The organism is Pseudomonas sp. LF-5, assembly GCF_037626295.1.
Classification (GTDB): domain Bacteria; phylum Pseudomonadota; class Gammaproteobacteria; order Pseudomonadales; family Pseudomonadaceae; genus Aquipseudomonas; species Aquipseudomonas monsensis.
The window spans coordinates 171,120-227,765 of record NZ_JARKMT010000001.1; the positions used below are offsets into that span (position 1 = coordinate 171,120).

The window sequence follows — 56,646 nt, forward strand, 5'->3', positions numbered from 1 at the left end:
CAGGCGGGCCATTTTCAGGCGTGCGCGCCAACTGTCCTGCGCGGGCAGGTCAACCGCCTGCTCCGGGATGTTGTCGCCGTAAAGGATCAGAATCGGAATGCGCGTCAGCGCCATGAATTGTTCCATCGGCACCGCTGCGCCTTGCACCGTGTCGAACGCGCTGGGGATCGGCGCCGGCACTTCACCGTTGGCAAACACGAAGCTACTGCCCGGTTCGAACGCCACGATGGCTTTGACCTTGTCGTTCTTGATCGCCGTCAACCAGCCCGGCCCGCCACCCTGAGAATGCGTAAACAGGATGCCGGGGCCGATTTTGTCGAACAGCGCCGACACACCATCGGAGACCACGCCCATGTCAAACGGCCCGGTGTTCGGCGTCATTGCCCTGAAAAACTGCTCGCGGGTCTGCGCGTCCTGTGCCACTTGCACGCCGTTGAAGTAGCGGGGCCAAAGGCCGATGCGGAACTGGTTGAACCACAGTTGTTCGTCCGGCACCGGTTTGATTGTGGTCTCGACCATGCTGCGTCCGGCGTCGCCACGCCGTGGTTGATCGATCAGATAAACGCCGTAGTGGCGACGCAGAAAAATGTTCTGAAAACCTTCGCGGCCATCGGCGGTGGTTTCCCAGGTCTTGGAAAACTGACCTGCGCCGTGCCACATAACGATGGGCAGTTTTCGCGCATCGACCGGGATCTGGTAGAACGCGTAGGCGTGGTCACCGTGATAGGTCTGGCCGTCGGGCATCATGGGTTTGCGTGGATCGAATGTGCCCGGCGCGGTGGTCACCGTGCCGCCAGCGGCGAAGCTGCCTTGCTTCTGAATCAGCAACGGGCTATCGGGTTGGTTCGCGCACGCCGCCAACAGGCTTAACAGTGCAATGCTCAGGAGATGCTTTGCCGATTTCATGTCATTTCCCCGCAGCCGCGAGGGCTTTGGTCAGTGCTGCGTTGGCCCGCTCGGCAGTCTGTGCATCGCCATGTTTTTTCAGCAGCTCGGTGACTTGGCCTAACTGTGCCGCGCTGAGTCCGATGCGCAGGCTTGCCGCCATGTGCGAGCGCAATTGCGACTCGACCCCCGGCGTTGCTGCCAGCGCGCCGACGGTCGCCAGTTCGCGGCTTTGCCAGTCGAGGTTGTCGCGCTCGAAAATGTCGCCGAACAGATGGGTTTGCAGGAACCGGTTGATCACCGGAGCGAACTCGAACACCGGGCCTTTGACCGGGGCGCCGGAGATTTTCGTTTGATTCGCCGTACCCGCTGCCAATAGCTCATCCCCGACCGGAATCGCCCGGCTCGGCTCACGTCCCGGCGCATCGTCAAGGCCGCGTTGTTTGCGCGCCTGCACCACGGTCATCAATTCATTCAAGGCGTTGAGGCTGCGCGGGAAGCCGACGTAGGCGTAGAGCTGCACGAGAACTTCGCGGGTTTCGCTAATGGTCAGGCCGGCATCAAGCCCTTGGTTGAGCGCCGTGTTGAGGTTGGGCATGTCGCTGGTCGCCATGAACGCGGCGATCAGTGGAATCGTTTGTTGTCGGCTCGACAAAGTAGTTGCGCTGGCTGATGTGCTGGTCATGGTCTGCGCTGCCTCGGCTGCTTGAGTGGTAACGCTGAACATCGCCCCGACGCTCATGCAGAGCGCCATGAGTGTGGGGAGAGCAGTGCTGTTGCGGGTGTCAGTGATCATTGTGAAGGGCTCCATCCATTGCGGGGCGCTGCGGTGTCGCTGGATCGTACGGAGGATGGTTGGGCCGATTAACCCCGATATTGCGCATGGACTCCTGAGCAGAACTCATGAGTGGGCGTTGCAATACCCACTGAAATCCCGGCTCGACCCCGCTGGTGCGGGGCCTGGAGGTCGCATGACGGTTTGCCGCGAAGGTGCCGGGCGAGCAGCCTCGACACATTCGGTAACTTCATTGGCCAGCGTATTGCGCCTCTGAAACCTGTTCTGCCCAGGTGACGGTCTTGCCGTCCTCGGCTTCAGCGATGGCGATGTGGGTCATGCCGTTGCTGGCCGTGGCGCCGTGCCAGTGACGGATGTTCGGCGGAATCCAGACACTGTCGCCCGGACGAATCTCCTGACGCGCGCCACCCTCTTGCTGCACATAGCCGACGCCGGCGGTGACGATCAGCGTTTGCCCCAGCGGATGGGTGTGCCACGCCGTGCGTGCGCCCGGCTCGAAGGTCACTGTGCCGCCGCCGATGCGCGCCGGCGGTTCACCTTTGAACAGGCCATCAACGCGCACCATGCCGGTAAAGTTTTGCGCCGCGCCCGTGGCCGAGGGCTGCGAGCCGTTTGGCGTGATGCGGATTTCGCTGGCGGCCTGGGACTCTGCCGCCATCAGTGAAAAAGCAACGAGTGGCGCAATCAATCGGTTCATCGGATTGGTTCTCCGGTCAGACAGGGAAAGCGACGCCGTACATGGCGCCGCGTTGGGCAGGCTCAGAGTCCGGTCATTTTCAGTGCCGACTCCGGCAGACGTTCGCCGTGCACCTGAATCTGCGCCATCTGCTCGTTGATCTCGCGCAGATCGTCGCCGGTCAATGGCAGCTCGACTGCGCCCAGATTCTCTTCCAGTCGATGCTGTTTGGTCGTGCCCGGTATCGGCACAATCCACGGTTTCTGTGCGAGCAACCAGGCCAGTGCCACTTGCGCCGGCGTGGCGTGTTTGCGTTGCGCGACGGCTTTCACCACATCGACCAACGCCAGATTGGCCCTGCGTGCTTCAGGGGAAAAGCGCGGGACGAAATTGCGGAAGTCGCTGGCGTCGAACTGCGTGTGCTCGTCGATCTGACCGGTGAGGAAACCGGCACCCAGCGGGCTGAACGGTACGAAGCCGATCCCCAGTTCTTCCAGCACGGCCAGCAGTTCCAGCTCCGGGCCACGCCAGAACAGCGAATATTCGCTTTGCACCGCCGTGACCGGTTGTACCGCGTGGGCCCGGCGGATGGTTTCCACACCTGCCTCAGACAGGCCGAAATGCTTGACCTTGCCCTCGGCGATCAAGTCCTTGATGGTGCCGGCGACGTCTTCAATGGGCACCTGCGGATCAACGCGGTGCTGATAAAACAGGTCGATGTGATCGGTACGCAAGCGCTTCAACGACGCCTCGGCGACGGCGCGGATACGCTCCGGCCGGCTATTGGTGCCGCCGCCTCGTGCGCCGGTGATCGGGTCGATATCGAAGCCGAACTTGGTGGCGATGACGACCTGCTCGCGGATCGGCTGCAAGGCCTCGCCCAGCAGTTCTTCATTGGCGAACGGACCATACGCTTCGGCGGTGTCGAACAGGGTGATGCCTTGCTCGTGGGCCGAACGAATCAGCTTGATCATGCTGGCTTGGTCGGCTGCCGGCCCGTAGGCCGACGTCATGCTCATGCAGCCAAGGCCCAATGCAGACACTTCCAGGCCATTGCCCAACGTGCGGTTTTTCATGATGTCACTCCGTACAGAATTCGATTAACGCGTGAGGGGCTGATCGCTCAGCCAGCCGTTCACCCGTTCCATGGTCTTGCGCTCCTGCTCACCCTCCATCACAAAGCCTTCCAGCACTTTTGCCTTCGGCGCGTGCTTCAGGAGAACGCTGCGGCTGTTGCCCAAGCCATAACCGCCATGGGTGTTGAAGGGGATGAGAGTCTTGCCAGTCAGGTCGTGGGTGCTGAGAAAGGCACGCACGATCGGCGGGGCGGTTTCACCCCAGATCGGAAAACCGAGGTAAATCGTGTCGTAGTCGCTGAGGGCATGAACCCTGCTTTGCAGCTCGGGTTCGAAGCCGCTGTCACGTTCCTGACGTGCCTGCTCCACGGTTTGTAGATAGTCCTCGGGGTAGGCGTGGGCCGGTCGAATCTCAAAGAGATCGGCACCGAGTCCACGTTGAATCAGCCCGGCGACCACGCGGGTATTGCCCGAGCGCGAGAAATACGCGACCAGAATTCGCGAGCCAGAACGCGGAGTTTCACCGGCACTCTGCGTATCGGCGAGCGACAGCAGTGGGGCACTGGCCAGTGCGGCGATTACCGTGCGCCGCAGCGGATCGTGATCGTGGCTCATCGTCCGACGCGCGCCTTGAGGGCTTCGGGATAACGCTCGCCTTCGATGCGGATCTGCGCCAACGCGGTGTCAATTGCCTTGAGTTCAGCAGCGTCGAGCGTGATGTCCGCGCCGCCGAGGTTTTCTTCCAGGCGATGCAGTTTGGTCGTCCCCGGAATCGGCACAATCCACGGTGCCTGTGCGAGCAGCCAGGCCAAAGCGATCTGCGCCGGGGTGGCTTGTTTCTGCGCGGCGATCTGACGGACTAACACCACCAGCGCCTGATTGGCCTGGAGCGCCGATTGGCTGAAACGCGGGACGATGCTGCGGAAATCGTCGCTGCCGTAAGTGGTCTCAGCCGTCACCGTGCCAGTGAGAAACCCCTTACCCAGCGGACTGAACGGCACGAAGCCAATGCCCAGCTCCCAAAGGGTCGGCAGGATTTCCTGCTCGGGTTCGCGCCACCACAGTGAGTACTCGCTTTGCAGCGCCGTGATCGGCTGCACCGCATGCGCACGGCGAATGGTCTGCGCACCGGCCTCCGACAGGCCGAAGTGCTTGACCTTGCCTTCGCCAATCAAGTCCTTCACTACGCCGGCGACGTCTTCGATCGGCACGTTCGGATCGACGCGGTGCTGGTAGAGCAAGTCGATGTAGTCGGTCTTCAAACGACGCAACGAGCCCTCGACGGCTATTCGAATACGTTCGGGGCGGCTGTCCAGAGTCTGCTTTGTATTGTCGGCGCCGACGGCGAAGCCGAATTTTGTGGCGATCACGACCTGGTCGCGAACTGGCGCCAGCGCCTCGCCGACTACTTGCTCATTGATATAGGGGCCGTAGAATTCGGCGGTATCGAAGAACGTGACGCCTCGCTCAACGGCTGAGCGGATCAGTGCGATGGCTTGTTCGGTATCCGTGGCCGGGCCATAACCATGGCTCAGACCCATGCAGCCGAGGCCGAGGGCGGATACTTCGAGTGAACTGTTGCCGAGTGTGCGTTTGTGCATGTTGATCTCCCGTTGGGCGTGGGGAGAACAGTAAGCGAGGTGACTGGTGAGGACTAGATAGGTAAATCGGGATGGCTTGATGAGTTCTGTTCATTAATCGACAGAGGGGGGCAAACGCGAAAGTGAGGGGGGAACCCCTCACTTATTCGGTCTGGTGATTATTGCGGTACGCGCAGCTTGTCCAGCAGTCGGTTGACCAACAGCTCGTTCAGCATGATCACCTGTTGCAGCGCCAGCAGCGGTTTGCGCTCCGGGCCGCCGATTGAGTTGGCGATGTTACCGGCCATGGAGTGGGCGTAGGAAAGCGACTCACAGGCTTCGACCAACAGGGTTTCTTCATCCAGCGTGGGGTCGACCAGATAGACCGGGCGAAACGGGGGCGAGCTTGGCGGAGCCCCCAGTGCTTCGGGTCGCAGGTAGTAGTCGAGGGCGCGGCCGGTTGCCTCTTTGACCTTTTGCGGGTCAAGCGCGGGGTCGTGAGGGATTGGATCGGTGATCGGTGGGTTGGGCGTGATTTTGAACATGGATGAAACTCCCACTTAGCAATTTAAGGAGCCATCGCGCTCGCTACCAAACGAGGGTGGTGGCCATGCGCAGGTTGGTAGACCGGTCTAAGCGGGAAAACCCGGCGCTCCCGAAGGAGCCCCACGCGTGGCCACCATATAATTCGAGTTCCCAAAAGGGACCGAACAAGGTGTAGCCATGACGCTTAGAGACGGGCTACCAAACCCGATCACTGTTTTGCAGTGACAGGCAAACGATATAGCCCGGCCCATAGCCGTGTAAGCCGGCGGATTCTGGCGTACGCGTAGGTAACGGCGCAAGGTGTTGTAGGGTGGATGGCGTAACGGTTTGTGTGCTTTAAACGCGATAACCGGATGACGTTTATACATGAGCAATGTTGGTTGGTGGCGGCTTTCGGTTTTGCGTGAGTCTGTGAGATTTTTCCCCCTCACCCCAGCCCTCTCCCCCAAGGGGGCGAGGGGGAAGGGAGCCGATCTTTGTGCTCTTCAAATCTGAGTTCGACGCGGTATTTCAAGTCGGTGCAACTTGCACATTCAGCGCGGTCAGTTCCCTCTCCGCCAAAGGGGACGAGGGGGAAGGGAGCGGATCTCCATGTAATCCAGAGCCCGAGTTCAACTCGATATTTCAGGTCGGCGTATTCCGAGCAAACAACTCGGTCAGTTCCCTCTCCCTCCGGGAGAGGGTTAGGGTGAGGGCTGTCGGTAATTTCAAATTCTGAAGAGGAGGTGTGACATGAGTCGATTGACTGGCGGTTGCCTATGCGGCGATGTCCGTTTCGAAGTGACAGGCCAGCCCTACCGCGTCGGCATTTGCCACTGCCTCGACTGCCGCAAACGCCACGGCGCACTGTTTGGCACCTCGGCCATATTCCCCGAGGATGCGTTGACCGTCACCGGCGAAACCCGCGACTACAACGGGCGCTTTTTCTGCCCGCGTTGCGGCTCTCCGGTGTTCACGCGTTCCGAAGATGAAGTAGAGGTCAACGTCGGATCGCTCGATGAGCCTAATCAGTTCAAACCCACTTACGAACTCTGGACGATTCGGCGCGAGTCGTGGTTACCGGCGCTGCCACTGGCTCACCACTACGAGCGTGATCGCGAGAGCACGGAGCGTACAGAGGAGTAGAGGGGGCAGCAAACCTGTGGGACTTGGAATGGAGTGAGGATTTTTGGCATGTCACATAGTACCTGTGGGAGCGAGCTTGCTCGCGAAGGCGTCGTGTCAGTCGACATCAATATTGAAAGTAATGACGCTTTCGCGAGCAAGCTCGCTCCCACAGGGTGCAGTACATAAACTTACAGATCTTCACCGCGAATAAACGCCAGCAGATCCGCGTTGATCGTTTCGGCCTCGGTCGTCGGCATCCCGTGCGGGAACCCCGGATACGATTTCAACGTGCCATTGGGCAGCAACTTCGCCGACAACGGCCCCGAGTTCGCATACGGCACAATCTGATCATCCTCGCCATGCATCACCAGCACCGGCACCGTGACCTTCTTCAAGTCTTCGGTGAAATCCGTCTGCGAAAACGCCACGATCCCGTCGTAATGCGCCTTGGCGCCGCCGATCATGCCCTGACGCCACCAGTTGGCAATAATCCCCTCCGAAGGAGTGGCGACCGGCCGGTTGTAGCCATAAAACGGCCCGGTCGGAATGTCCCGATAGAACTGCGCCCGGTTCGCCGCCAGTTGTGCCTGGAAATCATCGAACACCGATTTCGGCAAACCACCCGGATTGCTCTCGGTTTGCACCATCAGCGGCGGCACTGCGCTGATCAGCACGCCTTTGGCAACGTTGTCCTGACCATGCCGGGCGATGTAATGAATCACCTCACCGCCACCGGTCGAGTGACCGACATGCACGACGTTCTTCAGGCCCAGATGATTAACCACAGCCAGCGTATCGTCGGCGTAATGATCCATGTCGTGCCCGTCCCAGACCTGACTGGAACGCCCGTGCCCTCGGCGATCATGGGCAACCACCCGGAAGCCTTTGCCCAGGAAGAACAGCATCTGCGCATCCCAGTCATCGGAACTGAGCGGCCAGCCGTGATGGAAGTGGATCACCGGCGCGTCTTTCGGGCCCCAGTCCTTGTAGAAGATTTCGACGCCGTCTTTGCTGGTGACAAATCCCATGTTCGCTACTCCAGACCAATGTGATGGATAACCCGCTCGATGTTCGCGGACCGGTTTCGCGGGTGATGATGGTTGTGCGCAGGCTCAGTGCGAGCCGTTATCAACTGTAGGATTAAAGTCGACATCTGCATGACCGGTGGTCGCAACATCTGGCTTGAAGCGCAATTTAGGCTTTGCTGAAAGGGAAAAGCCGAGGCGTGCGTAGGCATCTGCTGCCACAGCGACGCCCCTTCAGAACACCGTGAGTCTGAGGAAATCCCCCGATGCTGACCCTGAATATCAATGGCAAGGATCAGGAGCTCGATGTCCCGGCGGACATGCCGTTGCTCTGGGTCCTGCGCGATGTCGCGCACCTGACCGGTACCAAATTCGGCTGTGGCATGGCCCAGTGCGGCGCGTGCACCGTGCACGTCGATGGGGCGCCGTTGCGCGCCTGCATCACGCCCGCCACCGCCGTGGCCCACGGCCAGAAAATTCTCACCATCGAAGGCCTGTCCACCGACGGTTCGCACCCAGTGCAACAAGCCTGGGCCGAACTCGACGTGGTGCAGTGCGGTTACTGCCAGTCGGGGCAGATCATGTCTGCGGCGGCTCTGTTGGCGAAGATCCCCAAACCCACCGACAGCGATATCGATCAGGCGCTCTCCGGCAATATCTGCCGCTGCGGCACCTATCCGCGAATCCGCGCGGCCGTGAAACGTGCGTCCGAGATTGGCTGATTGGGAGATAGACGATGAACAGTCCTGTATCGCGTCGGGGTTTTCTCAAGGGCAGCGCCATGTTGGGCGGTGGCCTGGTGGTAGCGTTTGTCGTGCCCGGCGCCCATAAGTTTGCCTTCGCGGCAGAGAATGAAGGCAAGGTCTTCGCGCCCAATGCGTTCTTGCGCATTGCCGCAGACAACAGCGTCACCGTGTTGCTCGGCCATTCGGAAATGGGCCAGGGCATCTGGACCGGCCTGACCATGTTGATTGCCGAAGAGCTGGACGCCGACTGGTCGACAATCCGCGTCGAACATTCACCGGCCTCGGCGGCGGATTACGGCATGCCGGCGTTTGGCGGCATGCAGATTACCGGTGGCTCGACATCGACGTGGATGGAGTTCGACCGCTATCGTCTGGCCGGCGCCACGGCGCGGCAGATGTTGGTCGAGGCGGCGGCCAAGCGTTTCGACGTCGCGCCTTCAGCGATTCGCACCGAATCGGGTGTGGTCATCGCTGGCGATAAACGCGCGACGTACGGCGAACTGGCTGACGCGGCCGGGCAACTGCCGGTGCCGGACCCGAAGTCGATCACCTTCAAGGACGCCAAGGACTGGAAGGTCATCGGCAAACCGACCAAACGCCTCGACACCCCGGAGAAAATCACCGGCCGCGCCAAATTCGGCATGGACGTGCAGTTCGAAGGCTTGATGACGGCGATGGTTGCCCGTGCGCCAGTATTCGGTGCGACGGTCAAATCCTTCGAAGGCGCTGAAGCGCTGGCCGTGCCGGGCGTGCACAAAGTGGTGCAGGTGCCCACCGGCGTGGCAGTGATTGCCGAGCATTACTGGGCGGCGAAACTCGGGCGAGACGCGTTGAAGGTCGATTGGGATCTGGGTCCGCATGCGGACCTGAGCAGTGAAAAACTGCTGGCGAGTTTCCGCAAACTGGCCGCGACGCAAGGCACGTCGGCGAGTCAGGCCGGTGATGCCAAGGGCAGTTTTGGCAAGGCGGTGAAGAAGATCGACGTTGAGTACAGCGTGCCGTATCTGGCCCACGCGCCGATGGAGCCGTTGAACTGTACGGTGAAGATCAGCGCCGAGAAGTGCGAGATCTGGACTGGAACGCAGTTTCAGACGCTCGATCAAATGGTCGCCGGCAAGATCACCGGGCTGAAGCCCGAGCAGGTGGAGATTCACACGGAGTTCCTTGGCGGTGGTTTCGGGCGCCGGGCCAACCCAACGTCAGACTTCGTCGCCGAAGCGGTGCAAGTGGCGAAAGCCGCCGCCATGCCGGTAAAAACCGTGTGGTCGCGGGAGGATGATATTCGCGGTGGTTACTACCGTTCGATGTTCCTGCATCAGGCACGGATCGGCCTCGGCGCCGATGGCCTGCCGTCGAGCTGGCAGCATGTGCTGGTCGGGCAGTCGATCATGGCCGGCACCCTGCTGGAAGCGACGATGGTCAAGAATGGCATCGACGCGACCTCGGTCGAAGGCGTGGCCGACAGTCCCTATATCAAGGGGCTGGCCGATCATCAGGTCGATCTGCATTCGCCGCAGACTGGCATCAACGTGCTCTGGCTACGATCGGTGGGGCATAGCCATACCGCGTTTGTCATGGAATCTCTGATTGATGAAATGGCCACAGCGGCGGGCAAGGATCCGGTCGAGTACCGGCGCACATTGCTCAAGGAACACCCTCGGCATCTTGGCGTGTTGAACCTGGCGGTGGAGAAGGCCAACTGGAAAGCGCCGTTGCCGGACGGTCACGCGTTGGGCGTGGCGGTGCATGAGTCATTCGGCAGTTACGTGGCGCAGGTCGCGGAGGTGTCCCAGGACAATCTGGTGATTCGCGTGCACCGCGTGGTCTGCGCCGTGGACTGCGGAATTGCGGTGAATCCACAGAGCATCGCCGCGCAGATGGAGTCGTGCATCACCTTCGGCCTGGGCATGGCGCTGCACAGCAAGCTGACGCTCAAGGACGGCGCGGTCGTGCAATCCAACTATCACGATTATCAGGTGCTGCGGCTCAACGAGATGCCGGTGGTGGAAGTGCACATCGTGCCCAGCAGCGACAAACCCGGCGGCATCGGCGAGGCCGGTGTGCCGCCGACCGCGCCAGCCGTGGCCAATGCGGTGTTCGCCCTGACCGGGCAACGCCTGCGCGAGTTGCCGCTGCAACTGTCGGGGGTGTGAGATGAAACGACATCTAGTGTTGGGCACTGTGGTTCTACTGGGGCTGGGTGGTTATGCCTCTGAGCTGTTCGCCGACGATCAGGAAGCACTGAAGGCGTTCGGCACCGTGCAGAAAGTCTTTCAGAGCCCGCGTTGCCAGAACTGCCACATCCCCGGCGATTCGCCATTGCAGTTCGACGCCGGCATTCCCCATGCGATGAACGTGGTGCGCGGCATGGACGGCAAGGGTGCGGCTGGTTTGCCCTGTGCAACCTGTCACGCGGAAAACAATCCGCCGGCCAGTTACGGCCCGCATGCGCCACCGGGGGCACCGCACTGGAGCCTGCCGCCGGCGGCGCACAAAATGGCCTGGATCGGCCTGCCGCCGGACAAGCTCTGCGCGATGATCAAGGACCGTTCGAGCAATGGCGATCGCGACTTTGCTGCACTGATCAAGCATGTCAGCGAAGACAAACTGGTGCTGTGGGGCTGGAATCCCGGAGCAGGGCGCGCGCCGGTGCCAGTGCCGCACGATATTTTCGTGACGCAATTCAAGCTCTGGGCCGATGCGGGCGGACCGTGTCCGGTGGCGGGGATCTGATGAAGTGAACCCCTCGGCGAATTAGCGCTACGCTTAAAAGCATTGTTGCCAATGGAGTGTGCTGATGCTGGTTCCAGGAAAACCTGCGAATGAAACGGCGCGCGTTCAAGCGCTGCACGGACTTGAACTGCTCGATTCCGCCCCTGAAGAGCGTTTCGATCGACTGACACGGTTGGCGAGACGCCTGTTCAATGTGCCGATTGCGCTGGTGACGCTGATCGACACCAATCGGCAGTGGTTCAAATCGTGTGTGGGGCTTGATGTCAGCGAGACGCCGAGGGATGTTTCATTCTGCGGCCATGCGATTCTTAACGATGGCCTGTTGTTGGTGCCGGACGCCCGCGAAGATGTGCGCTTCCATGACAACCCGCTGGTGATGGGCGCGCCGCACATTCGCTTCTACGCCGGTTACCCTTTGACCGTGCCCAACGGCAATAAAATGGGCACGCTGTGCCTGATTGACACCAAGCCCCGCGACCTCGACGCGGAAGAGCGCGCGTTGTTGCGGGATCTGGCGGAAATGGCCGAGCAAGAGCTGGCCGCTGTGCAGGTCGCGAGCATGGATGAATTGACGTTGCTGTCCAATCGCCGTGGTTTCAAGCAACTGGCGCAGCATGCGCTGGACGCCTGCGCGCGGATAAAGCGCCCGGCGACCTTGCTGTTTTTCGACCTTAATGACTTCAAACAGATCAACGATCTGTATGGGCATGCCGAGGGTGACAGTGCGCTGAAGACCTTTGCCGACGTGCTGCGCATCGCCTTTCGCGAGAGTGATGTGGTCGGGCGTTTGGGCGGGGATGAGTTTGTCGCGCTGCTGACCGGCTCCAGCCATATCGAAACCACGGCGATCATGGCGCGGCTCAAGGATATTCTCGAAGAGCGTAATGCCACGTTGCACCGGGGCTATGCGATTCGCTTCAGTGTCGGGCAGATCGAATACGACGCTGAGCGCCATGAGACCGTGGATCGGCTGCTGGCGGATGCTGATAGTGCGATGTATGTGCACAAGCAGGCCTTGAAGCGTTGTTGATTCGGGCCTCATCGCTGGCAAGCCAGCTCCCACAGGGATCTGCAGTGAACCGGGATTTTGTGAACACCCGAGGAACCTGTGGGAGCTGGCTTGCCAGCGATGGCGTCCGCACATTCAACATCGTCATCGGCTGACCCACCGCCATCGCGAGCAGGCTCACTCCTACAATAGCGGCGGGTGTTCACAAAATCCCGGTTCACCACAAATCCCTGTGGGAGCGAGCTTGCTCGCGAATGCGTCCGGTCAGGCACATCTCTGTTGAATGTGCTGGCCTCTTCGTGAGCAAGCTCACTCCCACAGGTACCTTCGGTGTTCAGAAAATCCCGGTTCACCACAAATCCATGTGGGAGCGAGCTTGCTCGCGAAGGCGTCCGGTCAGGCACATCTCTGTTGAATGTGCTGGCCTCTTCGTGAGCAAGCTCACTCCCACAGGTACCCTCGGTGTTCAGAAAATCCCGGTGCACCACAAATCCATGTGGGAGCGAGCTTGCTCGCGAAGGCGTCCGGTCAGGCACATCTCTGTTGAATGTGCTGGCCACTTCGTGAGCAAGCTCACTCCCACAGGTACCTTCGGTGTTCAGAAAATCCCGGTTCACCCTAGATCCCGGTGGGCGCTAGCCTGCTAGCGAATGCGTCAGCCCGAACAATACAAATCATTTGGCAAACAACTGCCCAATGTCCTTGAACGCCTTGAACTCCAGCGCATTGCCGCACGGGTCAAACAAAAACATCGTCGCCTGTTCCCCCACCAAACCCTGAAACCGAATCCCCGGCTCAATCACAAACTTCGTCTCCAGTGACTGCAAACGCTCGGCCAGCGCCTCCCATTCCTGCATACCCAACACCACGCCAAAATGCGGCACCGGCACGTCATGCCCGTCGACAGCGTTGGTATGCGCGGCCTCCTGCGAGGCGTTTTTCGGCGCCAGGTGAATCACCAGTTGATGACCAAAGAAGTTGAAATCGACCCAGTGCTCACTGGAGCGACCTTCCTCCAGACCAAACACCTCGCGGTAAAAGTGCCGTGCGGCCGCGAGGTCATACACCGGAATGGCCAGATGAAAAGGGCTGAGCTGCATAGTGAAATTCTCGATCAGGTTCGGTTGACTGAGTTTAGTGCTGTGAAATGTGATTGAAAGACGATAGTTTTTGTGTCGAGCTCAAATTATTTCGATCAATCGAGGTGTGCATGCTGCGCGAACTCAAAACCTTTCTCGCGGTGGCACGCCACGGCACGTTTGCGGCCGCGGGTTTGCATATTGGCCTGACGCAGTCGGCGGTCAGTGCGCAGATCCGCAACCTCGAAAACGCCTTGGGCATTCGCCTGTTCGATCGCACCGGTCGGCAGGCGACGCTCAATGCGGCGGGGCAGCGGGCGTTGCCGATGGCGCAGGAAATGCTCGCGATCTTCAGCCGCATGGCGGTGGACGACGCGGTCAGCGAGTTTCGCGGCGAGCTGAAAATCGGTGCAGTGGCCACCGCGCAAACCGGCCTGTTGCCGCAAGCCTTGTTGCGTTTGCGCCAGCAGGCACCGGGGCTGGAGCCAAAACTGGTGCCGGGCGTGTCGTTGAATCTGTTGAGTCAGGTCGATGCCGGCGAAGTTGATTTGGCGATCATGATCAAGCCACCGTTCGAGTTGCCCAAGGAGTTGTCGGCGCAGGTGATCCGGCGTGAGCCGTTTGTGTTGATCGTGCCGCCGCAGGTCGAGGGCGACGATCCGCTGCGGTTGCTCGCCGAACGGCCGCATGTGCGCTACGACCGCAATTCTTTCGGTGGGCGATTGGTGACGCGGTTTCTGCGGGAGCAGCGCATAGAGGTCAACGTAGCGCTGGAGCTGGATGAGCTGGAGGCGATCGTGAAAATGGTCGAGTCGGGGCTGGGCGTTTCGTTGTTGCCCAGGGCCGGACTGTGGCTGGAGCATCCGCTGAAGGTCAGGGTAGTCGAGTTGGGTGAGCTGACGTTCTACCGCGAGATGATCCTGCTGCAGCGCTATAGCCAGCGCAATCAGCCGATTCAAAAGCTGTTCGCCCAGTGCCTGGAATAACCCCTACAAGGGATTTGGGTTGTTCAAGAAATAGCAGCCAATAAAAAACCCGCCTGAACAGGCGGGTTTTTTATTGGCTAACCGAAGATTACTCTTCGATGTTGCCCATGGCGGTGGTGTTGAAGCCGCCGTCGACGTACATGATTTCACCGCTGATGCCCGACGCCAGGTCGGAGCACAGGAAGGCGCCGGCGTTGCCGACTTCTTCGATGGTGACGTTACGGCGCAGCGGGGTTTGCGCTTCGTTGGCGGCCAGCATCTTGCGGAAGTTCTTGATGCCCGAGGCTGCCAGAGTACGGATCGGGCCAGCCGATACGCAGTTGACGCGGGTGCCGTCCGGGCCCAGGGAGCCGGCCAGGTAACGTACGCCAGCTTCCAGCGAAGCCTTGGCCATGCCCATTACGTTGTAGTTCGGCATGGTGCGCTCGGCGCCCAGGTACGACAGGGTCAACAGGCTGCCGTTGCGGCCTTTCATCATTTCGCGGCCAGCCTTGGCCAGGGCCACGAAGCTGTAGGCGCTGATGTCGTGAGCGATGCGGAAACCTTCACGGGTGGTGGCTTCGGTGAAGTCGCCGTCCAGTTGGTCGCCCGGGGCGAAGCCGACGGAGTGCACGATGCAGTCCAGGCCGTCCCACTTCTTGCTCAGCTCTTCGAAGACCTTGGCGATTTCTTCATCGCTGGCCACGTCGCACGGGAAGCACAGCTCAGGGCTCGAACCCCAGCCCTGTGCGAATTCTTCAACACGACCTTTCAGTTTGTCGTTCTGATAAGTGAAGGCAAGCTCAGCGCCCTCGCGATGCATGGCGGCAGCGATGCCGGATGCGATGGACAGCTTGCTGGCGACACCGACGATCAGTACGCGCTTACCGGCGAGAAAACCCATGTGTTGCTCCTCTTTCAGGTTATTGCGCAGTGGCTGGTGCCAGAAAAGCGGCTTCCAGCAACTGCTGTGTATACGGATGTTGGGGGGCGGCAAAGATACTTTGCGCGTCTCCCTGTTCGACCACTTGGCCATGCTTGACCACCATCAACTGGTGGCTCAGCGCTTTGACGACAGCCAGGTCATGGCTGATGAACAAATACGTCAGGTTGTACTTGGCTTGCAGTGAACGCAACAGCTCCACCACTTGCCGCTGCACCGTCCGGTCGAGCGCCGACGTCGGCTCGTCCAGCAGGATCAGCGCCGGTTTCAGCACCAAAGCCCGGGCAATGGCGATTCGCTGCCGTTGCCCACCGGAAAATTCGTGGGGGTAGCGGTGCCGGGTTTCCGGATCCAGACCTACCTCCTTCAATGCCGCAATAATCGCCGCCTCTTGCTCCTCGGCGGTGCCCATCTTGTGAATCCGCAAGCCTTCGCCAACGATGTCGCTGACGCACATGCGCGGGCTCAGGCTGCCGAACGGGTCCTGAAACACCACCTGCATCTCCCGACGCAACGGGCGAACCTCGTTCTGCGTCAGGCAGTCTAGCTGCTTGCCTTCAAAGCGAATGGCGCCTTTGCTGCCGATCAGCCGCAAAATCGCCAGACCCAGGGTGGATTTACCGGAACCGCTTTCCCCCACGATCCCCAGGGTCTGACCCTGAGGCAGGCTGAAATTGATGCCGTCCACTGCCTTGACGTAATCCACCGTGCGCTTGAGCAGGCCTTTCTTGATCGGGAACCAGACTTTCAGGTCCTCGACTTCAAGCAGCGGCGCGCCGATTTTATTGCTCGCCGGGCCTCCGCTGGGCTCCGCGCCGAGCAATTCCCGAGTGTACGGATGCTGCGGCGAACGGAACAGCTCTTCGCACGATGCCTGTTCGACGATGCAACCGCGCTGCATGACACATACGCGATGCGCAATTCTTCGCACCAGGTTCAAATCGTGACTGATCAGTAACAGCGACATGCCCAATCGGGCCTGTAATTCCTTGAGCAAATCGAGGATTTTCAGCTGAACGGTCACATCCAGGGCGGTGGTCGGCTCGTCGGCAATCAGCAGTTCTGGCTCGTTGGCCAGGGCCATGGCGATCATCACCCGCTGGCGCTGGCCGCCGGACAATTCGTGGGGCAGGGCCTTGAGGCGCTTGTGCGGCTCGGGGATGCCGACCATCTCCAGCAGCTCCAGGGTGCGCTGGGTCGCGACTTTGCCGGTCAGGCCCTTGTGGATGCCCAGCACCTCGTTGATCTGCTTCTCGATCGAGTGCAGCGGGTTCAGCGAGGTCATCGGCTCCTGAAAGATCATTGCAATGCGGTTGCCGCGAATGTGGCGAATGGTCTTTTCTTTCAGTGCCAGCAGATTCTGTCCGGCGTAATTGATGCTGCCGGCCGGGTGACGGGCGATCGGGTAGGGCAGCAGACGCAGGATCGAGTGCGCCGTCACCGATTTGCCCGAGCCGGATTCACCGACCAGCGCCAGGGTTTCGCCGCGCTTGATGTCGAAGCTCACACCTTCGACCACGCGGTGGACGCGCTCGCCAAGGCCAAATTCGACGGCGAGGTCGCGCACTTCGATCAGATTGTCCTGATTCATTTCACTTCCTCGGGTCGAAGGCATCGCGAGCGGACTCGCCGATAAACACCAGCAAACTCAACATCAACGCCAGCACGGCAAATGCGCTCATGCCCAGCCACGGCGCTTGCAGGTTGGATTTACCCTGGGCCACCAGCTCACCCAGCGACGGACTGCCGGCCGGCAAGCCGAAACCGAGGAAGTCCAACGCAGTGAGGGTGCCAATGGCGCCGGTGAGGATGAACGGCATGAAGGTCATGGTCGAGACCATCGCGTTGGGCAGGATGTGGCGGAACATGATCGCGCCGTTCTGCATGCCCAGCGCCCGCGCGGCGCGCACGTATTCAAGGTTACGGCCACGGAGGAACTCGGCGCGCACCACGTCAACCAGGCTCATCCACGAGAACAGCAGCATGATCCCCAGCAGCCACCAGAAATTCGGCTGGACGAAACTGGCGAGAATGATCAGCAGGTACAGCACCGGCAACCCCGACCAGATCTCCAGAAAACGCTGCCCGGCCAGATCGACCCAGCCGCCATAGAAGCCCTGCAGCGCGCCGGCAATCACGCCAATGATCGAACTCAACACGGTCAACGTCAGCGCGAACAGCACCGAGATGCGGAAGCCGTAGATCACCCGCGCCAGCACATCGCGGCCCTGGTCGTCGGTGCCCAGCAGGTTGTCCGCCGAGGGCGGGGCCGGGGCCGGGACTTTCAGGTCGTAATTGATGCTCTGGTAGCTGTAGGGGATCGGCGCCCACAACACCCACGCGTCCTTGGCCTTGAGCAGTTCGCGGATGTACGGGCTCTTGTAGTTGGCCTCCAGCGGAAACTCGCCGCCGAAAGTGGTTTCCGGGTAGCGCTTGATCGCCGGGAAGTACCAATTGTTGTCGTAATGCACCACCAACGGTTTGTCGTTGGCGATCAGCTCGGCGCCGAGGCTCAGGCCGAACAGGATCAGGAACAGCCACAGCGACCACCAGCCACGCTTGTTGGCCTTGAACAGTTCGAACCGGCGGCGGTTGAGAGGGGACAGGTTCATCTCAATGCTCCCGGCTTTCGAAGTCGATGCGCGGATCGACCAGGGTGTAGGTGAGGTCGCCGATCAGTTTCACCACCAACCCGAGCAGGGTGAAGATGAACAGGGTGCCGAACACCACCGGGTAATCGCGGTTGATTGCCGCCTCAAAGCTCATCAGGCCCAGGCCGTCGAGGGAGAAGATCACTTCCACCAGCAACGAGCCGGTGAAGAAGATGCCGATGAACGCCGACGGGAAACCGGCAATCACCAGCAGCATGGCGTTGCGGAACACGTGACCGTAAAGCACGCGGTTGCGCGTCAGGCCTTTGGCCTTGGCGGTGACCACGTATTGCTTGTTGATCTCGTCGAGGAAGCTGTTTTTGGTCAGCAGGGTCATGGTCGCGAAGTTGCCGATCACCAGCGCGGTCACCGGCAATGCCAAGTGCCAGAAGTAATCGAGGATCTTGCCGCCGAAACTCAGCTCATCGAAGTTGTTCGAGGTCAGTCCGCGTAACGGGAACCAGTCGAGATAACTGCCGCCGGCAAACACCACAATCAGCAGGATCGCAAACAGGAACGCGGGGATCGCGTAGCCGACGATGATCGCCGAACTGGTCCACACATCGAAGTGGCTACCGTGCCGCGTGGCCTTGGCGATCCCCAGCGGGATCGACACCAGGTACATGATCAGCGTGCTCCACAGCCCCAGCGAGATCGACACCGGCAGCTTTTCCTTGATCAGGTCGATGACCTTGGCGTCGCGGAAAAAGCTGTCGCCGAAATCCAGCTGCGCGTAGTTCTTGACCATGATCCACAGGCGTTCCGGGGCCGACTTGTCGAACCCGTACATGTGTTCGATTTCCTTGATCAGCGCCGGGTCCAGGCCTTGCGCGCCGCGATAGGACGAACCGGCCACCGACACCTCGGCACCGCCGCCGGCAATGCGGCTGGTGGCGCCCTCGAAGCCCTCGAGTTTGGCGATCATCTGTTCTACCGGGCCGCCGGGCGCGGCCTGGATGATCACGAAGTTGATCAGCAGGATGCCGAACAGGGTCGGGATGATCAGCAGCAGTCGCCGAAAAATATACGCCAGCATCTGATTACTCCGTGCCCGCAGGGTCGGCTTGCAGTTTGGTTTCGACTTCTATGGCGGGTTTCGCGTCAGGCTTGACCCACCAGGTGTTAATCCCGATGTCGTACTTGGGCGAGACTTTCGGGTGGCCGATGTGGTTCCAGTAGGCCACGCGCCAGGTCTTGATGTGCCAGTTGGGGACCACGTAGTAACCCCATTGCAATACCCGGTCCAGTGCACGGGCATGAGCCACCAGGCTGCTGCGTGAATCGGCGTTGATCAGGGTCTCCACCAATTGATCGACGATCGGGTCTTTCAGGCCCATGGTGTTGCGGCTGCTCGGTTTGTCGGCGGCGGCGCTCATCCAGAATTCGCGCTGCTCGTTACCCGGCGAGTTGGACTGCGGGAAACTGCCAACCACCATGTCGAAGTCCCGCGAACGCACGCGGTTGATGTACTGCGAGACGTCCACGCGACGGATCACCAGGTCGATGCCGAGGTCGGCAAGGTTGCGCTTGAACGGCAGCAGCACCCGTTCGAATTCGGTCTGCGCGAGGAGGAACTCGATGACCACGGGTTTGCCGTTGGCGTCGACCATTTTGTCATCGACGATCTTCCAGCCAGCCTCTTGCAGCAATTGATAGGCCTCACGCTGCTGAGCGCGGATCATGCCGCTGGCATCGGTCTTCGGGTTCTCGAAGGCCTCACTGAACACTTGCGCCGGGAGTTTGCTGCGGAACGGCTCGAGGATCGCCCGTTGCTCGGCGTCAGGCAGGCCAGTGGCAGCCATTTCCGAGTTCTCGAAATAGCTGCGGGTGCGGAAGTAGGCGCCGTTGAACAGTTGTTTGTTGGTCCATTCGAAGTCGAACAGCAGGCCGAGCGCCTGACGCACCCGCACATCCTGAAACACCGGGCGGCGCAGGTTGAAGACAAAGCCCTGCATGCCGGTCGGATTGCTGTTGGCGATCTGTTCCTTGATCAAGCGACCTTCGGTGACCGCCGGGATGTTGTAGGCGTTGGCCCAGTTTTTTGCGGTCATTTCCAGCCAGTAATCGAATTGCCCGGCCTTCAGCGCTTCGAGGGCAACGGTGTTGTCGCGGTAGTAATCGGTGGTCATCGTGTCGAAATTGTAGAAACCACGGTTGACCGGCAAGTCCTTGCCCCAGTAATCCTTGACCCGCTCATAGCGCACCGAGCGCCCGGCCTTCACTTCGGCGACCTTGTACGGGCCGCTGCCCAGCGGGATTTCCAGGTTGCCCTTGGTGAAATCGCGACTGGCCCACCAGTGTTTCGGCAGCACCGGCAACTGGCCGAGAATCAGCGGCAACTCGCGGTTGTTGGTGTGCTTGAACTTGAACAGCACTTTTAGCGGATCTTCGGCGATCACTTCGGAAACGTCGCTGTAGTAGCCGCGAAACAGCGGTGAACCTTCCTTGGTCAGCGTGTTGAAGCTGAACACCACGTCCTCGGCACGTACCGGGTGGCCGTCGTGGAAGCGCGCTTCGGGGCGCAGGTAGAAGCGCACCCAGCTGTTGTCCGGAGCCTTTTCGATCTTGCTGGCGATCAGGCCGTATTCGGTGAACGGCTCATCGAGGCTGTGCTTGGTCAGGGTGTCGTAGATCTGCCCGACGTCGTCGGCCGGCACCCCTTTGCTGATGAACGGGTTGAGGCTGTCGAAGCCGCCGAAACCGGCCTGACGGAATGTCCCGCCTTTGGGCGCGTCGGGGTTCACGTAATCGAAATGCTTGAAATCGGCCGGGTATTTCGGCGGCTCGTTGTACAGGGTCACAGCGTGTTGCGGGGCGGCACAAGCCAGCCCGGCGAACAGCAGACCGCTGGCCTGCACGAGCAGGGCGCGGAACGGTTTCATTGATCTTTCTCCGAAGACTTCAGCCACCACGCGCTCAGGCCCAGGGTGTAGGGCGGCGTGGTGACAAAGGCCAACCGGTTGCGGTAGGCCAGACGGTGATAATTGAGGTACCAGTTGGGAATGCTGTAGTGCTGCCACAGCAGCACGCGGTCCAGCGCCTTGCCGGCGGCGACCTGTTCGTCGCGGGTGCGTGCGGCGAGCAATTGCTCGAGCAGGTGATCGACCACCGGATTGGCAATACCCGCGTAATTCTTGCTGCCCTTGACCCCGACCTGACTGGAATGGAAGTACTGCCATTGCTCCAGACCCGGGCTGAGCGTCTGGTTGAGCGTCATCAGGATCATGTCGAAATCGAACTGATCCAGACGTTGTTTGTACTGGGCGCGATCCACCGTGCGCAGGCGCGCATCAATGCCGATGCTGTTGAGGTTCTCGATGTACGGCTGCAGGATGCGCTCAAGGTTCGGGTTGACCAGCAGCAGTTCGAAGCTCAGTGGCTGGCCATTGGCGTTTTGCAAGCGTTGACCGTTGAGCTTCCAGCCGGCCTCGGCGAGCAGGGCCAGGGCCTTGCGCATGGTCTCCCGGGGGATGCCGCGGCCATCGGTCTGCGGCAGGCTGAACGGTGCGGTGAACAGCCGGGCCGGGAGTTGCTCCTTGTACGGCTTGAGCATCAGCCATTCATGGCCGACCGGTAGCCCCGTCGCGGAAAACTCGCTGTTGGGGTAGTAGCTGGTCGTGCGCTTGTAGGCGTCGCTGAACAGCGCGCGGTTGGTCCACTCGAAGTCGAACATCAGGCCCAGCGCTTCACGCACCTTCACGTCGGCAAACGTCGGACGCCGGGTATTCATGAACAGGCCCTGGCTCGGGGTCGGGATCTGGTGCGGGATCTGCGCCTTGATAACATCGCCACGGCGCATGGCCGGGAAGTTGTAGCCGTTGGCCCAGTTCTTCGCCTGGTGCTCGATATAGATGTCGAACTCGCCAGCCTTGAACGCTTCGAAGGCGACGTCGCTGTCGCGGTAGAACTCGACTTCCATGCGATCGAAGTTGTACTTGCCGCGATTGACCGGCAAATCCTTGCCCCAGTAGTCCTTGACCCGTTCGAAGATCAACTGCCGCCCCGGTGTGACGGACGTGATGCGGTATGGCCCGCTGCCCAGCGGTGGTTCGAAGGTGGTGGCCTTGAAGTCGCGGTCTTTCCAGTAATGCTGCGGCAGCACCGGCAGTTCGCCGAGACGCAGGATCAACAACGGATTACCGGAGCGCTTGAGCACGAAACGGATGCGCTGCTTGTTGAGGATGTCGACGCGCAACACTTCCTGCAACGCCGTTCGGTACAGCGGATGACCTTCCTTGAGCAGCAGACGGTAGGAGAACGCCACGTCGTAGGCGGTGATCGGCGTGCCATCGTGAAAACGTGCTTCGGGGCGCAGATTGAACACCACCCAGCTGCGATCTTCGCTGTACTCCACCGATTGCGCGATCAAGCCGTAACTGGATGCGGGTTCGTCACCGGACGGCGAATACTGGCCGGTGCCGACCATCAGCGGCTCGTTCAGCTCGTTGATGCCGTACTGCAGGAAATTCGGCGTGGTGACCGGGCTGGTGCCCTTGAACGTGTAGGGATTGACCGTATCGAAGGTGCCGAATGCCATCACCCGCAACGTACCGCCCTTGGGCGCTTGCGGGTTGACCCAGTCGAAGTGGGTAAATCTGGCCGGGTACTTGAGCGTGCCGAACTGCGCATAACCGTGACTTTCGGTAATCGTCGCGCTTGCGGTTGAGCTCAAGGCCAGGCTGATCAGGAGCAGGAGGAGGGGACGCTTCAAGTCAGATCCGATCCAGGCGGCTTGGGCTTAGTGGGCCGTACAGTAACAGCTTGTCTGGACAGGAAAAAGATGCGGGTTAATGCGGGGTTAATCGTTTGCGCGAAGAGCCCCTCACCCTGACCCTCTCCCGGGGGGAGAGGGGACTGATCGTGGTGTCTGGGCGAATTACACCGACGTGCTGCACCGAGTCGAACTCAAGTTCTCAAAAGCCCCTCACCCTGACCCTCTCCCGGAGGGAGAGGGGACTGACTGTGGTGTCTGGGCGAATTGCATCGACGTGCGATACCGAGTCGAACTCAAGTTCTCAAAAGCCCCTCACCCTGACCCTATCCCGGGGGGAGAGGGGACTGACTGTGGTGTCTGGGCGAATTGCACCGACGTGCGATACCGAGTCGAACTCGGATTTTGAACAGCACGGAGATCGGCTCCCTTTCCCCCTCGCCCCCCGTGGGGGAGAGGGCTGGGGTGAGGGGGATCGATCTAAAGCACACCACAAAAACCTGATCCAAAAAAAAGCCCCTGAAAACTCAGGGGCTCTTCTGTCAGTGCGGTTGATAAACCGTGAGCATCTGCCCCGGCTTCAACGCTTTACCCGCACCCGGATTCCAGCGCTTGAGATGCTGCATCTCAACGTTGAAGCGCTTGGCCACGACGTACAGCGTGTCGCCGCGCTTGACCTTGTACTGGGTCTGCTGCGCGCTGTCGTCCTTGCCTTTGCTCTTGCTATTGGCCGCAATCACGGTATTGACTCGCCCCGACTTGCGAGCCGGCGTGCGCTTGGTGGTGTCTTGCATCACCAGCGTCTGGCCGACCTTGAGGTTCTTGCCGGTCAGCTTGTTCCAGCGCTGCAGATCCTTGACTTCAACCTTGTTGGCCTTGGCGATGGAGCCGAGGTTGTCGCCACGCTTCACGCGATAGGCACGCTTGAGCTGTGCCACTTCCGACGGATCGGCGCCTTCGAACACCGGTTTCAGCGAGCGCGGGCTGATCAGCTCTTCCGGCCGCATGGTCTGCAGGCTGGCGGTCAGCAGTTGCGCCTTCGATGTCGGCACCAGCAGGTGCTGAGGGCCGTCGATGGTGGTGCGCTGCTTGAACGCCGGGTTGAGCTGGAACAGTTCGTCTTCGTCGATGTTGGCCACTGCCGCGACCTTCGACAGGTCCATGCGCTGGTTGATTTCGACGACCTGGAAATACGGTTCGTTGGCGATCGGGTTGAGGTTCACCCCGTAGGCTTCCGGCGCCAGCACCACTTGCGACAGTGCCAGCAGTTTCGGCACGTAGGCCTGGGTTTCCGCCGGCAACGAAGACAGGTTCCAGTAGTCGGTCGGCAAGCCTAGCTTCTCGTTCCGCTCAATGGCGCGGCTGACGGTGCCTTCACCGGCGTTGTAGGCGGCCAGGGCCAGCAGCCAGTCACCGTTGAACATGTCGTGCAGGCGGGTCAGGTAATCCATCGCTGCGGTGGTCGAGGCGGTGATGTCGCGACGGCCATCATAAAAGCGGGTCTGGCGCAGGTTGTAGTAGCGGCCCGTGGACGGGATGAACTGCCACAGCCCCGACGCGTCGGAGCGGGAGTAGGCCATCGGGTTGTAGGCGCTCTCGATCACTGGCAGCAGGGCCAGCTCCAGCGGCATGTTGCGCTCTTCTAGACGTTCGACGATGTAATGAATATAGAGACTGCCGCGTTCGCCGGCATTCTCGAGGAAAGAGGGGTTACTGGCGAACCACAGGCGCTGCTGCTCGATGCGCGGGTTCACGCCCAGGCCTTCTTGCAGCTGGAAACCGCCGCGCATACGCTCCCAGATGTCCTGGGGCACCTGCGGGCTGGGCTTTTCACTCAGCCAGATGGGCTTCTGCTTGGCTCGCGCAGCAATGTTCGGCGTATGGGTCGCTTCAGTCTGCGGAGCATGGCTGGAACAGCCCGCCAGCGTGGCGGACACAGCCACCGCGATGGCTTGCGCCAGGCGGGTCAATGCGTCTGAATTGACGGACTTACGTATGGATGACGACATTGGCTGGAAGTAAGTTCCGGGCAAAAATGTCGGGCGATTCTAGAAAGCGCACCCCCTGCGGTCAACCATTCAGAATTTTTGTACCAGCTGGTGAGTCACTTAGAATTTATCTTTCCAGGCTCGCAGCGCAGCAAATACCTCACTCGGCGCCCGGTTTTGAGCGCCTGCCCGTTCGTCCACTTTTTGTGTAACTAATGTTTCAGTGGTCCGCAAAAACGGGTTGGTGAGCTTTTCCAGGGCCAGGGTCGAGGGCAGGGTCATGACCCCGTTTTGCCGTTGCTGGCTGACTTTTTCCAGACGAGCGGCGATGTCCGGGTTGGTCGGTTCCACCGCAGCCGCAAACTTGAGATTGCTCAGGGTGTATTCATGGGTGCAGTAGACCAGCGTATCTTCGGGCAACGCGGCGAGACGGCTCAGGGAATGGTGCATCTGCTCCGGCGTGCCTTCGAACAAGCGGCCACAACCGGCGGCAAACAGGGTGTCGCCGCAAAACAGCAGACCATGGCGGTAATAGGCAATGTGTCCCAAGGTGTGACCGGGCACCGCATAGACCGCGAAGTCCCAGCCGAGCACACTGACGCTGTCGTTGTCCTTGAGCGCCACGTCACGCGCCGGGATGTTTTCGCTGGCCGGCCCATAGACCGTGGCGCCGCTGGCCTGCTTGAGGCGCTCGACGCCGCCGACGTGGTCATGATGGTGGTGGGTGATCAGGATGTCGCTCAACACCCAGCCCGGATGGGCGTCGAGCCACGCCAGCACCGGCGCGGCATCGCCCGGATCGACCACCGCACAGCGTTGGGAGCGGTGATCCTGTAACAACCAGATGTAGTTGTCGGTGAACGCGGGCAGGGCACTGATCTGTATCATTGTCGGAATTCGCCAAGCGGAAAACATTGGCGCATCTTAGTAGTTCCTGGCGCGTTGGAGAATGACATGACCGATAAAGCGTTCGCTCAGGCCGATCCGGACTGGCTGGCATTGATCAGCGCCGCACGTGAATGGCTGTCGGGGCCGCTCGGGCAATTTCTGCTCGACGAAGAGCGGCGCATGCTTGAAGACGAGCTGGGTCGCTTCTTCGGTGGTTATCTGGTGCATTACGGCCCGTCCGCGCAAACCCCGCCCTCGGCACCGCAGGTTCAGCGCAACGTGCGCCTTGGCGCGCCGCTGCCCGGGGTCGAGATCGTCTGCGAAGAACAGGCCTGGCCGCTGAGCGAGCATGCCGCCGACGTGGTGGTGATGCAGCACGGCCTCGATTTCTGTCTGTCGCCCCACGGCCTGTTGCGCGAAGCCGCGAGCAGCGTGCGCCCCGGCGGGCATTTGCTGATCGTCGGCATCAACCCCTGGAGCACCTGGGGATTGCGGCATGTCTTCGCCCATGACGCCTTGCGTCAGGCCCGTTGCATCTCGCCGTCGCGAGTGGCCGACTGGCTCAATCTGCTGGGCTTTGCGCTGGAGAAACGCCGCTTCGGGTGCTATCGTCCGCCGCTCGCGTCAGCCAAGTGGCAGGCCCGTCTGGCCGGCTGGGAACGCAAGGCCGGTGACTGGCAACTGTCGGGCGGCGGTTTCTATTTATTGGTGGCACGCAAGATTGTGGTCGGCCTGCGACCGGTGCGTCAGGAACGTCGCGAGCCGATGGGCAAGCTGATTCCGCTGCCGATGGCCAAGGTCAACCGCCGCCGTATCGAACCGTAAACCTTCTTTTTATAAGTGGCCGGACATGCTCCGGCTGCGGCCATCGTCGATCCGCGATTGACGAGGCAGGCATTTATTCTGGATAGACTGGCATGAGCGAAAGCGTCGATAGCGTAGAACTGTTCACCGACGGCGCCTGTAAGGGCAACCCCGGTCCGGGCGGCTGGGGCGCCTTGCTGGTGTGCAAGGGCGTCGAAAAGGAACTGTGGGGCGGCGAGGCCAATACCACCAACAACCGCATGGAACTGCTCGGCGCCATCCGTGGCCTCGAAGCCTTGAAGCGGCCCTGCGAAGTATTGCTGGTGACCGACTCGCAGTACGTGATGAAAGGCATCAACGAGTGGATGGCCAACTGGAAGAAGCGCGGCTGGAAGACAGCGGCGAAAGAACCGGTGAAAAATGCTGATCTGTGGAAAGAACTCGACGAGCAGGTCAATCGCCACAAGGTCACCTGGAAGTGGGTGCGCGGGCACATCGGGCATCACGGCAACGAGCGGGCTGACCAGTTGGCCAACCGTGGCGTGGATGAAGTGCGCGGCTACAAGCAAAGCTGATTTCGCTTCTGAACCGTGGTGCGGCCATTCGCGAGCAAGCTCGCTCCCACAGGGAAATGCATTCCAGATCTGATGCCCCTTCCCTGAATTGGAATGCATTCCAATGTGGGAGCGAGCTTGCTCGCGAAGGGCGCGCCACGGTCTGACTGAAACACCCCGCCGAGCGTGTTAGTATCCGCTTCTTTGCACGATTGCCCCCGTTGAGAATTGAACACTGATGGCCACCAGATCCGTTGTACTCGATACCGAAACCACCGGCATGCCGGTGACCGATGGTCACCGGATCATTGAAATCGGCTGTGTCGAACTGATCGGTCGGCGCCTCACGGGCCGGCACTTTCACGTCTATCTGCAACCGGATCGCGAGAGTGACGAAGGCGCGATCGGCGTTCACGGCATCACCAACGAATTCCTCGTCGGCAAACCGCGTTTCGCCGAGGTGGCCGACGAGTTTTTCGAGTTCATCAACGGCGCGCAGCTGATCATCCATAACGCGGCGTTCGACGTTGGCTTCATCAACAACGAATTCGCCTTGATGGGCCAGCACGATCGCGCTGACATCACCCGGCACTGCTCGATCCTCGACACCCTGATGATGGCCCGGGAACGTCACCCGGGGCAGCGCAACAGCCTCGATGCGTTGTGCAAACGTTATGGCGTCGACAACTCCGGCCGTGAACTGCACGGCGCCTTGCTCGACTCGGAGATTCTCGCCGACGTCTACCTGACCATGACCGGTGGCCAGACCAGTCTGTCGCTGGCCGGTAACGCTTCCGACGGCAATGGCACAGGAGAGGGGGCGGACAACTCCGCCACCGAGATCCGTCGTCTGCCGGCCGATCGCCAGCCCGCGCGGATCATTCGGGCGACGGAAGAAGAGCTGGCGGCGCATATGGCGCGGCTGGAGATCATTGCCAAATCCGCCGGTGGTCCGGCATTGTGGACGCAGATCGCCGAGGCTGACGCTCAGGCTTGACCCTGTCCCTGTGGTGAGGGAGCAAGCTCTCTCGCCACAAAAGTCAGCTCAGGTGTCATGAAGCCAACTGGCCACCCTCGCCACTTTCGCTGCAACCCTCTACCCTGAGTGCATTGGCAGACATTGATCCGCCGCCTCGGGACACTGAGCCTCATGTACAAAGATTTGAAGTTTCCGGTGTTGATCGTCCACCGCGACATCAAGGCCGACACGGTCGCCGGTGACCGTATCCGTGGCATCGCCCGCGAGTTGGAGCAGGAAGGTTTCAATATCGTTTCGGCCACCGATTACACCGAAGGGCGGTTGGTGGCTTCGACCCATCATGGTCTGGCGTGCATGCTGATCGCTGCCGAAGACGCCAGCACGAACTCCCATTTATTGCAGAACATGGCTGAACTGATCGGCCTGGCGCGGGTGCGTGCTCCGGATCTGCCGATCTTTGCTCTGGGCGAACAGGTCACCCTGGAAAACGCCCCGGCCGATGCCATGGCCGAGCTTAATCAACTGCGCGGCATCCTGTATCTGTTCGAAGACACCGTGCCGTTCCTCGCCCGGCAAGTGGCGCGGGCGGCGCGCAAGTATCTGGATGGTTTGTTGCCGCCATTTTTCAAGGCGCTGGTGCAGCACACAGCCGACTCCAATTATTCCTGGCACACCCCAGGTCACGGCGGCGGTGTGGCGTATCACAAGAGTCCGGTGGGGCAGGCGTTTCATCAGTTCTTCGGGGAAAATACCCTGCGTTCGGATTTGTCGGTGTCTGTACCGGAGCTCGGTTCGCTGCTCGACCACACTGGCCCCCTCGCTGAAGCGGAAGCCCGCGCGGCGCGCAACTTCGGCGCCGACCACACCTTTTTCGTGATCAATGGCACCTCGACCGCCAACAAGATTGTCTGGCACTCGATGGTCGGTCGCGACGACCTGGTACTGGTTGATCGCAACTGTCACAAATCGGTGTTGCACGCGATCATCATGACCGGCGCAATCCCGCTGTACCTGTGTCCGGAGCGCAATGAACTGGGGATCATCGGCCCGATTCCGCTGAGTGAATTCAGTCGCGAATCGATTCAGGCCAAGATCGAGGCCAGCCCGTTGACCAAGGGGCGTGAGCCGAAAGTCAAACTGGCGGTGGTCACCAACTCAACCTACGACGGCTTGTGCTACAACGCCGAGCTGATCAAGCAGAACCTGGGCAACAGCGTCGAAGTGCTGCATTTCGACGAAGCCTGGTACGCCTATGCGGCGTTTCACGAGTTCTTCGCCGGTCGCTACGGCATGGCCACCTCGCGCAGCGAAACCAGCCCGCTGGTGTTCACCACCCATTCCACGCACAAACTGCTCGCCGCGTTCAGTCAGGCCTCGATGATTCATGTGCAGGACGGCGGCGCGCGGCAACTGGATCGTGATCGTTTCAATGAAGCGTTCATGATGCACATCTCGACCTCGCCGCAGTACAGCATCATTGCTTCGCTGGACGTGGCATCGGCGATGATGGAAGGCCCGGCCGGGCGCTCGCTGTTGCAGGAAACCTTCGACGAAGCCCTGAGCTTCCGCCGGGCGTTGGCTAATCTGCGGCAGCACATTGCCGCCGATGACTGGTGGTTCTCGATCTGGCAACCGCCGGGGGTCGAAGGTATCGACCGCGTGCAGACCGAAGACTGGCTGTTGCAGCCGGAGGCCGAATGGCACGGGTTTGGTGAAGTCAGTGACGACTACGTGCTGCTCGACCCCATCAAAGTCACCCTGGTGATGCCGGGGTTGAACGCCGGCGGTGCGTTGAGCGAGAAGGGCATCCCGGCGGCGGTGGTCAGCAAGTTCCTCTGGGAGCGTGGGCTGGTGGTGGAAAAGACCGGTCTGTATTCGTTTCTGGTGCTGTTTTCGATGGGGATCACCAAAGGCAAATGGAGCACGCTGCTTACTGAATTGCTGGAATTCAAGCGCAGTTACGATGCCAACGTCCGTCTCGAAACCTGCCTGCCGTGCGTTGCGCAACAAGACAGCACGCGATATCGCGGCATGGGCCTGCGCGATCTGTGCGATCAATTGCATGCCTGCTATCGCAGCAATGCCACGGCCAGACACCTTAAACGCATGTACACGGTACTGCCGGAAATCGCCATGAAACCGGCCCACGCCTATGATCATCTGGTGCGTGGCGAAGTCGAAGCGGTGCCGATAGATGAGCTGGAGGGGCGGATCGCGGCGGTGATGCTGGTGCCGTATCCGCCGGGTATTCCGTTGATCATGCCCGGCGAGCGCTTCACCGAAGCTACCCGCTCGATCATCGACTACCTGAAGTTTGCCCGCACGTTCGATAGCAGCTTTCCCGGTTTTGTCGCTGATGTGCATGGACTGCAACATGAAGATGAAGGCAATGGGCGGTTCTACACCGTCGATTGCGTCAAGGAATGAGGACTTTCCCGAGTATGCAACCGGTCATGAATCCGAAATACCCAGGGCTGTCGGTGCGGGTCGCCGATGAGGGCTTTGCGCCTTATATCTGGGGCAGCGACTTCAGTTTTGAGGTGGTTGCGTATGGGGCCGCGGTGGTCGGCGCACCGGTCGAGCAGTGGCAGGTGACGCCGATCGTGCCGTACCGCAAGTGCTACGGCATCGATCCCGAGGAGTTCAGCGCCTTTCACAATGCACCCGACAGCGCGATCTTCATGGCGTATCTGGATGACGAGCCGGTCGGTCATCTGGTGATCAGTACCAACTGGAACGGCTTCGCCCATATCGACGAGCTGGCGGTGCATGCCCCGGCCCGTCGGCACGGTGTGGCCAAGGCGTTGCTGGATGTCGCGCAGTTCTGGAGCCGCAAAAAGAAGCTGCCGGGGATCATGCTGGAAACCCAGAACAACAACCTCGGCGCCTGTCGGCTGTATGAGCGTTGCGGTTATGTAATTGGCGGTATCGACCATTTGCGTTATCGCGGCATCGATCCGAACACCGCCGAAGTGGCGCTGTTCTGGTATCGATTGTTCGATAATCCGCTGGAGCGCCCGCTCAGCTCGACAGCATCGCCTCGGCTTGTTCCGTGACGATTGCCAGCAGGGTCTGAATCGCAGAAGGCGTGGCCGCGTGTTTGCAGGTCAGCGCGTACAGGCTGATCGGCACTGCCGGTGACAACGGGCACACGTCCAGCCCGCCGGCCTTTGCGCCAAGGGCGGTGAACGGGTCGACGATGGCCAGCCCTTCGCCGGCCTCGACCATGCTGCGCATCATCTGGTGGGTTTGCACCCGGGTCTGGATGCTCGGCACGGGCCGCAGGGCCTGGAGCTTGTTTTCCAGTGCCGGGCTCAGCGGGTCGTGGCCTTCGAGGCCGACCATCGCCTGACCGGCGAGGTCCTGCAGGGAAATGTACTTTTGCTTCGGTTGCAGCCAGCCGTGGGGAGCGAGCAATTGCAACTTGCCGTGGGCCAGTGGCCGGGCGTTGATGTCGGGGTGTTCGGGGTCGTGCAGGCTCAGGCCCAGATCGCTTTCGCGCAGCAACAGGCTGCGGACGATGTCGCGGGTTGATGCGCCAAGCAAGGTGCACGGTGCGTCAGGCAGGCGCCGGCGCAGGGCGGCAAGGCTTTGTGGCAGTAATTGTTGCGCCAGCGGCGGGGTGCCGATGATGCGCAGGGGCGGGGCGAGGTATTGCTTGAGGCTGCTGGCCAGACGCTGCACTGGCTCCAGCGCTTCATAGACATGGGCGATTTCCACCTGCAATGCCCGGGCTTCGGGCGTTGCCTGCAGGCGTCCGCGCACGCTGGCGAACAGCATGAACCCCAACTCACTCTCGGCTTCACGCAAGCGCGCTTCGACGTCGGTCAGCGGCAATTGCAGCCATTCGGCGGCCGTGCCCAGGTGACCGGTCTGCAAGAGCGCCTGAATCACTTCGATATGACGTAAACGCATGCGTGAAGTCCATGTTCAGCAGGTGGGGTCAGAGGCTGAATCCTACCCCAACTCTGCGCATATGACTTCTGCTCATAACGAGGCGTTATTGAGCGACGGTTGGCTCGGGTTCGCGGATCAGGGTGATGTCCGACTGAACCAGCAAAAACTCATTGTCACTGAGCTTTTTGACGCGATCGCCAATCGCCAGTTTATAGGTGGTGACAGGCTCCATGCCGGTGAGACCGTCTGCCGACGGGGTGGATTCCTGGAACTCATGCACGGAATAAACGCGGCCTTCCGCATCTCTTGCATGGAACTGACCGACGAGTACTGCTGCCATCTGCTTAGAACCTCTGGAGATAAAACGCTTGATTTGCGGCTTGGTAGACCTTCATCAAGCCCTGTAAGTTTTCCTACAGGAAAAAAATAATCAGTGCGGAGGAATTTCCCTTGCGCGCTGGTGAAACTGTCATCGAATCATCTATAACTACAGGCTCTTCCAACGGACAGTCGAGAGTCTTCCATGAGCAATGTCTACAACGTCGCTGTAGTCGTCGGCAGCCTGCGCAAAGCATCGATCAACCGCAAAGTCGCACTGGCGCTGGCCGAGCTGGCACCGGCGAACCTCAAACTGAAGATTGTCGAAATTGGCGACCTGCCACTCTATAACGAAGACATTGACGGCGATTCACCGCCCGCAGCCTACAGCACTTTCCGCCAAGAAGTAGGCTCTTCCGACGCGGTGCTGTTTGTCACCCCGGAATATAACCGCTCGGTGCCGGCACCGTTGAAGAATGCGATTGACGTGGGTTCACGGCCGTATGGCAAAAGCGTCTGGAGCGGTAAGCCGGGTGCGGTAATCAGCGTGTCGCCGGGGGCGATTGGCGGTTTTGGCGCCAACCAGCATCTGCGTCAGTCCTTCGTGTTTCTCAATGTGCCGTGCATGCAGCAGCCGGAAGCGTATCTGGGTGGCGCGGGTTCGGCATTTGACGAGGCGGGCAAGTTGAGCGACTCGGTGAAGCCATTCCTGCAGAATTTCATCAATGCGTATGGGCAGTTCGTGGAGCAACACAAGAAATAATCTGGTCAGATCGGCGGTAAAACAGAGAACATGTGGGAGCGAGCTTGCTCGCGAAAGGGCCATCAGCCACACCTTTGGTGACTGACAGTTCGCTTTCGCGAGCAAGCTCGCTCCCACATTTTTGTTGGCTTATTTTCCATTTATTAAGGCTGTTGCGGATGCTCGCTGCGTCACTGATTTTCCTGCTGACCATTACCCTTGTCATCTGGCAACCCAAAGGCCTCGGCGTCGGCTGGAGTGCGACGCTTGGCGCCGTACTGGCGCTGATCTTCGGTGTCGTTCACCTGAGCGATATCCCGCTGGTGTGGCAGATCATCTGGAACGCCACCGGCACGTTCGTCGCGCTGATCATCATCAGCCTGTTGCTCGACGAAGCCGGGTTCTTTGCCTGGGCCGCGCTGCATGTGGCGCGCTGGGGGCGGGGCAGCGGACGCAAGCTGTTTGCCTTTATGGTGCTGCTCGGTGCGCTGGTGTCGGCGCTGTTCGCCAATGACGGCGCGGCACTGATCCTGACGCCCATCGTCATCTCCATGCTGCTGGCGCTGCGTTTTTCACCGGCGGCAACCCTGGCGTTCGTGATGGGGGCCGGTTTTATCGCCGACACCGCGAGCCTGCCGCTGGTGGTATCGAACCTGGTCAACATTGTCTCGGCAGACTTCTTTCACATCGGCTTCAACCGCTATGCGGCGGTGATGGTGCCGGTCAACTTTGTCAGCGTTGCGGCGACGCTGGGCATGTTGCTGTGGTTTTTTCGCCGCGACATTCCGGCGGCTTACGACCCTGAACAACTCGAACACCCAGAAACTGCGATTCACGATAAAGCCACGTTCTACGCCGGTTGGGCAGTGTTGGTAATCCTCCTCATCGGCTGTTTTGCGCTGGAGCCACTGGGCATTCCGATCAGTGCGATTTCCGCGGTGTGCGCCGCGCTGTTGCTGGGCATCGCTGCCCGCGGCCACAAGATCTCCACGCGCAAGGTGATGAAAGAAGCGCCGTGGCAGATCGTGATTTTCTCGCTGGGCATGTACCTGGTGGTGTATGGCCTGCGTAATGCCGGGCTGACCGGGTATCTGGCCGGTTGGCTGGATGTGTTTGGCGAGCATGGCGTGTGGGGCGCGGCGCTGGGCACCGGTGTGCTGACGGCGTTGCTGTCGTCGATCATGAACAACTTGCCGACGGTGTTGATCGGGTTGTTGTCGATTGATGCCAGTCAGGCGAGCGGGGTGGTCAAGGAAGCGATGATTTACGCCAACGTGATTGGCAGTGACCTGGGGCCGAAAATTACGCCGATCGGCAGCCTGGCCACGTTGTTGTGGCTGCATGTGCTGGAGCGCAAGGGTATTCACATTGGTTGGGGGTACTACTTCAAAGTGGGGATTGTGCTGACGGTGCCGGTGCTGTTGATTACCTTGGCGGCATTGGCTCTGCGGTTATCCCTTTAGACCGTGTTGACCCCTATCGCTGGCAAGCCAGCTCCCACAGGTTTTTTGGTGTGGCTTCGGTAGTGAGCACACAGAAGCCCCCTGTGGGAGCTGGCTTGCCAGCGATGAGGCAGTACAAGCACTACAAAATCTCAGGCCTGACCCGGCACATTCGGCCAAAGATCCGACACCAGAAACAATCGCTCCGCCTCTTCCCATTCGCCCCGTGCATTCTCGATCAGGCGCACCATCAGTTGCGCCGGGGCCAGGGGTTCCAGGTCATCCAGCCACATCTGCAAGTGTGCGTGGCTCCAGGTCTGGTCCGCCGGATAATGCGCCGGTGCGAGCCAGGCGTGGCGGGGCAGCGGTTGCCAGCGTCCGGCCGGGCGCTGATCGACAAAGGCCGGCCAGTCTTTTTGATGCAGCCAACTGCCACGCAGGTGTTGCGGATGTGCGCCTTTCGGCGGTGCGGCCTCACCGGGCCACGGGTACAGCAGGTATCCGCCCAGCCACAGCTGCGCACCGAACACCCCGATGCCCAGCGTCGCCAGCGCCTCGCGGCTTTCCGGACGGGCCGATATCGGCAATTGATGCTCGGCCAGATGTGCCAGTTTGCGGTCCAGCCGGTCATGGCATCCGGGCCCCAGCCACTGCGCCGGATCCCGTCCGTCACCGTGCTGCGGCCCGAGGTACAACTTGATCGCCAGCTCCAGATGATGCACGCCGTCGCGGTCTCGCAGCAGCATGTCCAGTTCGCCGAGGGTGTGACCTTCGCGGCGGATCGGCAGGTTGGCGGCGATCAATTCGATGCCCGGCGCGTGCTCCACCGCAAACTGCCACAACCGTTCGTAATACAGGCCCAGGCGCCGGGTGCGCGCCTGCGACAGCCAGTGCAGCAAGCCATAACTGTCGCGGTCGAGCTCGCGCAACCAGTGTTCCAGTCGCTGCGGGTCATGCACCCAATCGCTGCCGGCCAGCGGATGACGCTGCGGCCACGGCGTGGCGGCGAGCATCGGCGGGGCCAGAATTACCCACGCCAGATCCCGCACTTCCGGATGGCGTAATTGGTGCGGCAGCTGGAGCAAATCGGGAAACAGGATCATCTTGCGAGCATAGCCTGAAACACGAGCACACCCTTGAGGCTGAAAGGATTTTGTCTATCGCAGGCTTTCGCCCATAATCGTGCTTTTCGCGTTTTCGATTGTCCGCAGAGGTCCCATGGAGCAATTTCGCAATATCGGCATCATCGGTCGCCTGGGCAGTTCCCAGGTGCTGGATACCGTCCGCCGACTGAAACGCTTTCTGCTCGATCGTCACCTGCACGTGATTCTCGAAGACACCATCGCCGAAGTCCTGCCGGGCCACGGCCTGCAGACCTCGTCGCGCAAGATGCTCGGCGAAGTCTGCGACATGGTCATCGTCGTCGGCGGTGACGGCAGCCTGCTCGGCGCCGCTCGCGCCTTGGCCAAGCACAATATTCCGGTACTCGGGATCAACCGTGGCAGCCTCGGTTTTCTCACCGACATTCGCCCCGATGAGCTGGAAGTCGAAGTGGCCAAGGTGCTCGACGGCCATTACCTGGTGGAAAACCGCTTCCTGCTGCAAGCCGAAGTGCGCCGGCATGCCGAGGCCATCGGCCAGGGCGATGCACTCAACGACGTGGTGCTGCACCCGGGCAAATCGACGCGGATGATTGAGTTCGAGCTGTACATCGACGGCCAGTTCGTTTGCAGCCAGAAGGCCGACGGCCTGATCGTCGCCACCCCGACCGGCTCCACGGCCTACGCGCTGTCCGCCGGCGGGCCGATCATGCATCCCAAGCTCGACGCCATTGTGATTGTGCCGATGTACCCCCATATGTTGTCGAGCCGGCCAATTGTGGTCGATGGCAACAGTGAGCTGAAAATCGTCGTGTCGAAAAACATGCAGATCTATCCGCAGGTCTCCTGCGACGGGCAGAACCACTTCACCTGCGCGCCGGGCGACACCATCACCGTCAGCAAGAAAGCCCAGAAGCTGCGGCTGATTCACCCGCTCGACCACAACTATTACGAAGTCTGCCGGACCAAGCTCGGCTGGGGCAGCAAGTTGGGTGGTGGAGGCGACTGATGCTCGATCCCGCGCGCAGTTATGACCTGATTGGTGACGTGCACGGATGCGCCCTGACCCTCGAACACCTGCTTGACCGTCTCGGTTACCACAAGCAGGGCGGGGTCTGGCGGCATCCATCGCGCATGGCCGTGTTCGTCGGCGACATCATTGACCGTGGCCCGCGAATCCGCGAGGCACTGCACATCGTCCACGACATGGTCGAGGCTGGCCAGGCCTTGTGCATCATGGGCAACCACGAATTCAACGCGCTCGGCTGGAGCACGCCGGCGCCACCGGGCAGCGGCAAGCAGTTCGTCCGCGAACACACGCCGCGCCATGCGCGCCTGCTGCACGAAACCCTGAGCCAGTTCGAAGACCATCCGGGGGACTGGCACGACTTCCTCAACTGGTTCTACGAGCTGCCGCTGGTGGTGGATGCCGGACGCTTCCGCGTGGTGCACGCCTGTTGGGATGCCAGCCTGATCGAACCGTTACGCGGGCTGTTCGCCGATGCGCGCATTGATGAACACTTTCTCCAGGCCTCGGCCGTGCCCGGCAGCTTCGCCTGCACCGTGTTCGATCGCCTGCTGCGCGGCACCGACATGCGCCTGCCGGATGGCCTGACCATGACCAGCGGCGACGGCCTGGTGCGTTCGTTCTTCCGCACCAAATTCTGGGAAGACGACCCGAAAACCTACGGCGACATCGTCTTCCAGCCGGATGCATTGCCAGAGCCGGTGGCGCAGAAGCCGCTGAGCTCCAGCGAAAAAAACAACCTGCTGCGCTACGGCGTCGACGAGCCGTTGCTGTTCGTCGGCCACTACTGGCGCAGCGGCCAACCGGCGCCGATCCGCCCGAACCTCGCGTGTCTCGATTACAGCGCGGTGCTCTACGGCAAGCTGGTGGCCTATCGTCTGGATCAGGAAACCCGCCTCGATCCGCATAAATTTGTCTGGGTCGATGTCGAGCGGCCGGAGGTGCTGCAATGAGTGCGGTAGCGGTATTGCGTCTGCCGTTGGCGGTGGACCTGAGCGGTTTCGTCAAACTGCTGCAACGCATGCAGGTGCCGCATCGGGTCAGCGAAGAGGCGGGCGAGCAGGTGCTGTGGGCACCGGCGGAAATCAGCGAGGACGTGCGTTCGCTGTACGAGCGCTTCCCGGCGGGCGATCCCGATCAGCAACTGGAGATCCCGGTGGCGCCGACCTTCAAGCGTCCGAGCTTCGCCGAACAACTCAAACACGCCAAGGCCACCGGATTTATCCTGCTGCTGAGCCTGCTGGTCGGTGGCCTGACCTACCTGGGCGACAACCTCGACACCATCCGCCTGCTGACCTTCCTCGACTTCCGCGTAGTCGGCGAGTACATCCAGTTCACGCCGCTGGCCGACAGTCTGGCGGCGGGGCAGTGGTGGCGCCTGTTCACGCCGATGCTGCTGCACTTTGGCATTCTGCACCTGGCCATGAACGGCATGTGGTACTGGGAGCTGGGGCGGCGCATCGAGTCACGTCAGGGCAGCATCAATCTGCTCGGTCTGACCCTGCTGTTCAGCCTGGTGTCGAACTACGCGCAGTTCGCCTGGAGTGGCCCGAGTCTGTTTGGCGGCTTGTCCGGCGTGCTCTACGGATTGCTCGGCCACTGCTGGATTTTCCAGTTGCTGGCGCCGAACCCGGCGTATCGCCTGCCGCGTGGCGTGCTGGTGATGATGCTGGTGTGGCTGGTGATCTGCATGTCCGGGCTGGTCTCGATGATCGGTTTCGGCCAGATCGCCAACGCCGCGCACGTTAGCGGGTTACTCATCGGATGCTTCACCGGTTTGTTGGGCGGTTTGTATAACCGCCGTAAACTGGCCGCCTAAAATTTTCAGTGAATAAAGAGCACGGAGACCCTGATGTCCTCTTTTAACGAAATGATCAACAACATCACCCCGGACATCTACGAGAGCCTGAAACTGGCCGTGGAAATCGGCAAGTGGTCCGACGGCGGCAAACTCACCGCCGAACAGCGCGAGCTGTCGTTGCAGGCGATGATCGCCTGGGAAATCCAGAACCTGCCTGAAGAGCAGCGCACCGGTTACATGGGCCCGCAGGAATGTGCGTCGAAGTCGATCGAAGTGCCGAACATTCTGTTCAAGTCGGATGCCATCCATTGATCGAGATTGGCCGCGGTGCAATCAGCAAAATGTCGGCGCGCCTCGACGGGCCGAACGTGCAATATGCGTTTCGTCTGGATGACGTCGAGGTGCCGGTCAATCCCATGATCGGCACCACGGTGCGTCTGGAGTACCTGGGGGCGATTCATTGCACCCATTGCGGACGCAAGACCAAAACCAGTTTCAGTCAGGGTTACTGCTACCCGTGCATGACCAAGCTGGCGCAGTGCGACTTGTGCATCATGAGCCCGGAGCGCTGCCACTTCGAGGCCGGCACCTGCCGTGAACCCGAGTGGGGCCAGAAGTTTTGCATGACCGACCATGTGGTGTATCTGGCCAACTCGTCGGGCATCAAGGTTGGCATCACCCGCGCTACGCAATTGCCGACCCGCTGGCTTGATCAGGGCGCCAGTCAGGCGTTGCCGATCATGCGTGTGTCCACGCGCCAGCAGTCCGGCTTCGTCGAAGACCTGTTCCGCAGCCAGGTGGCGGACAAAACCAACTGGCGCGCGTTGCTCAAGGGCGATGCGGCGGCGGTGGACCTGGCGCAAGTGCGCGATCAGCTGTTTGAAAGCTGCGTGGAGGGCTTGCAAGGTCTGCAACAGCGATTCGGCCTACAGGCAATTCAGACGATTGCCGATGTCGAACCGCTCGAAATCCGCTATCCGGTCGAGCAATACCCGGCCAAAATCGTCAGCTTCAACCTGGACAAGAACCCGATTGCCGAAGGCACGCTTCTGGGGATCAAGGGCCAGTACCTGATTTTCGACACCGGCGTGATCAACATTCGTAAGTACACGGCCTATCAGCTCGCCGTGCATCAATAAGGATTCCAGCATGCGCACCGAACAACCGAAGATGATTTACCTGAAGGACTATCAGGCACCCGAGTACCTGATCGACGAGACGCACCTGACCTTCGAGTTGTTCGAGGATCACAGTCTGGTCCACGCGCAACTGGTGATGCGCCGCAACCCTGAGCGTGGCCCGGGCCTGCCGCCGCTGGTGCTCGACGGCCAGCAACTGGAGTTGCTGTCGGTGACCCTGGCCGACCAGGAACTCGGCGCCGACGACTATCAGCTGACGGAAAACACCCTGACCCTGCAGCCCGCCAGCGCCAGCTTCACCGTCGACACCAGCGTAAAGATCCACCCGGAAACCAACACCGCGCTGGAAGGCCTGTACAAGTCCGGGACGATGTTCTGCACCCAGTGCGAGGCCGAAGGCTTCCGCAAGATCACCTATTACCTCGACCGCCCGGACGTGATGAGCAAGTTCACCACCACCGTGGTCGCCGAGCAGCACAGCTACCCGGTGTTGCTCTCCAACGGCAACCCGATCGCCTCGGGCCCCGGCGAAGACGGCCGGCACTGGGCGACCTGGGAAGACCCGTTCATGAAACCGGCGTACCTGTTCGCGCTGGTGGCCGGTGACCTGTGGTGCGTCGAAGACACCTTCACCACCATGACCAATCGCAATGTCGCGCTGCGCATCTACGTCGAGCCGGAAAACATCGACAAGTGCCAGCACGCGATGAACAGCCTGAAGAAGTCGATGCGCTGGGACGAAGAGGTCTACGGTCGCGAGTACGATCTGGACATCTTCATGATCGTCGCGGTGAATGACTTCAACATGGGCGCGATGGAGAACAAGGGCCTCAATATCTTCAACTCCAGCGCAGTGCTGGCCCGCGCCGAAACCGCCACCGACGCCGCGCACCAGCGGGTCGAGGCGATCGTCGCCCACGAATACTTCCATAACTGGTCGGGCAACCGCGTGACCTGCCGCGACTGGTTCCAGTTGTCGCTGAAAGAAGGCTTCACCGTGTTCCGCGATGCCGGTTTCTCCTCGGACATGAACTCGGCCACGGTCAAGCGCATTCAGGACGTGGCGTACCTGCGTACCCACCAGTTCGCCGAAGATGCAGGTCCCATGGCCCACGCGGTGCGGCCGGACAGCTTCATCGAAATTTCCAACTTCTACACCCTGACCGTGTACGAAAAGGGCTCGGAAGTGGTCGGCATGATCCACACCCTGCTCGGCGCCGAAGGCTTCCGCAAGGGCAGCGACCTGTATTTCGAACGCCACGACGGTCAGGCCGTGACCTGCGACGATTTCATCAAGGCCATGGAAGATGCCAACGGCGTCGACTTCAGCCAGTTCAAGCGCTGGTACAGCCAGGCGGGCACACCGCGTCTGGCGGTGAGCGAGTCCTATGACGCCGCAGCGAAGACCTACAGCCTGACCTTCCGCCAGAGCTGCCCGGCAACCCCGGACAAGGTCGAAAAACTGCCGTTCGTGATTCCGGTCGAACTCGGCCTGCTCGACAGCAATGGCAATGAGATAGCCCTGCGTCTGGCTGGCGAAGCGTCGGCGCAAGGCACCACTCGCGTGATCTCGGTGACCGAAGCCGAACAGACTTTCACCTTCGTCGACGTCGCCGAACATCCGCTGCCGTCCTTGCTGCGTGGTTTCTCGGCCCCGGTGAAACTGAGCTTCCCGTACAGCCGCGATCAGTTGATGTTCCTGATGCAGCATGACAGCGACGGTTTCAACCGCTGGGATGCCGGGCAGCAGTTGTCGGTGCAGGTGCTGCAAGAGCTGATCGGCCAGCAGCAAAAGGGCGAGAGTCTGGTACTCGATTCGCGGTTGATCACGGCGCTGCGTACCGTGCTGTCCGATGAGTCGCTGGATCAGGCGATGGTCGCCGAAATGCTCTCGCTGCCGGGTGAGGCCTATCTCACCGAAATCAGCGAAGTGGCTGACGTCGAAGCCATCCACACCGCACGCGAATTTGCCCGCAAGCAACTGGCGGACAATCTGTTTGAGGCGCTGTGGCTGCGTTATCAGGCCAACCGCGACCTGTCGAAGCAGACGCCGTACGTGGCCGAGGCCGAGCACTTCGCCCGTCGTGCGCTGCAGAATATTGCGCTGTCGTACCTGATGCTCAGCGGCAAACCTGAAGTACTGGCCGCCGCACTGGAGCAGTTCGAAAACAGCGACAACATGACCGAGCGCCTGACCGCGCTGGCCGTGCTGGTCAACTCGCCGTTCGAGGAGCAGAAAGCCCTGGCGCTGGCGAGCTTCGCCGAGCACTTCAAGGACAACCCGCTGGTCATGGATCAGTGGTTCAGCGTGCAGGCCGGCAGCACCTTGCCGGGCGGTCTGGAGCGCGTGAAAGCGTTGATGCAGCACCCGGCGTTCACGATCAAGAACCCGAACAAGGTGCGTGCACTGGTGGGTGCGTTCGCCGGACAGAACCTGATCAACTTCCACGCGGCGGATGGTTCGGGCTACCGTTTCCTCGCCGATCTGGTGATCGAACTGAACGGCTTCAACCCACAGATCGCCTCGCGCCAACTGGCGCCGCTGACCCGCTGGCGCAAATATGACAGCGCGCGGCAGGCGTTGATGAAGGCCGAGCTGGAGCGGATTCTGGCTTCCGGTCAGCTGTCCAGCGACGTGTACGAAGTGGTGAGCAAAAGCCTGGCGTAAGCCGGGTTACACCAGACACTGTGGGAGCGGGCTTGCCCGCGATGGCGGCATTAGATTCAACGTCGATGTTGAATGATCTGCCGCTATCGCTGGCAAGCCAGCTCCCACAGTTTTTTTGCGTTTGCGTTATTTCAGATCGAAGCGATCCAGCTCCATCACCTTGGCCCACGCCGCCACGAAGTCCTTCACGAACTGTTCCTTCGCGTCAGAGCTCGCATACACCTCGGCCAGCGCCCGCAGGATCGCGTTCGAACCGAACACCAGATCAACCCGCGTTGCCGTCCATTTCACGCTCCCTGTATTACGGTCGCGACCTTCGAACTCGTCCGCCGCCCGTGAGGTCGGCTTCCACTCCACGCCCATGTCCAGCAGGTTGGTGAAGAAGTCGTTACTCAAGGTTTCCGTGCGGGTGGTGAAGACGCCGTGACGACTCTGCCCGGTGTTGGCGCCCAAGACACGTAGGCCGCCGACCAGCACGGTCATTTCCGGCGCGGAGAGGGTCAGCAGTTGAGCCTTGTCGATCAGCAGAGCTTCCGCTGAAACGGTGTATTTGCCCTTGCTGTAGTTACGGAAACCATCGGCGATCGGTTCGAGGAAACCAAACGATTCGACGTCGGTTTGCTCCTGGGTGGCATCGGTGCGTCCTGGGGTGAACGGCACGGAAACCGAGTGCCCGGCGTTTTTCGCCGCTTGCTCGACCCCGGCATTACCGGCCAGCACAATCAGGTCCGCCAGCGAGACTTTCTTCCCGGAGGCTCCGGCATTGAACTCGTTCTGAATGCCTTCAAGGGTTTTCAGCACCTTGTCCAGTTGCTCCGGCTGATTGGCCTGCCAGAACTTCTGCGGGGCCAGACGCAGACGACCGCCATTGGCGCCGCCACGCTTGTCGGAACCGCGGAACGTCGATGCTGCGGCCCACGCGGTGGAGACCAGTTGCGACACCGACAGACCGGACGCCAGCACTTTGCTTTTCAGCGCCGTCGCGTCATTGCTGTCGATCAGCGGGTGAGTCGCGTCCGGAATCGGGTCTTGCCACAGCAGCTCTTCATTGGGCAGTTCCGGGCCGAGGTAGCGCGAGAGCGGGCCCATGTCGCGGTGGATCAGCTTGTACCAGGCGCGGGCGAAGGCGTCGGCCAGTTGCTCCGGGTTGGCCAGGAAGCGCCGGGCGATCGGCTCGTAGATCGGGTCGAAGCGCAGCGCCAGGTCAGACGTGAGCATGGTCGGCGAGAGTTTCTTGCTCGGATCGTGAGCATGCGGAACGGTGCCGGCGCCAGCGCCGTTTTTTGGTTTCCACTGGTGCGCCCCCGCCGGGCTTTTGAACAGCTCCCACTCGAAGCCGAACAGGTTTTCCAGGTAGTTGTTGCTCCACTGGGTCGGCGTGGTGGTCCAGGTCACTTCCAGGCCGCTGGTGATGGTGTCGGCGCCTTTGCCGGTGCCGAAGGCGTTGCGCCAGCCGAGGCCTTGTTCTTCCAGCCCGGCGGCTTCCGGCTCCGGCCCGACATTGTCGGCAGGGCCGGCGCCGTGGGTCTTGCCAAAGGCGTGACCGCCGGCGATCAGCGCCACGGTTTCTTCATCGTTCATGGCCATGCGGGCGAAGGTTTCACGGATGTCGCGCCCGGAGGCGACTGGATCGGGATTGCCCTCCGGGCCTTCCGGGTTCACGTAGATCAAGCCCATCTGCACCGCGGCGAGAGGGTTTTCCAGATTGCGTTCGCCCTGATCGGTGCGGCTTTCCTCTTTGCCATGCAGATCGGGTTCGGCCACCAGCGTGCCGTCACCGGGTTCCTGCATGGCTGATTTGTCTTTGCCGTAGCGACTGTCGCCGCCGAGCCATTCGCGTTCCGAGCCCCAGTACACGTCCTCATCCGGCTCCCACACATCGGGTCGGCCACCGGAGAAACCGAAGGTCTTGAAGCCCATCGACTCCAGCGCGACGTTGCCGGTGAGGACAATCAGGTCAGCCCAGGAAATGTTGCGGCCATACTTCTGTTTGATCGGCCACAGCAGGCGCCGGGCCTTGTCCAGGCTGACGTTGTCCGGCCAGCTGTTGAGCGGGGCAAAACGCTGTTGCCCGGAGCCGGCGCCGCCGCGGCCATCGGCGGTGCGATAGGTGCCAGCGCTGTGCCAGGCCATGCGGATGAACAGCGGGCCGTAGTGGCCGAAGTCGGCGGGCCACCAGTCCTGCGAGTCGGTCATCAGCACGCGCAGGTCTTGTTTCAGCGCCTGGAAGTCCAGGCTTTTGAAGGCTTTGGCGTAGTCGAAGTCCTTGCCCAGCGGATCGGACTTGGGCGAGTGCTGGCTGAGGATCTTCAGGTTAAGTTGATTCGGCCACCAGTCACGGTTCGTCGTACCACCACCGGCGGCGTGGTTGAACGGGCATTTCGATTCGTTTGCCATGTTCGGGTCCTTATCAGGTCTTCTACGGCCGGCTCGTGCCGACTTCGGACTAGTAAGGCTAGACCCGACTGGCGCAGTCAGCTAATAGGCCGACTATTGGGTGTTGATAGTCAGAACCTTTTAGTGCGTGCGCCATGCAGGATTTGTCGCAGGACGTTGTGCTCAGCTCGATTGTGCGGCTTCGTCGTCCGGCACGTCGTCGAGGATGTCTTCCTGCCCCGGTACTTCAGTGATCACGCTGAAATCCGTCACTTCCACTGCACCAAGCCCATATCCCAATAAGTGGAAGGAGAAGGCCTTGCGCGGCAGCGGGTTGTCGAAGCTGAAATCCATCTCCAGCGGCTGATCCGCGGTGGCGACCATCTCCGACGGCAGCCCCAGCTGCACGTCCTGTTCGAACTCCTTGGCCTTGAGCTGAATGTACGCTGCCTGCTGCGGATCGACCGAGCGCACCGTCAGGCGTACGCGGGTGTGCGAGCCCTTGGGCATTTCCAGGTATTGCGCGCCGATCAGGTTATCGGCCCAGTCATCCTTGATCTGCGCCTGCAGCGGGATGACGTTGTTGCTGCCGAACTGATAGCGATGATTGAGCGGGGTGCGCAGCAACGACAGGTCCAGCGCATCGGCCCGGGCGGCGATCTGCCGGGCCGGGTGACCGCTGTAGTTGCCCTTGAACTTCGCGCTTTCGGCGATGAAGCCGGCGCTTTCGTAATAGCGGCAGCGGCGCGGCATGTCGCATTCGGAGAAAATGCCGTGACCATCGTGATAGCGCAGCTTGCCGTTGGTGAACGACATGATTTCGCGGCCGCTGTCGTAGTCGCGGAACAACGAGCGACCGCTCAGCGCGGACGGCACCGGCAGGTCGAAATAGTCGAGTATCGAAGCGCTCAGATCGACGTGGCCATAGACCCCGGCATTCAGTCGCGGCAGCTGTTCATGCTCCGGCGCCAGGGTCAGGTTGAATCCCCAGGAGGAGGCCAGGCGCACGCCGTCGATGCCGTGGGATTCATCCGACGTGATCATCACCAGAGTGTCCTTGAGCACGCCCTGGCGTTCCAGGCCGCTGAGGAACTGTTCCAGGGCATCGTCGAGATAACCGACGGCGGCCTGTTTCGGCGTTTCGTAACGCTCAAGGTAATCGTCCGGCGCGGAGTAGGGCTGGTGGGTGCCGACGGTCAGCAGCGTCAGCATCCACGGTTGTTTTTGCGTCTTCAGTTGGCCGACATAATCCAGCGCACCTTCGAAGAAGGCCCTGTCGTCCTTGCCCCACGGGAATTCCAGATAGTTGGCGTTGCTGAACCACTCCAGACCATGCGTGGCAGCGAAACCGATGTGCGGCATGATCTTGTCTTTGGCCATGAAACGCAGGCCGGCACCTTGCAGATAATGCGTGCTGAAGCCGTTCTGACGCAGTTGCGCCGGCAGGCACGCCTTATTGCGCTCATGCTGGGTCAGCATTTCCACGCCTTTGGGCGTACCGTTGTTGAGCTTGTCGTAATCGCCGCAAAGCATCGCGTACAGGCCACGAATGGTCTGGTGGGTGTGCAATACGTAATCCGGCGTGTTCATGCCGCGCTCGGCCCAACGGCTGAGGTTGGGCATGAGGTCTTCCTGATAGTGGCTGCCGATGGCTTCGCGGTTGGCGCGGATGTAGGCGCCGGGGATGCCTTCCAGGGCGATGATCAATACGTTGCGTGCCTGGCCCGGTGCACTCAGCAGTTTGTGCCCGTTGAGGTCGACATCGGTAAGCCCGGCCATGACCGGCGCGGCTTCTTCGACATCACCGTCGAGCCATTCCTCGGCCTGGATTTGCAGATCGGCGACCTGACTGGCGAGCATCTGATGCGGCAGGTTGTACTGCCGCCACGGATCGTCTTCGTTCGGCCACAGGTTCTGCGCAGCCCAGTGTGCGGCGAACAGCACCACGGGGGCGGCCCAGATGGCGCGAGGCAGGGCCGGGCGCTTCACTGCGCGGCTGACGAACTGTGTCAGCAGCCAGAACAGCAGCGCCACCAGCAAGGTCACCGCCAATGCCGGATGCGCCATCCCGCCGCCGGTGGAGTTCTCGACGAATTGCGGGTCGATCAGGTAATGCAGATCCGCCGGCGTCGGCAGGCGCCCGACGGCGCTGACCAGTTCCGCCGTGGCCACCGCCAGCAAACCCCAGAACAACAGCACCGGCAATGCCAGCCACCACGCTCGCCGATGCAGCACCACCAGCAGCAGACTGCCGATGGCCAGGTCCGACAGATAACCCAGCGGCGTCGACCAGCCCAGCGCCGCGCGCAGACACACCGGGACGATCAGCACCAGCACAATCAGCGAAAAGAGGCGGGCATGCGGCCGCCGCAGCCAGTGAAAAAAAGCGCTCACAAAAAAAGACCTTCCACGTCATCAAACCGTCAAAAAAGTGTGGGCGATGATACCAAGGGTGGGCGGTCTGATTGCCTTTTTAAACGCACGGCTGATTCGGTGGCGGGCCGCTCTTGAAGGGTGGGCAGCACGTCCGAAGCCTTGATGGGCGCGCCTGTCGGAGGGCGTTCGGCTGGTTTGTCGCTGCAGATGTGCGACGGTTTTATTGTTTCAGGCTGTTTACTGGCGGTGGTTTCCCTGTAGGTGCTGCGATCTTTTGACTTTGATTTCTTAACGCAAGATCAAAAGATCGCAGTCTCGTTTAGCTCGACAGCGCCGACACGAATTGCTTTATGCCGGCCCGACAATCGCGTGCTATCCATATGCAATAAAGGTATTTAATTTCTGTTTTTTATAGCGATAAAGTCATGCCTTTCAGCACACCACCCCCTGCTGCGAGGTAGTCATGGCCACACCGTTCAAACGTTCCGCGCTGACTCTGTTGGCCGCTTCCCTGGCAGCGGGCGCGCTGTTCAGCAGCGGCGCCCAGGCTGAAGGCAAGATCAGCATTGCCCAGCAATTCGGCATCGGTTACCTGATTCTCGATGTGGTGCGCGATCAGCAACTGATCGAAAAGCACGGTAAGGCACAGGGCCTCGATATCAAGGTCGACTGGAACAGCATCTCTGGCGCGACTGCGATGAATGAAGCGCTGCTCACCGGTTCACTGGATGTGGTGTCTGCGGGCGTGCCCCCCATGCTGACCGTGTGGGATCGCACCAAGGGCAAACAGAACGTCAAGGCCATCGCCGCCCTCGGCTCAATGCCCAACTACCTGCTGACCAACAACCCGAACATCAAGACCCTCAAGGACTTCAGCGACAAGGACCGCATTGCCGTGCCCGCTGCCGGCGTCGGCTTCCAGTCGCGTACCTTGCAGATCGAAACCGCCAGGGAGTTCGGTGACGATCAGTACAAGAAATTCGACGACATCTCGGTCAGCCTGCCGCACCCGGACGCTACGGCGGCGCTGATTGCCGGCGGCTCGGAAATCAACGCGCACTTCTCCAGCCCGCCATTCCAGTACCAGGCCCTGCAAAACCCCAACGTGCACAAAGTGCTGAGTTCCTATGACGTACTCGGCGGCCAGGCTACGTTCAACGTGTTGTACACCACCGAAAAATTCCACGACGAAAACCCGAAAACCTACAAGGCGTTTTACGACGCACTGGCGGAAGCGGAGACGATCATCAAAGCCGACAAACCTGCCGCGGCCCAGGCGTACATCCGCGTCGAGCAATCGAAGCTGCCGCTGGCGCTGGTCGAACAAATCGTCAAGGACCCGGAAATCGACTTCACCGTGGTCCCGCAGCGCACCTTTATCTACGCCGAGAAACTGCAAGAGCTGGGCGTGCTGAAGAACAAGGCGGGGAGCTGGAAGGATTACTTCTTTGAAGAGGCGCATGCTGGCGCGGGGAGTTGATGGACGAGGGGTAAGCTGACTCGGGGTTTATACCGATCGGAATCGGTATGCCTCGCCGATTAATGGCTTGCCGCTGCAGTTGCATTGAACGGTAGTTCTTCTATGGGAGCGGGCTTGCTCGCGAAAATGGTGTGTCACTGCAGTCAATGCTGACTGACGCGACGTCTTCGCGAGCAAGCCCGCTCCCACAGGAGGCGGTGTTGCTCACAAACCTGTATTTACACGCAGAACCTGTGGGAGCGGGCTTGCCCGCGATGGCGTCAGCGGCCACAACGCCTTGCTCAGTCCTTGTCACAGATCCCTGCTATTGAGGCAATTGCAGATTATCCAGCGCGCGGTTCACCGCCAGCTCACTCAGCATGATCAGTTGCGCAATCCCCAACAGCGTCCGGCGCTGCGCTGCCGGCAACAGGGCGGCGGCGTCATGTGCGATGGTCTTGGCTGAAGCGAGTGTGTCGCTGGCATCGACCAGCAGTTCCTCGTTTTTGAAGTCGGCGGTGACGGCGTACATCCCGCGGCTTCTGCGTGACAGTGGGGTGGAGCCGGGCGGGCAGAGGTAGTGATCGAGGGCGCGGTCGGCGGCTTCGTGGAGTTTTTTTGAGTCGAGGGATTCGTAGGGGGAGGTGGTGTCGGTTTCGGGCGGGTTGGGTGTTGGTTTGATCATGGTAAAGCTCCGTGGTTGATTTAGCCGCCACGGCTCATCGCTAAACAAGTAAAGGTGGCGGCTGTACGCAGGTTAGCGATCCGGGTCACAGAAACCCCGGGTAGACCCGAAGGTCTCCCACGCACAGCCACCATGACATCAAGTGCAGATCGAAAAACTGCAGTTTGAGACTGGGCACTGGTGCGTCTGTAAGTTGTCGGATCGCTAAACCCGATCGCTGATTCGTCAGCGACGGATCCACGATAGAGACCCGGCACAAGGCGCACAAGTCGGCGGATTCTGGCGTAGTTGTAGGCAAAGGCGCAAGGTTCTGTAGCTTGGGAGGTGTGTCTGAAGGTGTTTTTTAAACGCAGTGGTTTAAATGCAAAAAATCGCCGCCTTCGGCATCTCCTACAGAGAACAATGTAAGCGTTACCGAAGGCTGCGATCTCTTTGATTTGTCTGCCGCTACCTAATCAATTCCCCTTCACGCCCTTAACTGGGGAAGGGGGATTTCGTTGATACCGTATGTGCTCAAAGTTTAAACCCCAGGGCGTAGAGATCCCAACCTTGCCCCGTCAAGACCCACTCACGCCGCGAGGGGAAAGAGATATAGAGAGTGAGGGTGTATTCGAGATGAAATAATTGCGAGGTGGCGGGCAGAGGTGACAACTGGACAGGGAAAAACTTTTCTATTTCTTTTGAAATGACAAAAATTGACATCGTGGCATATCCATGAGTTTCCCGCCAAGCCATGGCGTCCTGATGGCTGTGTAGGATGGTAGGCGACCGATGTATCCGCCTGACATCACTCACCGTCACCTGAATCTCCACCACATCCCCACTCGCATCCGCAACGGTAATGGTCGTCGTGCCATTCCCCGTCCCGGAAATCCGTCCGTTGGTTGGGTTGGCAACGGCAATCTCCTCATTGGCGGACGTGTAGGTATAGGGCGGGGTGCCTTGCTGCGGAAATCGGTCTGCGTAGGTGCCGACCGGCGGCGTCGGATTGGCGACCAGAAGCTTCTGCAGTTCTTCCCCGACCGCGATCCAGTTGCGGGCGCTGAGCACCACCGGTGTTTTTTCAATAATCAGCTCGGGCAACGCGGAGACCTTCAGGCTGCGCACGGTCGATGTCTGGCCTGAACCGTACAAGGCCTTGGCGGTGAATGGGTGCTCTGCGACGGTCAGTCCGCTGATCCTGTGGCTCCAGATTCCGCTCAGCGGGTCGGCGCTGGCTTCGCCCTTGTCGGCGGCGCCGTCGAAAATTTGCACCTTCTGACCCGGGGTTGCGCTGCCGGTGAGGATCACGGTGGTGTCACGTGTCGTGCCTCCCTGCGGGATCTCCACGCCTTTGCTGTCTTCGGCCCGGGTGATCACTGGTTGCACGTCGGCGCCTGCCTTGACGGTATAAGAGCGCACCGGAAACCCCACCGCCGTCGCCGCGTTCGCCACCCCGTCAAAATTAACCTTGAGCGTCACCTTCAAGTCACGGCCATCTTTCAAGCCTTTCAGCCAGGCCAGCGGCACCGCCCGGCTCAAGCCTGGCGCACCCGCGCCCACTTCACCGCGAAGGTCGTCGAAGGTCACGGTCTGGTCCTGATTGTCCTTGCCTTCGTACTGCAACCACAGCCGTTCACCTTCGACGTGCGGCCAAGTCGCAACGGTGAGCAGGGCGGTGGGCTGTAAGAACGCCACGTCGAGTTCATTGCCGGTCTTGCCATCAATGACCGGCGTCGGCAAACGTGCATCGCCCTCGGTAATTTTCGACACGCTCAGGTTCAGCTCATGCGATTGGGCAACCTCTGCGTTATTGCGATTCAGGTGCCAGCGAAACACCAGGGGCTTGCCTTGTCGTGCGGTCAGAAAAGCCTGGCTCAACAAGGTGTTGGTGCGTTTATTGGCGTTGAACGACACCAATGGAAACCCTGGTGCACCTGCCGGTGGGTTAACTTCCACCAGCTGCGCTTTATCGCCTGGCAGGTGTTCTAAATACTCGACCTGAATGGTCACACCCTGCGGATAGGCCAGCGCGTCGATCGGGCTCACTGCCTTCAGCAGCACCGGCGGCAACAACTCGATAGCCTCTGAGCCGATGACTTCGGCCACGGCATTTTTCGAAGTGGCGAAGACGTTGCCATTTCTCAGCAATTCGTATTTCGCCCGCACCACACTGCCGGCGATTACTTTGGCGTTGGGCACCATCAGTTTGTAGGTGAAGGGGATCCGCACGACGTCCTGTTCCACACTGTGCAGGGTAACGGTGCCGTTCGCCGAGGTGGCGCTGTAGCTCACGCGGATTTTATCGTTGGGCTGCCACAACGGAGCAAAGGTGTGGACCAATACGGTCAGATCCTTGCCGGCGAGTTTGTCCAGATCAATGGTGCTCGGGTCGTCGCTTGGGTCATCCGGATCCTCGGCCAGATCGGGGGCAACCAGGCGGGTTTCCTTCAGGTTCACATCGACCTCCACCGTGCCGGAGTAGGGCGAATCGGTGTCCGGCCCGTTGCCGAGCTGGTCGGTGACGGTGTAGGAAAAGATGAACTTCGGGTTGTCCCCGGCGCGCAGGAACACCGCTTCCTCGACCATCACGCAGATCCTGGTCGGCTCGGCCGAGGGAGTGGGCGGGGCCTCGGCGGCGGTCACGGTGTGCGTGACATCCTGACCGTTGCAGTTCAATCGGATCTGGTCGTAGGCGCGGCAGTAAGGGTAGGCGAAACACACTTGCACGCCCTGTTTGGCGCGGTCGGCGTCGATGCCGTCGTCGAGCACGTCCTGGGGCAGGATCAGTTGCAGTTCCGAATGGGCGCTATCGCCGGGCGAGCGGTCCTCGATGCCGGGGCGGATGGTGTTGTACAGCAGAGTCAGCTCCGGCGTGGAGGTGCCTTTGTTCTCGCTGATGCGGGTGATGGTGTAAACGAGGGTATTGACGCGATCGGTCAGCAGCAGGCCCTTGGGCAGGTACAGGGTGTGACGGGAATTTTCTTCGCCAGCCAGGACGGTCTTTGTGGCTTCGGTATCGGCGCCGTTGAGCCGTAGCCGAATGACATCGCCTTCTTGCAGCGTGCCAGATTGCGGAGGGTCGACGACGATGGTCAGGCCCATGGGCTTGAGGTCGTAGACATGTTTGGGCACACCATAGACAGCACCGACCACCGGGGTGGTGGCGTCTGGAGCGTGGGGAGGGAATAGCGCCAATATGGTGTTGTCGCTGGATTTGGCTGTGGCCATGTTTACGGCTCCTGGACGGTGGGCGGGCAGGAGTTATCAGAGCGCGTTGTGGGGTAAAGCGCACCTGTCAGATCTGACAGGTGGCGACGAGTGGCAGGTGGGGTGGCGCTTGAAAAGCACAAGATCGCTGCCTTTGGCGGCTCCGTGATTTCTGCAAAAGCCGGTTGAGGGCTTCCCCTCAACCATAGAATCTCCCACAGGGATGTGGGTGTGGACAGGTCAGCATTTGCCATCGTCAAAGATGCTTTCAATCGGCATCTCGAACGCCCGGGCAATTTGAAACGCCAATGGCAGGCTCGGGTCGTACCGCTCGTTTTCGATGGCGTTGATCGTCTGGCGTGAGACGTTCAGACGTTCCGCCAAATCGCCCTGTGACCATTTGCGCTCGGCACGCAGTGCCTTGAGACAGTTTTTCATTGGTAGCGGCGCCGAGCGATTTGCAGGCCGAGAATCCACATCGCGCCCATCACGGGCCACACGCATGTCCACGGAATATGGGGAGCGCCAACGTTTTCCAGAAAGCCGTAACTGAAAGTCACTAGCGCCGACGCGGCGAAAGCAAAGCCCAGCGCTTCAAACTGGATGCGCAAATGCATTTCGTCCATGCGCCGCAGGTTGCGCACGATGGCCCAGCACATCAGTCCCGCCGGAATGACCGGCGTCATTGCGACGGCCGAGCGCAGCACGATAGGGGCGTCCATCAGATATTGCGAGGCAATCAATGATGCCGTCAGCACCAGCATGTAGAGGATTAAGGCCGCGCCCATTTCGAGGTAGAACCGGTTCATGCTTGAACTTCCTATGTAAAAGACCCTTTACATAATTGCTGATGTTTTTTTCGATGTAAAGTACGCTTTCCATCAGGTTGGTAACTTCGACAGGCTCGAACCGGAGGTTTTTTGCGTAGGTCCTGGGTTGGTGTCGCGCGTTCTGGACAGAGTAATGGCCACTCAGTAGCATTCGCGCCCAACGGACTTTCCCTTCTCACGTCGTCCGACGTGGAATGCTCAAGGAATCGACATGCGCGACACCCCCGATGGTCAACGAACGGTCGTGACCCTGGTCAACGGCGAGATTCGCTGTGAAACCCAGATCAGTTTCAGCTCCGTGTCGCTCGTCGATGGCGAGGTGCGGGTGCATACCGCTCAAGGCAATCAACTGGACGTTGCGGTGCCCGGGGCGGACTTTGTTTTGCGTTTTGATCAGGAGGGGGTGCAGCAGATTCCGCTGGCGCAACAGGCGCCGGTTGAAGCGGTGCCTGTCGACGACAGTGTGAAGTTGTTCACCTCGAAAACCGTGTGGATCACTCTCGCACTGTTGTTCTTCGTCGGTTCGGTCTTCGGTTGGCTGGGGTTGGTGGTTGCAGGCGGATACTTCGGTTACCAGTGGCGTCAGGTGGCTAGGCGCAAGAAACAGTTGGCCAAGGCAACCGCAGGTGAAACCGTGACCCGTTCCGGCACGGCGATGTCACGGCAAAGCGTGCGCAACGCCTTGGTCCGCAAGCGTTAAGGCGACGCGCACCGGCAACAAAAAAGGGGCGGTCTGATCAACGATCAGGTCGCCCCTTTTTTGTGAACGCGATGTCAGATCAATGCATCTTGCTGTGATCGTGACCTTCCATGTTGGTCAGTGCGCGAACCGGCGCTTTGACTTCAACGGTTTCTTTCTCGCCCTTGGCGTTTTCCACGGTCAGGGTCAGCGGCACTGTTTCGCCTTCTTTCAACTGACCGTTCAAGCCCATCAGCATCACGTGGTAGCCATTCGGATCAAGCTTGACGGCTTTGCCGGCCGGCAGTTCGATGAATTTCACCGGGCCCATGCTCATGACGTCGTTCTTCATGGTCATTTCGTGGATCTGCACATCCTTGGCCACCGGGGTGGCTACGCTGAGCAGCTTGCTGTCGCTGTCGGTGGTGAGGGTCATGAACGCGCCGCTGGCGGACTGGGTCGGTACGGTCGCACGGACCCAGGCGTCGCTGACGGTGGTCTGTGCCGATGCCTGGAAAGCCAGGCCCAGCAGGGACAGACCGAGTACCGCGCGTTTGATGTGATTCATAACAGGTTGCATCAGCAAACCTCCATAACAGTGAGCAAATCTTCTGTGCATTCTTCTGCCGAAAGCGAGGTGGACAGACCCAGGCGCAAGCCGCCATTGGAGTCGTAAACGTAACTGGTGGCCGTGTGCGAGATGGTATAGGTGTCGCCGGCCGGGACTTTCTCGTAGAACACGTCGAATTCCTTGGCCGTGGCCGCGGTTTCCTCAAGCGTGCCGTACAGCGCAACGAAGGTCGGGTCGAAGGCTTTCATGTAGGCGTCGAGGATTTCCGGGGTGTCGCGCTCGGGATCGAGGGTGATGAAGATCACCTGCAAGCGGTCGCCGTCCTTGCCCATCAGCTTCTTGATTTTCGCCGCACGGGCGAGGGTGGTCGGGCAGACTGCCGGGCACTGGGTGAAGCCGAAGAACACCATCGGCATCATGCCGCGAAAGCTCGACAGCGTCATGGTTTCGCCGTCGGTGTTCTTCAGTTTGAAGGTGCGCCCCATGATCTTGTTACTCAGATCCTTGCCGTACTTGTACGACAGTTGGCCGCGGGTGTCGCAGCCGGCTAGCAGGCCGAGCCCGAGCACGCCCATTCCCGCAAGCACGTTGCGGCGAGTCAACAAAGCCGTCATCTAAATACCGCCTTTTGCAGCCCGTCAGTCGGCAGGACTGGCGGGGGGTTAACCTTAAAAGCGGCGCATGATACCAAACTGAGGGCAGGCGCCGGCCACGGATCGCCGCACCGCTTAGGATCGGGCGACAAAAGGTGTAAGAAAAAGTGACGGGTACTTATTGAATCGTCGCCTCCGAAGCCTGCCAGCCACCGCCCAGCGCGGTGTACAGATTGACCTCCGCCACCAGCTGCGCCAGCCGATCGGTGATCAGGCCTTGTTGCGAACTGAACAGCGAACGCTGGGCATCGAGGAACGTCAGGCTGCTGTCGACACCATTCTGATAACGGTTCTGCGCCAGGTTGTAATAGGTCTGCGTAGCCTCGACCAGATCGCGCTGCGCCTGTAATTGCTGCTGATACGTCGTGCGCGCGGCGAGGCCATCGGCGACTTCCTGAAACGCGGTCTGGATCGACTTTTCGTATTCGGCCACCGCCACGTCTTTTTGCAACTTCGAATAATCCAGGCTCGCGCGCAGGCTGCCGGCATTGAAAATCGGCAGGCTGATCTGTGGCTGAAAGGTCCAGGCGCCGGAGCCGCTGCCGAACAGTCCGGACAGATCGCGACTCGAGGTGCCGGCATTGGCCGTCAGACTGACGCTGGGGAAAAACGCCGCCCGCGCTGCGCCAATGTTGGCGTTGGCCGCCTTGAGTTTGTATTCGGCCTGAAGAATGTCCGGGCGCCGTTGCAGCAGATCCGACGGCAATCCCGCCGGCACTTGCTGCACCAGTTCGCTGGCCAGCGGCCGGGCGGGCAACGACGCCGGCACGGGCGCACCGACCAGCAGCGTCAGGCTGTTCAAGTCCTGCGCCACCTGCCGCTGATAACGCGCCAGATTGGCCCGCGAACTGTCGACGCTGGTTTTCGCCTGCGCCTGTTCCAGCGCCGACGACTTGCCGGCCTCGCGGTTGCGAGTGGTCAGGTGCAGGCTCTGTTCGTCGGCGGCGAGGGTGTCGCGGGTCAGTTCGAGCAACTCCTGATCGGCGCGCCAGGTCAGGTAAGCATTGGCGACGTTGGCCACCAGACTCAACTGCGCACTGCGTCGTGCTTCTTCCGTCGCCAGCCAGCTCTGCAGCGCTTGCTCGCTGAGGCTGCGCACGCGGCCGAAGAAATCCAGTTCATAGGCGCTGATGCCGAGGTTGACCGCGTAGGTCGAGTTGATCAGCGCTTTGCCTTTGGTCACGCTGGAGGGCATACGTTGGCGTGACTCGCTGGCATTGGCCGACACCGCCGGCAGCAGGTCGGCACGCTGGATGCGGTATTGCGCCTGGAAGGCTTCGACGTTCAGCGCGGCCACGCGCAGGTCCCGGTTGTTGACCAGTGCCGACTCGATCAGCTGTTGCAGGGCCGGGTCGTTGAACAGCGTGCGCCAGTCTTCGTTGGGTGTTGCCGGTTGTGTGGCGGTGGGGTATTGCGCGGCGCTCGGCGATGCCGGGCGCTGGTACTCGGGAATCAGGGAACAGCCGCCCAGCAGCATGGCCATGGACAGCAGGGAAAGTCGCAAGGTAGACATCGAACAGCCTCGTGCATGAAAGAGGGGAGATGCTTGCAAGGAAAACGGGGGGTGATGGGCTTGTGTGTTGAGAAAGATCCTGTGCTGAGAACACCCTGTGACGAGGGGATCTATCACCGTCGGGGCGCGTAGCGGCCCCTCTTTTGGACGATAAAAAGCGCGGCCTGCTTTGCCGTCCAGCGGGAATAAATCCCCTCGCCACCTAGGTACTCACGCAGTTCGAAGTCAGGCCCCGGCCATCCATCGCGCCAGCCCATGCCGGCCACTGACCCCGAGTTTGGCCGCCGCCCGTTTGAGGTACGTCTCGATCGAGCTGTTTTTCACCCGCAGTTTCTCGGCGATTTGCGGCACCGTGCCGCCGGTCAGCAAGCCCAGGCAGACTTCCTTTTCGCGTGCCGAAAGGACGACGCCACTCATCGCCAGGCGCTCATCGAACACCA

General features: G+C 60.6%; 51 protein-coding genes (2 of these 51 running past the window's edge). 21 read left to right on the forward strand and 30 right to left on the reverse strand.

Translation table 11 applies throughout. The features are described from left to right. The 7 genes from PseuLF5_RS00895 to PseuLF5_RS00925 all read right to left on the reverse strand — a co-directional run. Positions 1-786, reverse strand: the 5' portion of a protein-coding gene (locus tag PseuLF5_RS00895; protein ID WP_194933252.1) for an alpha/beta hydrolase. 159 nt of this gene lie to the left of the window's left edge; only the first 786 of its 945 coding nucleotides appear in the window; its start codon is at positions 784-786; the stop codon falls past the left edge of the window. A gap of 121 nt (positions 787-907) precedes the next feature. Next, complete coding sequence (locus PseuLF5_RS00900) at positions 908-1,681, reverse strand: carboxymuconolactone decarboxylase family protein (protein WP_194933164.1); 774 nt, start codon at positions 1,679-1,681, stop codon at positions 908-910. Positions 1,682-1,910: 229 nt separating this feature from the next. Next, positions 1,911-2,378 carry a (R)-mandelonitrile lyase gene (locus PseuLF5_RS00905; protein WP_340132701.1) on the reverse strand — a complete coding sequence of 156 codons (468 nt, stop codon included), beginning with the start codon at positions 2,376-2,378 and terminating at the stop codon, positions 1,911-1,913. 62 nt (positions 2,379-2,440) lie between these two features. Further along, positions 2,441-3,433, reverse strand: a complete 993-nt coding sequence (locus PseuLF5_RS00910; protein ID WP_194933162.1) for an aldo/keto reductase — start codon at positions 3,431-3,433, stop codon at positions 2,441-2,443. A gap of 24 nt (positions 3,434-3,457) precedes the next feature. Beyond that, positions 3,458-4,048, reverse strand: coding sequence for a flavodoxin (locus tag PseuLF5_RS00915; protein ID WP_194933161.1), 591 nt, complete (start codon positions 4,046-4,048; stop codon positions 3,458-3,460). Next, complete coding sequence (locus tag PseuLF5_RS00920; protein ID WP_194933160.1) at positions 4,045-5,034, reverse strand: aldo/keto reductase; 990 nt, start codon at positions 5,032-5,034, stop codon at positions 4,045-4,047. The genes PseuLF5_RS00915 and PseuLF5_RS00920 overlap by 4 nt, the downstream gene beginning before the upstream one ends. Positions 5,035-5,192: 158 nt before the next feature. Further along, on the reverse strand, positions 5,193-5,558 hold the full coding sequence (locus PseuLF5_RS00925) for a DUF6124 family protein (protein WP_340132702.1): 366 nt from the start codon (positions 5,556-5,558) through the stop codon (positions 5,193-5,195). Between the two features lie 733 nt (positions 5,559-6,291). On the opposite strand from PseuLF5_RS00925, the gene PseuLF5_RS00930 reads away from it, so the two are divergent. Further along, complete coding sequence (locus PseuLF5_RS00930) at positions 6,292-6,684, forward strand: GFA family protein (protein ID WP_340132703.1); 393 nt, start codon at positions 6,292-6,294, stop codon at positions 6,682-6,684. A gap of 170 nt (positions 6,685-6,854) precedes the next feature. Here the strand turns inward: PseuLF5_RS00930 and PseuLF5_RS00935 are convergent, their stop codons facing one another. After that, positions 6,855-7,694, reverse strand: a complete 840-nt coding sequence (locus PseuLF5_RS00935) for an alpha/beta fold hydrolase (protein ID WP_340132704.1) — start codon at positions 7,692-7,694, stop codon at positions 6,855-6,857. A 263-nt stretch (positions 7,695-7,957) separates the two neighbouring features. Here PseuLF5_RS00935 and PseuLF5_RS00940 point away from each other — a divergent pair, with 263 nt between their 5' ends. From PseuLF5_RS00940 to PseuLF5_RS00955, 4 genes are all read left to right on the forward strand, one after another. Continuing rightward, a complete protein-coding gene (locus PseuLF5_RS00940) occupies positions 7,958-8,413 on the forward strand; it encodes a (2Fe-2S)-binding protein (protein ID WP_003224136.1) in 456 nt (151 codons plus the stop codon). Positions 8,414-8,427: 14 nt separating this feature from the next. Beyond that, complete coding sequence (locus PseuLF5_RS00945; RefSeq protein WP_340132705.1) at positions 8,428-10,590, forward strand: xanthine dehydrogenase family protein molybdopterin-binding subunit; 2,163 nt, start codon at positions 8,428-8,430, stop codon at positions 10,588-10,590. Position 10,591: 1 nt separating this feature from the next. Next, complete coding sequence (locus tag PseuLF5_RS00950) at positions 10,592-11,170, forward strand: hypothetical protein (RefSeq protein ID WP_340132706.1); 579 nt, start codon at positions 10,592-10,594, stop codon at positions 11,168-11,170. Positions 11,171-11,234: 64 nt separating this feature from the next. Then, on the forward strand, positions 11,235-12,200 hold the full coding sequence (locus tag PseuLF5_RS00955) for a GGDEF domain-containing protein (RefSeq protein ID WP_340132707.1): 966 nt from the start codon (positions 11,235-11,237) through the stop codon (positions 12,198-12,200). Between the two features lie 653 nt (positions 12,201-12,853). Here the strand turns inward: PseuLF5_RS00955 and PseuLF5_RS00960 are convergent. Further along, complete coding sequence (locus tag PseuLF5_RS00960) at positions 12,854-13,279, reverse strand: VOC family protein (RefSeq protein ID WP_123376737.1); 426 nt, start codon at positions 13,277-13,279, stop codon at positions 12,854-12,856. Between the two features lie 110 nt (positions 13,280-13,389). On the opposite strand from PseuLF5_RS00960, the gene PseuLF5_RS00965 reads away from it, so the two are divergent. Then, on the forward strand, positions 13,390-14,244 hold the full coding sequence (locus PseuLF5_RS00965) for a LysR family transcriptional regulator (RefSeq protein WP_340132708.1): 855 nt from the start codon (positions 13,390-13,392) through the stop codon (positions 14,242-14,244). Positions 14,245-14,332: 88 nt separating this feature from the next. Here PseuLF5_RS00965 and fabI read toward each other — a convergent pair whose 3' ends face one another. The 8 genes from fabI to gloB all read right to left on the reverse strand — a co-directional run bounded on the left by fabI (position 14,333) and on the right by gloB (position 25,404). Continuing rightward, on the reverse strand, positions 14,333-15,127 hold the full coding sequence (fabI, locus tag PseuLF5_RS00970; protein WP_003202751.1) for an enoyl-ACP reductase FabI: 795 nt from the start codon (positions 15,125-15,127) through the stop codon (positions 14,333-14,335). A 19-nt stretch (positions 15,128-15,146) separates the two neighbouring features. Beyond that, positions 15,147-16,757 carry an ABC transporter ATP-binding protein gene (locus tag PseuLF5_RS00975; protein ID WP_123462784.1) on the reverse strand — a complete coding sequence of 537 codons (1,611 nt, stop codon included), beginning with the start codon at positions 16,755-16,757 and terminating at the stop codon, positions 15,147-15,149. Position 16,758: 1 nt separating this feature from the next. Continuing rightward, positions 16,759-17,778 (reverse strand): ABC transporter permease, encoded by a 1,020-nt coding sequence (locus PseuLF5_RS00980; protein WP_064587187.1) that lies wholly within the window; start codon positions 17,776-17,778, stop codon positions 16,759-16,761. 1 nt (position 17,779) lies between these two features. Continuing rightward, entirely contained in the window at positions 17,780-18,853 is a 1,074-nt protein-coding gene (locus PseuLF5_RS00985) for a microcin C ABC transporter permease YejB (protein ID WP_123462786.1), read from the reverse strand. Positions 18,854-18,857: 4 nt separating this feature from the next. Continuing rightward, positions 18,858-20,699 (reverse strand): extracellular solute-binding protein, encoded by a 1,842-nt coding sequence (locus PseuLF5_RS00990; protein WP_340132709.1) that lies wholly within the window; start codon positions 20,697-20,699, stop codon positions 18,858-18,860. Next, positions 20,696-22,528 (reverse strand): extracellular solute-binding protein, encoded by a 1,833-nt coding sequence (locus PseuLF5_RS00995; protein ID WP_340132710.1) that lies wholly within the window; start codon positions 22,526-22,528, stop codon positions 20,696-20,698. Before PseuLF5_RS00995 ends, PseuLF5_RS00990 begins: the two co-directional genes overlap by 4 nt. Positions 22,529-23,070: 542 nt before the next feature. After that, complete coding sequence (locus tag PseuLF5_RS01000; protein WP_123462791.1) at positions 23,071-24,537, reverse strand: transglycosylase SLT domain-containing protein; 1,467 nt, start codon at positions 24,535-24,537, stop codon at positions 23,071-23,073. Between the two features lie 99 nt (positions 24,538-24,636). Further along, the gene (gene gloB / locus PseuLF5_RS01005; RefSeq protein WP_340132711.1) at positions 24,637-25,404 is read right to left on the reverse strand and encodes a hydroxyacylglutathione hydrolase; all 768 of its coding nucleotides are present in this window, start codon (positions 25,402-25,404) and stop codon (positions 24,637-24,639) included. A 66-nt stretch (positions 25,405-25,470) separates the two neighbouring features. Here gloB and PseuLF5_RS01010 point away from each other — a divergent pair, with 66 nt between their 5' ends. From PseuLF5_RS01010 to PseuLF5_RS01030, 5 genes are all read left to right on the forward strand, one after another. Continuing rightward, positions 25,471-26,229, forward strand: coding sequence for a class I SAM-dependent methyltransferase (locus tag PseuLF5_RS01010; protein WP_123462795.1), 759 nt, complete (start codon positions 25,471-25,473; stop codon positions 26,227-26,229). A gap of 92 nt (positions 26,230-26,321) precedes the next feature. Beyond that, positions 26,322-26,783, forward strand: a complete 462-nt coding sequence (rnhA, locus tag PseuLF5_RS01015) for a ribonuclease HI (protein ID WP_003224162.1) — start codon at positions 26,322-26,324, stop codon at positions 26,781-26,783. 217 nt (positions 26,784-27,000) lie between these two features. Continuing rightward, a complete protein-coding gene (dnaQ, locus tag PseuLF5_RS01020) occupies positions 27,001-27,759 on the forward strand; it encodes a DNA polymerase III subunit epsilon (protein ID WP_123462797.1) in 759 nt (252 codons plus the stop codon). A gap of 153 nt (positions 27,760-27,912) precedes the next feature. Then, positions 27,913-30,168 carry an Orn/Lys/Arg decarboxylase N-terminal domain-containing protein gene (locus PseuLF5_RS01025; RefSeq protein WP_123462799.1) on the forward strand — a complete coding sequence of 752 codons (2,256 nt, stop codon included), beginning with the start codon at positions 27,913-27,915 and terminating at the stop codon, positions 30,166-30,168. Positions 30,169-30,182: 14 nt separating this feature from the next. Continuing rightward, a complete protein-coding gene (locus PseuLF5_RS01030) occupies positions 30,183-30,797 on the forward strand; it encodes a GNAT family N-acetyltransferase (protein WP_123462801.1) in 615 nt (204 codons plus the stop codon). Here PseuLF5_RS01030 and PseuLF5_RS01035 read toward each other — a convergent pair. Next, positions 30,763-31,656 (reverse strand): LysR substrate-binding domain-containing protein, encoded by an 894-nt coding sequence (locus PseuLF5_RS01035; protein ID WP_340132712.1) that lies wholly within the window; start codon positions 31,654-31,656, stop codon positions 30,763-30,765. The genes PseuLF5_RS01030 and PseuLF5_RS01035 overlap by 35 nt on opposite strands. Positions 31,657-31,741: 85 nt before the next feature. Continuing rightward, positions 31,742-31,978 carry a hypothetical protein gene (locus tag PseuLF5_RS01040; protein WP_064587205.1) on the reverse strand — a complete coding sequence of 79 codons (237 nt, stop codon included), beginning with the start codon at positions 31,976-31,978 and terminating at the stop codon, positions 31,742-31,744. 183 nt (positions 31,979-32,161) lie between these two features. Between PseuLF5_RS01040 and PseuLF5_RS01045 the strand changes: the two genes are divergently transcribed. After that, entirely contained in the window at positions 32,162-32,719 is a 558-nt protein-coding gene (locus PseuLF5_RS01045; protein WP_123462805.1) for an NADPH-dependent FMN reductase, read from the forward strand. Between the two features lie 158 nt (positions 32,720-32,877). Then, positions 32,878-34,161: an arsenic transporter gene (locus PseuLF5_RS01050; RefSeq protein WP_123462807.1), complete on the forward strand. Its 1,284-nt coding sequence runs from the start codon at positions 32,878-32,880 to the stop codon at positions 34,159-34,161. Between the two features lie 131 nt (positions 34,162-34,292). Here PseuLF5_RS01050 and PseuLF5_RS01055 read toward each other — a convergent pair whose 3' ends face one another. After that, positions 34,293-35,243, reverse strand: coding sequence for a DUF1853 family protein (locus PseuLF5_RS01055; RefSeq protein ID WP_340132713.1), 951 nt, complete (start codon positions 35,241-35,243; stop codon positions 34,293-34,295). Positions 35,244-35,358: 115 nt separating this feature from the next. Between PseuLF5_RS01055 and PseuLF5_RS01060 the strand changes: the two genes are divergently transcribed. The 6 genes from PseuLF5_RS01060 to pepN are packed head-to-tail and all read left to right on the forward strand — an operon-like array spanning position 35,359 to position 41,875. After that, positions 35,359-36,249 (forward strand): NAD(+) kinase, encoded by an 891-nt coding sequence (locus tag PseuLF5_RS01060; RefSeq protein ID WP_003224174.1) that lies wholly within the window; start codon positions 35,359-35,361, stop codon positions 36,247-36,249. Then, a complete protein-coding gene (locus tag PseuLF5_RS01065; RefSeq protein ID WP_409202031.1) occupies positions 36,246-37,220 on the forward strand; it encodes a metallophosphoesterase in 975 nt (324 codons plus the stop codon). The genes PseuLF5_RS01060 and PseuLF5_RS01065 overlap by 4 nt, the downstream gene beginning before the upstream one ends. Further along, positions 37,217-38,086 carry a rhomboid family intramembrane serine protease gene (locus tag PseuLF5_RS01070; protein ID WP_186748543.1) on the forward strand — a complete coding sequence of 290 codons (870 nt, stop codon included), beginning with the start codon at positions 37,217-37,219 and terminating at the stop codon, positions 38,084-38,086. Before PseuLF5_RS01065 ends, PseuLF5_RS01070 begins: the two co-directional genes overlap by 4 nt. A gap of 33 nt (positions 38,087-38,119) precedes the next feature. Then, a complete protein-coding gene (locus PseuLF5_RS01075) occupies positions 38,120-38,380 on the forward strand; it encodes a YeaC family protein (RefSeq protein WP_123462815.1) in 261 nt (86 codons plus the stop codon). After that, positions 38,377-39,207 carry a DUF2797 domain-containing protein gene (locus tag PseuLF5_RS01080; RefSeq protein ID WP_340132714.1) on the forward strand — a complete coding sequence of 277 codons (831 nt, stop codon included), beginning with the start codon at positions 38,377-38,379 and terminating at the stop codon, positions 39,205-39,207. The genes PseuLF5_RS01075 and PseuLF5_RS01080 overlap by 4 nt, the downstream gene beginning before the upstream one ends. A 10-nt stretch (positions 39,208-39,217) precedes the next feature. Further along, positions 39,218-41,875, forward strand: a complete 2,658-nt coding sequence (pepN, locus tag PseuLF5_RS01085; protein WP_123462817.1) for an aminopeptidase N — start codon at positions 39,218-39,220, stop codon at positions 41,873-41,875. 126 nt (positions 41,876-42,001) lie between these two features. Here the strand turns inward: pepN and katG are convergent, their stop codons facing one another. Both katG and PseuLF5_RS01095 read right to left on the reverse strand, forming a co-directional pair. Then, positions 42,002-44,272 carry a catalase/peroxidase HPI gene (katG, locus tag PseuLF5_RS01090; protein ID WP_340132715.1) on the reverse strand — a complete coding sequence of 757 codons (2,271 nt, stop codon included), beginning with the start codon at positions 44,270-44,272 and terminating at the stop codon, positions 42,002-42,004. A gap of 162 nt (positions 44,273-44,434) precedes the next feature. Beyond that, positions 44,435-46,645: an LTA synthase family protein gene (locus tag PseuLF5_RS01095; protein ID WP_340132716.1), complete on the reverse strand. Its 2,211-nt coding sequence runs from the start codon at positions 46,643-46,645 to the stop codon at positions 44,435-44,437. 445 nt (positions 46,646-47,090) lie between these two features. On the opposite strand from PseuLF5_RS01095, the gene PseuLF5_RS01100 reads away from it, so the two are divergent. Continuing rightward, positions 47,091-48,107 (forward strand): ABC transporter substrate-binding protein, encoded by a 1,017-nt coding sequence (locus tag PseuLF5_RS01100; RefSeq protein WP_186748547.1) that lies wholly within the window; start codon positions 47,091-47,093, stop codon positions 48,105-48,107. Between the two features lie 304 nt (positions 48,108-48,411). On the opposite strand, the gene PseuLF5_RS01105 is transcribed toward PseuLF5_RS01100, so the two are convergent. The 4 genes from PseuLF5_RS01105 to PseuLF5_RS01120 all read right to left on the reverse strand — a co-directional run bounded on the left by PseuLF5_RS01105 (position 48,412) and on the right by PseuLF5_RS01120 (position 52,769). Beyond that, positions 48,412-48,771: a DUF6124 family protein gene (locus PseuLF5_RS01105; RefSeq protein WP_123462824.1), complete on the reverse strand. Its 360-nt coding sequence runs from the start codon at positions 48,769-48,771 to the stop codon at positions 48,412-48,414. Positions 48,772-49,284: 513 nt separating this feature from the next. Then, the gene (locus PseuLF5_RS01110; RefSeq protein ID WP_340132717.1) at positions 49,285-51,981 is read right to left on the reverse strand and encodes a hypothetical protein; all 2,697 of its coding nucleotides are present in this window, start codon (positions 51,979-51,981) and stop codon (positions 49,285-49,287) included. Positions 51,982-52,200: 219 nt separating this feature from the next. Then, positions 52,201-52,398, reverse strand: a complete 198-nt coding sequence (locus tag PseuLF5_RS01115; protein WP_340132718.1) for a helix-turn-helix transcriptional regulator — start codon at positions 52,396-52,398, stop codon at positions 52,201-52,203. Continuing rightward, the gene (locus tag PseuLF5_RS01120) at positions 52,395-52,769 is read right to left on the reverse strand and encodes a hypothetical protein (protein ID WP_123462828.1); all 375 of its coding nucleotides are present in this window, start codon (positions 52,767-52,769) and stop codon (positions 52,395-52,397) included. Before PseuLF5_RS01120 ends, PseuLF5_RS01115 begins: the two co-directional genes overlap by 4 nt. Before the next feature lie 232 nt (positions 52,770-53,001). Here PseuLF5_RS01120 and PseuLF5_RS01125 point away from each other — a divergent pair, with 232 nt between their 5' ends. After that, complete coding sequence (locus PseuLF5_RS01125) at positions 53,002-53,490, forward strand: hypothetical protein (protein WP_340132719.1); 489 nt, start codon at positions 53,002-53,004, stop codon at positions 53,488-53,490. 79 nt (positions 53,491-53,569) lie between these two features. Here PseuLF5_RS01125 and PseuLF5_RS01130 read toward each other — a convergent pair whose 3' ends face one another. The 4 genes from PseuLF5_RS01130 to PseuLF5_RS01145 form a co-directional block, all read right to left on the reverse strand. Next, a complete protein-coding gene (locus PseuLF5_RS01130) occupies positions 53,570-54,049 on the reverse strand; it encodes a copper chaperone PCu(A)C (RefSeq protein WP_123462832.1) in 480 nt (159 codons plus the stop codon). Then, on the reverse strand, positions 54,049-54,654 hold the full coding sequence (locus PseuLF5_RS01135) for an SCO family protein (protein ID WP_123462834.1): 606 nt from the start codon (positions 54,652-54,654) through the stop codon (positions 54,049-54,051). Before PseuLF5_RS01135 ends, PseuLF5_RS01130 begins: the two co-directional genes overlap by 1 nt. Positions 54,655-54,811: 157 nt before the next feature. After that, positions 54,812-56,206, reverse strand: a complete 1,395-nt coding sequence (locus PseuLF5_RS01140) for an efflux transporter outer membrane subunit (RefSeq protein ID WP_123462836.1) — start codon at positions 56,204-56,206, stop codon at positions 54,812-54,814. A gap of 225 nt (positions 56,207-56,431) precedes the next feature. Continuing rightward, positions 56,432-56,646, reverse strand: the end of a protein-coding gene (locus tag PseuLF5_RS01145) for a helix-turn-helix transcriptional regulator (protein ID WP_222832682.1). Its footprint extends 580 nt past the window's final position; 215 of the gene's 795 nt are visible here — the last part of the coding sequence; the start codon falls outside the window, past its right edge — the gene reads right to left on this strand; its stop codon occupies positions 56,432-56,434.

What these genes read in the sequence shown, in the direction of transcription:
- PseuLF5_RS00900 (WP_194933164.1), bottom strand. Translation starts at nt 1,681, where the DNA reads ATGATCACTGACACCCGCAACAGCACTGCTCTCCCCACACTCATGGCG.
- PseuLF5_RS00905 (WP_340132701.1), bottom strand. Translation starts at nt 2,378, where the DNA reads ATGAACCGATTGATTGCGCCACTCGTTGCTTTTTCACTGATGGCGGCA.
- PseuLF5_RS00910 (WP_194933162.1), bottom strand. Translation starts at nt 3,433, where the DNA reads ATGAAAAACCGCACGTTGGGCAATGGCCTGGAAGTGTCTGCATTGGGC.
- PseuLF5_RS00915 (WP_194933161.1), bottom strand. Translation starts at nt 4,048, where the DNA reads ATGAGCCACGATCACGATCCGCTGCGGCGCACGGTAATCGCCGCACTG.
- PseuLF5_RS00920 (WP_194933160.1), bottom strand. Translation starts at nt 5,034, where the DNA reads ATGCACAAACGCACACTCGGCAACAGTTCACTCGAAGTATCCGCCCTC.
- PseuLF5_RS00925 (WP_340132702.1), bottom strand. Translation starts at nt 5,558, where the DNA reads ATGTTCAAAATCACGCCCAACCCACCGATCACCGATCCAATCCCTCAC.
- PseuLF5_RS00930 (WP_340132703.1), top strand. Translation starts at nt 6,292, where the DNA reads ATGAGTCGATTGACTGGCGGTTGCCTATGCGGCGATGTCCGTTTCGAA.
- PseuLF5_RS00935 (WP_340132704.1), bottom strand. Translation starts at nt 7,694, where the DNA reads ATGGGATTTGTCACCAGCAAAGACGGCGTCGAAATCTTCTACAAGGAC.
- PseuLF5_RS00940 (WP_003224136.1), top strand. Translation starts at nt 7,958, where the DNA reads ATGCTGACCCTGAATATCAATGGCAAGGATCAGGAGCTCGATGTCCCG.
- PseuLF5_RS00945 (WP_340132705.1), top strand. Translation starts at nt 8,428, where the DNA reads ATGAACAGTCCTGTATCGCGTCGGGGTTTTCTCAAGGGCAGCGCCATG.
- PseuLF5_RS00950 (WP_340132706.1), top strand. Translation starts at nt 10,592, where the DNA reads ATGAAACGACATCTAGTGTTGGGCACTGTGGTTCTACTGGGGCTGGGT.
- PseuLF5_RS00955 (WP_340132707.1), top strand. Translation starts at nt 11,235, where the DNA reads ATGCTGGTTCCAGGAAAACCTGCGAATGAAACGGCGCGCGTTCAAGCG.
- PseuLF5_RS00960 (WP_123376737.1), bottom strand. Translation starts at nt 13,279, where the DNA reads ATGCAGCTCAGCCCTTTTCATCTGGCCATTCCGGTGTATGACCTCGCG.
- PseuLF5_RS00965 (WP_340132708.1), top strand. Translation starts at nt 13,390, where the DNA reads ATGCTGCGCGAACTCAAAACCTTTCTCGCGGTGGCACGCCACGGCACG.
- fabI (WP_003202751.1), bottom strand. Translation starts at nt 15,127, where the DNA reads ATGGGTTTTCTCGCCGGTAAGCGCGTACTGATCGTCGGTGTCGCCAGC.
- PseuLF5_RS00975 (WP_123462784.1), bottom strand. Translation starts at nt 16,757, where the DNA reads ATGAATCAGGACAATCTGATCGAAGTGCGCGACCTCGCCGTCGAATTT.
- PseuLF5_RS00980 (WP_064587187.1), bottom strand. Translation starts at nt 17,778, where the DNA reads ATGAACCTGTCCCCTCTCAACCGCCGCCGGTTCGAACTGTTCAAGGCC.
- PseuLF5_RS00985 (WP_123462786.1), bottom strand. Translation starts at nt 18,853, where the DNA reads ATGCTGGCGTATATTTTTCGGCGACTGCTGCTGATCATCCCGACCCTG.
- PseuLF5_RS00990 (WP_340132709.1), bottom strand. Translation starts at nt 20,699, where the DNA reads ATGAAACCGTTCCGCGCCCTGCTCGTGCAGGCCAGCGGTCTGCTGTTC.
- PseuLF5_RS01000 (WP_123462791.1), bottom strand. Translation starts at nt 24,537, where the DNA reads ATGTCGTCATCCATACGTAAGTCCGTCAATTCAGACGCATTGACCCGC.
- gloB (WP_340132711.1), bottom strand. Translation starts at nt 25,404, where the DNA reads ATGATACAGATCAGTGCCCTGCCCGCGTTCACCGACAACTACATCTGG.
- PseuLF5_RS01010 (WP_123462795.1), top strand. Translation starts at nt 25,471, where the DNA reads ATGACCGATAAAGCGTTCGCTCAGGCCGATCCGGACTGGCTGGCATTG.
- rnhA (WP_003224162.1), top strand. Translation starts at nt 26,322, where the DNA reads ATGAGCGAAAGCGTCGATAGCGTAGAACTGTTCACCGACGGCGCCTGT.
- dnaQ (WP_123462797.1), top strand. Translation starts at nt 27,001, where the DNA reads ATGGCCACCAGATCCGTTGTACTCGATACCGAAACCACCGGCATGCCG.
- PseuLF5_RS01025 (WP_123462799.1), top strand. Translation starts at nt 27,913, where the DNA reads ATGTACAAAGATTTGAAGTTTCCGGTGTTGATCGTCCACCGCGACATC.
- PseuLF5_RS01030 (WP_123462801.1), top strand. Translation starts at nt 30,183, where the DNA reads ATGCAACCGGTCATGAATCCGAAATACCCAGGGCTGTCGGTGCGGGTC.
- PseuLF5_RS01035 (WP_340132712.1), bottom strand. Translation starts at nt 31,656, where the DNA reads ATGCGTTTACGTCATATCGAAGTGATTCAGGCGCTCTTGCAGACCGGT.
- PseuLF5_RS01040 (WP_064587205.1), bottom strand. Translation starts at nt 31,978, where the DNA reads ATGGCAGCAGTACTCGTCGGTCAGTTCCATGCAAGAGATGCGGAAGGC.
- PseuLF5_RS01045 (WP_123462805.1), top strand. Translation starts at nt 32,162, where the DNA reads ATGAGCAATGTCTACAACGTCGCTGTAGTCGTCGGCAGCCTGCGCAAA.
- PseuLF5_RS01050 (WP_123462807.1), top strand. Translation starts at nt 32,878, where the DNA reads ATGCTCGCTGCGTCACTGATTTTCCTGCTGACCATTACCCTTGTCATC.
- PseuLF5_RS01055 (WP_340132713.1), bottom strand. Translation starts at nt 35,243, where the DNA reads ATGATCCTGTTTCCCGATTTGCTCCAGCTGCCGCACCAATTACGCCAT.
- PseuLF5_RS01060 (WP_003224174.1), top strand. Translation starts at nt 35,359, where the DNA reads ATGGAGCAATTTCGCAATATCGGCATCATCGGTCGCCTGGGCAGTTCC.
- PseuLF5_RS01070 (WP_186748543.1), top strand. Translation starts at nt 37,217, where the DNA reads ATGAGTGCGGTAGCGGTATTGCGTCTGCCGTTGGCGGTGGACCTGAGC.
- PseuLF5_RS01075 (WP_123462815.1), top strand. Translation starts at nt 38,120, where the DNA reads ATGTCCTCTTTTAACGAAATGATCAACAACATCACCCCGGACATCTAC.
- pepN (WP_123462817.1), top strand. Translation starts at nt 39,218, where the DNA reads ATGCGCACCGAACAACCGAAGATGATTTACCTGAAGGACTATCAGGCA.
- katG (WP_340132715.1), bottom strand. Translation starts at nt 44,272, where the DNA reads ATGGCAAACGAATCGAAATGCCCGTTCAACCACGCCGCCGGTGGTGGT.
- PseuLF5_RS01100 (WP_186748547.1), top strand. Translation starts at nt 47,091, where the DNA reads ATGGCCACACCGTTCAAACGTTCCGCGCTGACTCTGTTGGCCGCTTCC.
- PseuLF5_RS01105 (WP_123462824.1), bottom strand. Translation starts at nt 48,771, where the DNA reads ATGATCAAACCAACACCCAACCCGCCCGAAACCGACACCACCTCCCCC.
- PseuLF5_RS01110 (WP_340132717.1), bottom strand. Translation starts at nt 51,981, where the DNA reads ATGGCCACAGCCAAATCCAGCGACAACACCATATTGGCGCTATTCCCT.
- PseuLF5_RS01115 (WP_340132718.1), bottom strand. Translation starts at nt 52,398, where the DNA reads ATGAAAAACTGTCTCAAGGCACTGCGTGCCGAGCGCAAATGGTCACAG.
- PseuLF5_RS01120 (WP_123462828.1), bottom strand. Translation starts at nt 52,769, where the DNA reads ATGAACCGGTTCTACCTCGAAATGGGCGCGGCCTTAATCCTCTACATG.
- PseuLF5_RS01125 (WP_340132719.1), top strand. Translation starts at nt 53,002, where the DNA reads ATGCGCGACACCCCCGATGGTCAACGAACGGTCGTGACCCTGGTCAAC.
- PseuLF5_RS01130 (WP_123462832.1), bottom strand. Translation starts at nt 54,049, where the DNA reads ATGCAACCTGTTATGAATCACATCAAACGCGCGGTACTCGGTCTGTCC.
- PseuLF5_RS01135 (WP_123462834.1), bottom strand. Translation starts at nt 54,654, where the DNA reads ATGACGGCTTTGTTGACTCGCCGCAACGTGCTTGCGGGAATGGGCGTG.
- PseuLF5_RS01140 (WP_123462836.1), bottom strand. Translation starts at nt 56,206, where the DNA reads ATGTCTACCTTGCGACTTTCCCTGCTGTCCATGGCCATGCTGCTGGGC.